We start from the raw sequence: 57,671 nt of genomic DNA, 5'->3' as shown, positions 1-57,671 counted from the left end.
AAGATGGGAGTACTATAGTCCGTTACGATTTATTGAGATTTTATATGAACTATTTGGCTAAACAAACCTTTAATATCTATATCAAGATGATAAATGAATCGTAGAATTTTTAAGTTTTGGCTAAAGCCAGATGAAGATTTTTTATTTATTTGAATGGGCTAAAGCCCATCCCTATTGATCTTAATATAAATATGGCTAATAGTTGTTTAATGATATACTCATTACTCATTACTCATTACTCATTACTCATTACTCATTACTCATTACTCATTACTTATAATAAAAATGACCGACACAAATGCCAGCCATTTTAAATAGTGAATATATAAAAATTGATAATGGTTAATCCCAGTCACCATGATGCCCATGGTTGTGTTTGTTTTGCTTTTTGTAATATTTAGCTCTTTCTTTATAGTATTTATCCTGCTCTTTGCGGTATTTTTTGTAATCATTTTTTCTTCCGTAAACAATCACAGGATTTTCTCCTCTATAATATCTCTTTTTAAAAATGATATATTTTTCTCTACCAAGAATTCTTTCCAGTTCTGAATATCGGTCTCCTCTCCATCTTCCCGGTTCTACAACATATACTCTGTTCCATGAATCATAATTGCGATATCTGTCATTTAATGCATAAACCTGATTGGCCTGCGTTGTAGAAAGTAACAGATCTGCTACTACGGTCTGCCAGTTGATATCTGAAATACTTCTTCTGTAATCATTATAATAATCTGATTGGGCATAGCTCAAACTAAACGTCCCAACCAAAAATGCGGTTAGCAATAACTTTTTCATTTCATTCCTCTTTTAAATTAAACATCAAGACATAGTCAATTAAAGTGCCAATTATTAATTGCAATTCCCAATATTTGTTAACAAAACACATAAATAACTGATTATCTTTTGAATAATTTATAAAAGTCAGTTCTTTTTGTGGTTATTAATTACTCTCTGACAAAGTTTTTACATTTGGATTTATTATTAAACAGAGATGCGAGATTCGGGGTTCGAGTTTATGGATGTCGGGTGAATATTATTTCAGTCTTCCAACCATATCAATCATGAATGAGATCGGAAATTTAAGTTTTGGCTAAAGCCAATGGAACTCGTATTTTCATTGAGAGCGGGCTAAAGCCCGCCCCTATTGATGTTGATATCCGGATGAATATATATAAACACAATAGTTATTTAACGACAAGATCTTTTATCTTTTATCTTTTATCTTTTATCTTTTATCTTTTATCTTTTATCTTTTATTAAGTCTTCTTATAAAATTCGTTAAGATTCTCAAAAACTATTACTTTGTGTTAAATAATTTCGTAATTTTAAAGGAGAGAATGCTTTCGGGAGTTCTCATAATTATTATTTTATCAACCAAATCTCAGTAATTATGGAAAATATAAAATTTATGGTATCTCCATATCAGGATGAACTGCAGTTGTTTATTGATGAGCAAAAAGCTGGGTATATGTCCATAGAGGTTGACGGAAGACTTCTTATTGTATATTATACCAAGCTTGATGAGGAACGTGAAGGTAAAGGCTATGCCAAATTACTATTGGATGAATTGGTTCGCTATGCAGAAGAAAAAGATTTGCTTGTAGACCCGGAATGTGATTTTGTACGTCAGCAATTTGAAAATCACCCACAAAGGTATAAAGATATCTGGCATGCTTAATCAGTCTTCCCACCAGGCTGTAAATTGCTGATCTTTACGGTTCAGATCTACTACCTCTCCGATTTTTGGAGTAAGGATATTTAAATTTTTGTCTTTACCTAAGCTTGTTATTTTTTGTAAAGGTTCATTCCAGGGATGAAGAGCAAGAGCAAATTTAGCAGCATGTACCGGAATAATATGTCTGGCCTTTATATCTATGGCTACCTGAATAGTATCTTCGGGTAAAGTGTGGATATATCTCCATGCTTCACCATATTGCCCATTCTCAAGAACAGCATAATCAAAAGGTCCATATTTCTCCCCTATCATTTTAAAATGGGAATCGTAACCGCTGTCACCACCAAGGAAGATTTTCTTTGTAGGGGTTTCCAATACATAGGAAGTCCAAAGAGTATCATTTTGCTTAACTCTTCTGCCGGAAAAATGTCTGGCTGGAGTAAGGGCCAACTTTATTTTATTTTTTAATTCAACTTCTGTTCCCCATTCTTCTTCTATAAGCTGTTGTTCAGTATAGCCCCACCGCTCCAGATGAGCCCCTACTCCTAATGGAACAATAGCCATTCCGGTACGGTCTTTAATAGATTGAACTGTGGGATAATCCAGATGATCAAAATGATCGTGGGTAATCACAAGATAATCCAGATTAGGGATATCTTCAGGTTTAAAAATTTCAGATCCTTTAAACGCTTTGTTAAAATACTTAAAAGGGGAACCATATAAACTTAATACTGGATCAATTAAAAATGAAACACCATCAGTTTGTAAATAATAAGAGGAGTGTCCCAACCAAATGAAAACATCTGTATTTTTATCAAGGCTTTTTAAGTCCGTATATATGGAAGGAATTTCTTTTACAGGCTTCAGCGACGGATGTTTTTTACCCAAAAAGAAATCATAAGTAACTTTCCACATTTTATAGCCTTCAGCCAGGGAAGGAGTATGGCTGATATTCTGAAACTGTTTATTTCTGTAAAGCTTCGACTGTCTGATACGGCTCAATCGTTTTCCTTTGGGAACGGCTCCAAATGCAGCCCCATTGATCACTATAAAATAGGTTGCTACCAATAGAATCACAACCGCAAGAATCCAATACATCATTTGTAAAAAATAAAGATCAAAGGTACCAACTTTTGTTCTTACATAAAAATAAGATGCATTTGAGTACATTTTTTAACTAAATTTATCATGTGTTTCAGAAAATTTATTATTCATTTAAGTGATGATTAATTTTAAACTTTCTATTTTAGCGGCTTAAAAAAACTCAAAGATATATTGAAAAAATACTCGGTAATATTTATTCTGGCCATGCTTTCCTCATGTGCATCTATTAAGAGGCACAATGAACAGCGGGCTTCCTGTATTCCTCCGGAGCAGCTTAAGGAAGATGTGGATTTTGCCTATTCAAAACTTCAGCAGATGCACCCTCAGCTGTACTGGTATATTCCCAAGAAGGAATTGGAACACAAGTTTGACAGCCTTAAGCAAACAATTACTGAACCGCTTACTCCACTTCAGTTTTATTTTAAGCTCCAGCCTGTGATCGCGAGGATCCGTGAAGGGCATCTTTCATTAAGAGTTCCCAGAAAAAAGTTCACTAAAAAAGAAATCAAAACTTTAGAACAAAAGAAAGGGCTGTTCAGCAGATTCGGATATTATATTTCCGGAGACCAGATGTATATTACGGAAAACAGAGATTCCATTGAAAATATTCACCCGGGAACTGAAATTCTGTCGATCAATAATATTCCGGTTTCAGACTATATCAAAAAATATAGAAATCTTATCAGCAGTGACGGATACAATACGACTTTCCAGCCTTATTTTTTAAAGGATTTATTCTTTAATTACTATACTGCTGAAAACGGACTTGCTGACAGGGCTACTCTAGAAACCCTTTATAAAGGTGAAAAGCAAACTTATACTTTAAGCAGAGAATCAAAATCTGATACTGATCTTGAAAAGGATAAGGAAATGAATAAACGAACTCAGGAAAGAAAGCTGAATGATTACGTTGCAGCCAGTAATTCTTATAACCGGAGTTTTAAATTCCTGGATAAAGACAGTACTATCGCTTATATAAAGGTAAAAAGCTTTTCAAGGGAATACTCGGATGAATTTTATAAGAAAACATTTGCGAAAATTAAAAATGCAAAGTCAGATTACCTCATCATAGATGTCCGTAACAATTACGGTGGGTCTCTTTATGAGATCAATAATCTGTATTCTTATCTTACAGACCAACCTTTCACTCTTATAAAACCTTCTCAGGTTACTTCAAAAGATATCCCGCTAAGAACAAATTATTTCAGAAAAAGTTCTCCTCTGGATTATGCTATTAAAAGTATCTCTTATCCGAGTTATTTTTTTGCACAAGCTTTCAGCACTTATAAAAAAGATGGAAAGGTTTTCTACAAGATGAAGGCCGATAAGCCTACAAAACCTAACAAGGGAGCTTTCCACGGTAAAGTTTTTGTTCTTATAAACGGAGGAAGCTTTTCCGCCTCTTCCATTATTACTGCAAAGCTTAAAAATGATAAAAGAGCCACTCTCATAGGGGAAGAAACAGGTGGTGCCAATGATGGTACAGTAGCGGGCTTTTATTCTTATCAGAAACTTCCTAATTCGGAGATCAGATTTCCAATCGGGCTGCTTCTTGTACAACCGAATATTGATTTTTCAGGCACCCAAAAAGGAGTTATTCCTGATGTAGAGATCAAAGAGAGCTTACAGGATATTATTGATAAAAGAGATCCTCAGCTGGATTGGATCAGAAATGAAATTGGAAAAGAGAAGGCGGATAAAAATTAATTTGGAAAAATTTAAGAATCGTACTCTTTATTTTAAATCACTTTATAAATACAGATAGGTTTCGGCGGGCTGAAAGCCCGCCGAAACCGTTTTAACTTAGCTCTTCAATTCTTTTAAAAGAGCTTCAATATGATTGATATATCTTCCATAATAACGATGGAACCAGAACTTACCACTAAGAAATAATAAAAACAACCCACCAATGAGACTGCCAATCAGAATGAGCGCTATCTTCATCTCGCTTAAAGGTTGTGGCCAGGGTATAAACTCAAGCACAATAAGAATCTCACATACTATAAACGGTGCAAAACTGATATAATAGGATAAATAGTACTGTTTATTAAGGTTTAACTGAGTTACAAGATCTTTCAACGAATCGCTGGTCTTAAGTTCAGTATTGCTGATCTCGTTATACAGTCTAAAAAACTTGCTGTAAAAGAAAACTGTTACGATAAGCATTGAAGCTACCAAAACCGTAATATACAGCTGCAGTTTAAAGGGTTTACAAACAGAACAAACCATAAAAGCAAAAACGAAGATTCCTATTACCCACCAAAATTCCATGCGCATATTTTTGCGTACTTTTTCAAGGGGAAGATGTATTGTATTTCTTTGTTCTATGCTAATTTCTGGGGTTTTATCTGCAATATCTTCATTCCAGGTATTTTTCAATTCATCTATATTCATTGGATTAGTGATTTAATGTTGATTAATAGTATGTTGGTTTAAGATATCTTTTAATTTATTTTTGGCCCGGTTCATTTTCACTCTTACATTTCCTTCGGAAATCCCCATCTGTTCGGCGATCTGTTTTCCTGAAAAATCTTCCAGATAATAGAAAATAAAGGCCTTGTCAATGGGATTAAGCAGGTGAATAGCTTTATACATTTCAGCCATACGCTCTTCTTTCCCATCATCATAATCCTCGTGAGCAATTGCGTGGTTAGAGAAATCTTCATTACCGATAAAGCTTCTTCTTTTCTGGTTTTTAAGGAAAATAATAGCAGTGTTTAAAGCAATTCTGTACAACCAGGTTGAAAACTCGCTTTCTCCTCTGAAGTTGGAATATGCCTTCCATAACTGAAAGGTGATTTCCTGAAAAAGATCATCACGATCATCTTTTTCAGACATATACATTTTGGAAATCTTAAAGATGATTCCTTTATGTTTTTCAATCTTCCGGATAAACTCTTGCTCTAATGAGGTCATAGCTTGTTACTCTATGGAGTTAGTTTTCATTAAAAAAAATTGTTACAGAAATTTATTAAAAAAAATAAAAAACCCGATAGAAAATGCTGTCGAACCTCTCATCGTATGTTTTATTAAGGTTCTACTATTTTTTAGGATAGTATTTTATTCGAAATTATTGTATGTGTTTCTAATGGTAATAATGATCCGCACAGTTAGTAGAGAAAAAGTAAAAATATTACATAGAATAACACCCTGATATTTTTCTATATCAGGGTGTTTGTATCAATATTCAGTTATATTTTATTTGAAATCTAAAAAGTCATCTTTTTCAAGATAGTGATTCAGAGCTGTGATAAGCTGAAAAGAAGTAATATCAGCATACTGTCGGAAAGCGAGATCTACCACGTCCTGAATATTTTCATCAGAACACATATAATTAAGCTTATTATGGTATACAAAATCAGGTAAGATTTCATTATCGTTCTCTCCTATATCCAAGGGATCTCCGATGAAAACTTTCATTTCAGGCTCAAATTCATCTTTTGCAGAATAGACTGCATAATTGTATTCCGGATCATAAGATTCTTTTCTGTCTTGTTTATTCTTTACAAGTTCCAGAAATTCTTCTATACAATACATTTGATTTTTAATCTCATCCATCTGATATTCTTTTAACAGCTCATTTTTTTAAAGATAGAAATTTTATAGAATACAAAGAGGTTCCAGTTCAGTTTATTTAAAACTCTTTGCAATGAGCCTATATCAAGCAAATCAAGTTTTGCGCCTGCTATGATAATCATCAGAAGAACAAATGTCAAAAATATAATGATAATTAGAGCTAGAAAATATAGTCTGTGCTTAAAAAGTTGGAATCATGTTCCCTTACAATAGTATTCAGTAATTCTTTATTGGATTCTGTAAGTTTTGCAGCGACCAGAGATCTGATGGAGAATGAACGCAACGCATCAAATACAGAAAGCGTACCTTCTGCACTGTCTTTTCTTCCGGTAAACGGAAATACATCCGGACCGCGCTGTGCCTGGCAGTTGATATTGACACGGCTTACCAGATTGACAAAAGAATCAATCAATTTTGATACTTCCTGTGGATCTTCACTGAAAATACTCACCTGCATTCCGTGGGAAGCATTCACCTGGTATTCAACAGGTTCTTCAATATCGTCAAATGGAACGACAGGAATTATCGGCCCAAACTGCTCTTCATGATACAACTTCATATCACTGTTTACAGGATACACAACTGCCGGAAAAACAAATGATTCCTCTGTATAGCCACCATCTTTATTTAAAACTGCAGCACCTTTCTGTAGGGCATCTTCAATACATTCTTTCAGGTATGGCGGCTTATTGACTTCCGGAAGCGGAGTTACCTTCACCTCTTTTTCCCATGGCAAACCTGCTTTCAGAGCAGAAACGGCTTCACTTAGCTTGGCAGTGAATTCTGCGGTAATTTCTTTTGTACAAAATTAATTTTAAAGCTGTACAGCGTTGCCCATTAAATGAGAGTGCTCCTAAAATACATTCACTTACAGCCACATCAAGATTGGCATTTTTAGTAACAATGGCTGCATTTTTAGCATCCAGACTCAGAATAGCCCTCAAACGGTTTACTTTGGGATGTAATTTCTTCAATCCATTCGCCACTTTACTGGAACCGATAAAGGCCAAAACATTTACCTTACCACTTTCCATGATTGGAGTAATAATTTCAGAACCTTTTCCGTATAAAGTATTTACCGTTCCTTTCGGGAATGCTTCTTTAAAGGCATTTAATAAAGGATAATGAGCCAGTACTCCATGCTTTGGAAGCTTAAACAGGATGGTATTTCCCATAATCAAAGCCGGAATAAGAGTCGTAAAAATCTCATTTAAAGGGTAATTGAATGGCCCCATGCTTAAAACCACGCCCAACGGGGCTCTTCTGATCTGTGCAATCGTTCCTTCTGCCTGCTGAAAACGGGAAGACTCTCTGTCCAGATCTTTTAAGGCATCAATAGTTTGGTTAATATAATCTACGGTACGGTCAAATTCCTTGGTAGAATCTGCCAATGTTTTGCCTATTTCCCACATCAGCAGTTTTATAACTAAATCACGCTGCTGGATCATCAGATAGACAAATTTCTGCATACATTTGATTCTACCTTCTACAGACATTGTAGGCCATTCTCCAAGACCATTATCATAAGCTTTTACACAAGCTTCAAGAACTTCCATGGCTTCTTCCGGGCCAATATTGGGAATACTGCCCAATAGTTTTCTTTCTAAACCATTTTCTGTAGGGATACAGACCGGAGAATAGATATTCTGTGTTTCTCCTTTCCATTCTACTAATTCACCATTCAGAAGATAGACTTTCTGATGGATTTCGGGTACTTTATATTCTTCGGGGATTTCGTTCTCTTTTTTAAAAATATTTTGAAATAATGCACTGTTTACTGAACTCATATTTTTAGTATTTAATAATTTGAATCTGAATTTTTGTAGAATAAAGGTAGACGTAAAAATTGAGTTTAAGAATAATGATTTAATAGATTTGCTCTATTTAAAAGCTATTTGAATGAAAATTAACCCAGCCAACTGAAAAAAACAATATTTTTGTTTAAAAATAAATTTTCAATGTTTTCAAAAATAGTTTTCAGTACGTTATTCTTTTGCTCAGTATTGGGTTTTGCCCAAAAATCTAAACCTATCAATACTGTTTTATTAAAAGGAACGCCTGTACGTACTTACTCCAAATTACCGGATGTAAACAAACCGGCTCCTAAATTCACCCTTACAGATGTTAATATGAATGATCAGAGCCTTGATGCCTACAAAGGAAGATATGTGATTCTGAATATCTTTCCAAGTGTAGACACAGGGGTTTGCTCTGCATCTGTTCACCATTTTAATGAGGAAGCAGGAAATCTTCCCAATACAGTAGTTCTTTGTATCTCTAAGGACCTGCCTTTTGCTCAAAAGAGATTTTGTGGAGCTGAAGGAATCAACAATGTAGTGATGCTTTCGGATTTCCGTTCAGATTTTGGATGGAATTACGGAGTGGAAATGATAGAATCTTCCATGAAAGGACTTCTAAGCAGAGCTGTTGTAGTGATTGATCCTTCAGGAACTATTGTTTACGAAGAGCAGGTACCGGATATTTCTCAGGAGCCTAATTATGCAGCGGCTATTCAGGCTGTAAAAAACTAATCTGATTTTATAATCATAAAAAACCTCTGGCAGCTTTCCAGAGGTTTTTTTATATCAATCATCCCCACCAATACTATTGAATTCTTTTGTAGAATAATGTAAAAACAAAATAATCAGTAAATCATCTACATTATCAGCCGCTTCAATATGAAAAACAGGTTCTTTTGATTTCACATTCTCTTTCCTAATCTCTATCAGTATTTTTCCTTTTTCAAATAACTGCCCTATGCTTCCTAATTTGAAATAATATATTGTTACATTTTGACCGGATTTAATAATCCTTTCTTTAGCAAGATCTGTAAAATAGGCTACATTTTTACCATTAAAAAGCTCCACATCATTTTTTAAGAAGCCCACATTTTTGATATCATAACTTATGAAGTTCAAAATAATGTACTGCCTTAACGAAAACAGTCTTCTTACATTTACTATTCTTCCCACCTCAGCATGCTTTTCATCAACCATAATAAATTGTTGTTGATGGTATTTGGCTTTATATTTTTTCAACGCTTCTTTTTTGTAGTAAGTAATATTACTCCATTTTTACCTTTTTCACCATACTTTTCTACAGCTTCTTTTCCTGAAAGCGTATAGATGGTATCAACAATATCTGGTTTTATTGCACGCAATTCTTCTAAGGTAGCCTTTTTACCATTCAGCAGAATAAATGGCATATTTTCCGGTTTTACAACAGTGGGAGCACCAATTCTTAAAGATGGATTCCTGTTGAAACTGTCTGTGGATATGACACTCATATTTACTCCCGGTACTTTTCCCAAAGTTTTAGCTTCTATCGGTTTGGTTTCCTGTGCATTCACAGTGGTTGTAAAACTACCAACAGCCAATAATCCCAACGCCAGTTTACTTGCTAACGAAAAGTTTAGATTCACTCCCAACTGATCTTCCCGGAATCTTCCGCAGATATCTTTATCAGAATCAAAAGTATTGATCAGTTCTTCATCTGAGAAGCTGGTGAAATCATGAACTGTTTTTGAGCAAACGGAGCAGAATTTTCCTTTTTCAAGAGTTGTCATGTTATCCCAGTTTTCATGACAGGGTTTTGGGATGGTGATTTTCATAATAGGCCTTTTACCTATAAAGATGCTTTGATAAGGAGAAAGGTTGGAAAAGATCCTGATATTTCTGTATAAGTAACAAACCTTAAATTAATACTTATAAACATCTATCAATTCAATGTTTTCCGGAATTTTAAGAGAGTCTAACTTTCTTCTATATTCATTCATGCTCAGTTTTTTTAGCACATGGTTTTTATCTGTATTCAATATCCAAAAGTCTTTATCCAAAGATTTATGATTATTTAGACCATCATTTGGCAGCCCTCCTTTCACGTTCTCCCTTTCAGCAACAATAAAATTCTTGTAAGTATTTACTTTAAGAATTTTGATGGGATGATAGCTGTTTCATCATCCCAACCTCCATCAGGAGCTATAAAAATATCAACTGAAGAATTTCTATAAAGCTTATAACCACCTGTTAAGTTTTTGGAGAAATCTTGTATCCCAGGGCCAAAAGAACCTAGAAAAGCAATTGCAAGTTTTGAGTTCCTTACAAGCCCAAACAAAAAGATAATAAGAACTATCCCCAAACAGAAGAGACTTATTTTCAAAAATTTACTCATATTTTTTATCTTTTTATTTCAGCAATAAAGCAACCTTCTTTCTAAAGATAAAAATAATCAGTCCGGACATCAAAAGTGCAGCCAAAGAAAGACTTATTACCATCCAGCGGAATTCTTTGGTATCTGCTGCGTGAATTGCTTCTTTCCCATCCACTCTAGACAGATCCGAAGGGTATAAATGCAGTCTTTTGTTCAAAATAAGATCATCAAAGCCATACTCTTTTGCCAGCTGATACTCTTCCATTGCATCTTTTTTCTTTCCTTCTAAAAAGGTAACATTTCCCAGATCAAACAGAAGTCGTGCTACTATTTTATCTTTAGGTTTTACTAAAGACATCCTTTCATTCAGTTGATCATAAAGCTGTTTTCTGAGAGTCTTCAGCTCGTTTGGCGTAAGGTGTGACTTTGGAGATTCTTCATTTCCAAAATCTTGTCCAATAAGCTGCATAGAAGATATATTATGGTCTCCTTTTATACGGGCTTTCAGAATATTAATATGAATCCATTCAGAAGATAGATGTCCTTTGGGATCTGCTTTTAAAGCTTTCTCAATCCATTGAAGAGCTTCCGTAGTATTGCCTGCCATTTCAAAAGCTGTTCCCATATTGGAATAGGTAGAATATCTACCGGGCTGTATAGAATCTATTTCTTTAAACAGTTCTATCGCTTCGTCATATCTTTCTAAAACAATCAGGATATACCCTCTATTTGAAAGAAAGTCTAAATCTTTTGTTTCATAATACCCATACCTCTGTACACCAGCATACCTTTCCAGTTTCTCCTTGTTTAAGAATTGATGACCATACGGAACTTCGCTTGTATCGTCCACATAGGCTAAATCTTTACTGCTTGGAGGGGGAGAGTCTTTAACACCACAGATATAACGAACCTGCATTATAGATAGAAGAGTAAAAATGAAAAGAAGTTTATTCATCATAAATAATGTGCTTTTGTAATTGGTATGAGCTTCAAAAATAATAATATCCGTACAAATAAAAAAAACAATACCTCATTTCTTTTTGAGTAATATTTTGCATATTTGTAGAAAATACGGGTCATGCAAAAAGAAAAACTACGCAGCGTAAGAAAAAGAAAAGGCATCACGCAACAACAGATTGCTGATATCATTGCAACAGATGTATCCAACTACAGCAGAAAAGAAAGTGGAGATGTAGCGATAAGAAAAGAAGAATGGGAAAAAATTGCCCGTTTTCTGGAAGTACCTGTAGAAGAAATCTTTGAAGAAGAGGAAGCTAAACAAGTAAATCATTTTGATAACATTACGGGAAGTAGTGGTTTTGGAAATAATATAAATGGTAATCTTTATTGTAACGTTCCAGAGTTTCTACTTGAAAGCCAAAGAGAACTTATAGAAATGTTGAAAAAAGAAAACCAGAGATTACAAGAGGAACTAAATGCTCTTAAGAAAAAATAAAAAAACTCAGCGATTTGCTGAGTTTTTTGTATCGTAGTTGGATTAACGCTAAGACGCAAAATGATATTAAAAACTTTCTGTTTTAAGGCGCAAGGATTTTATCTCCGATAAAATTTCACAATACCACTTATCATTGCGAACCGAATGTGAAGCAATCTCAATAGAAAAATGAAAGTTGTAAAACACAAGTGCACAAAATGATATTTAAAATACACTGCTTTAAGACGCGAAGATTTTATCTCTGATAAAATTTCAACGGCATCTTTGTCATTCCGAGCAAAGCAAGGAATCTAAACGCGAATATCCAGCAACTGCAAGAAAATAACCATTAAGGATATTAAGATAAGCGCATAGCTTAAAAACATCTTGATGTTTCCCTTCACTCAACTTAACAACTTCAATACTCTTAATGGTTCAAAAAGAATAAAACTCAGCTGTATGCTGAGTTTTTGTATTACGTTTATAGGTATAGTAGAGACTCCTACGGAGTGACAAGTTTGTGGCTTACTCTATATAAAGGTTAGTTTTCTTACCCTTTAGCTATATTATCACCACCCTCTCTTGCCAGCGAAGAGTTTTTAGCTGCTTTCACCAGCTCATTGGTATCACTGTACAGCAGCTCCCAGCCGGGAACCGAGTTCATTGCTGTAAGAAGGCTCATATAAGTTTTCAATGTTTTCTCCAGTTCTTTGCGGATAGCACTGGCGCTCGTCATCTGACGAAGATCTGCATTGGCTTCTGCCTGCTCTGCAAACACGATCTCAAAAGCATCCTGCTTAGCTTTTATCTCTGCAAATGCTGCGTCTAGGGAAAGAAGTGTAATCTTCTGTTTATTTTCTGCCGTTTCTAATGCTTCTATAAGCTTTTTCATCTGAGCTGTTTGTGAAGAATAACTCAGCCTGTCCAGATTCAGCCCAAAAGTTTTGAATATTCCGTAGAGATCCTCCGCCAGCTGATAATTGGCTGCAGATGGTAGTTTACGATATCCGTTCAGGAAAGATTTCAGATTGGCATAGGCGATATCTCTTTCGCGATCGGCAGTGGCTACGTCCACTCCTTTTCCGCTGTAGATCTGCTTGGTATAAACCTTATCGTATTCCGTATAGGAAGACGCCAAAGCTCCTACAAGAGGATGATTATCGATAACAGGGTATTTTCCAGATTGAGCATTAGAAAGAATTCTCTGAGCCAAAGTCGCAAGGTCTTTAGTGCTCAGCTGTGTGAGTGCAATTTTCATTTTTTGTGTTTTTGGGATTAATAAATTAACACTCAAATATATAAAAAAGTTGTTAGGTTACAAATATACTTACGACAAACCTCTCAAGATGTTGAGAGGTTCCCTAAAAGTTGCAGGAGACTTCTCAAGAGCTTGGGAAGCTTCAAACATACTTGTTTTTAATAAGCGGAGGACTTGGGAGGGATGTTTTGCTGTTGTTTTAGACTTTCGGAGGGAATGGGGAGGTTGTACACGAAATGTTTTGGAGTTTGGGCTTTTGGGATTACGGAAAACCGTAAGGTTTTGAAAATGACGCAGTTTATATTTGATGGAATTTCCGTAGAAATACGGAAATAAATATAATATCAGTTTTTTATATTTAACAATAAAATCTAATTAAATTTTATGACTAAAGAAATAACAACAAATCTGATTATTGAAAAACAAGATCAATTAAAAATAATTAAAGAAAAAATTAATTCTCTAAATTCACAAGATCCTGTAATTCTGGAGTATCTCGAAAATTTAACCTCCGCTGAAAATTACTTAAATAAGATTAACACAGATTTAAATGAAGACATTATTCCTGATACTTTTTATGATAAAGTAAATAATACTATTGTAACACTGAATACAAATGATATTATAATTCTTTTAAACAGTGAAAGTCAAACAATCAACATTGAAAATTTAAAATATTATTGTACTTCAAATCCACTTGATTCTGTAGATGCTCTTATAACTTATAAGTTTTATAAAGATTTAGATTTTTTTACAGAAAATATTGTGGTTGTTGGAGCGAATGGCTCTGGAAAATCTACACTTGCAGATAGTCTAAAATCAATAATTAATGAAAGAGATGGTATCGTTATTTCAGCACAAAAATTATTGATTGTCCCAACTTTTGATAATATACCTAATTTTAATAATTCTACTCAAGAATATAACCAATATCAAAATAGCTATATTGACAGTAAGGTAACATATAATGCTTCTCGGACAGATGACATCCCTTACAATGAAACTAAAAAATACTCTTCTGAGTACAAATATGTATTAAAAGCATTAATGGCAGAAAGAGGGTATAAAAGAAATGTATTTTGTGATAATTTTCAAAATGGTGTCAATGTAAACAAAAATGATTTATATAGTAAACTAGATACAGCAATTGAAATATGGAACTCACTGATTGAGCATAGAGAAATGTTTTTTAGTGAAAATAATGATATCGTTATTAAAGACATTGTTGATAATAGTCAGTACCCTGCTTATAAAATGAGTGATGGAGAAAAAATTATTCTATTTTTAATTGGTCGTGTTTTACTCGCTAATACAAACTCTATGATAATCATTGATGAACCTGAGATGTATCTTCATAAAGTTATCGTAAATAAACTTTGGGATACATTAGAGAACTTGAGACAAGACTGTATTTTTGTATACCTAACTCATGATTTGGATTTTGCATCATCTAGAAAGGCAAAAAAGTATTGGATTAAAGATTTCAAATATCCAACAGAATGGGATATAGAAATTATCCCGGAAAATGATATTCCAGAAAACCTTTTAATGAAGTTGTTAGGTAGCAGAAAAAAAATATTGTTTTGCGAAGGGAAAAATAATAGTCTAGATATAAAGATATTTGAAATATTATTTTCTAATTACACAATTACTCCACTTTCTAGTTGCACAGATGTAATTAACTACGTTCGTTCATTTAATAAAATTCCCAATAAAAATATTGAAGCAATAGGTTTTATAGATAGAGATTTTAGAGTTCAGGAACAAATAGATAAGTTTGAGACTGAAAATATATTTTCATACTCAGTTGCAGAAATTGAAAATTTATTTTTAATAAAAGACTTTGTACAAAAATATGCTGAATATAAAAAGGAAACGATTGATTTACAAGAATTAGAGGATAAAGTTATCACTCTTCTGGAAAGAAATAAAATAACTCAGGCATCTAATTTTTTATCTTCAAATATAAATTATAAATTTTCAGAATCACATGTAAAGAAAGGTAATAGTTTTGATGAGGCAAAAAGTCATCTAAATACTTTTATTAATGAATTGAATATAAATGAAATTTATAGTGAGAGAATTGTTCTTCTTGATAAAATAATAACTGAAAAAAATTATTCCGAAGCAATTCTATTATATAATAATAAAGGATTACTAGGGGTTATTGAGGAATTATTATCCCTTAGAACAAACACTTATCGTTTCAAGGCATTAGAGTTTTTAAACTTGGATGAAGATGCTAAGACAATATTAAAAAATGCTTTACCCAATATATAAAATGTATTAACAAACTTTAATTGCTCCACAATATAAGCCTGACTTATAGTAGATTTTTATTTGGACAACAAATACAACGAGATTACCAATAGCATCAGGTTTTAGCCAAAACTTAAAATTAGGTTTTGGCTAAAGCCAATTATATTACGTTCGAAAACAAACGAGCTAAAGCCCGTTCCTATTGATGTTAAGATTCTACCACCATAGCTCCATCCTTCAAAATCATAAACTCCTGTCCCACTTCCTCAGAAATATTTTTCAAATCCTCATCATCAAAAACCTGCGGAATATAGCATTTCTCATGAGCAAACAATCCGTAATGGATGGGTACCAGTTTTTTGGCGTGCAGAAGATGGGCTGCTGCAAAAGCTTCCTTCAAATTAAGAGAAGCTGGAACCGGACTATATTCCAAACCAATAATTTCAAAGTTGACCACCACTCCGTTTACGGGTAAGAAAGCATAATCTATGTTTTGATTTTCTTTTCCAAGCTTCCAGAATTGGTTGTGCCAGATGGTATCTCCTCCATGAAAGATTTTGGTCGTTCCATCATCTACGATCCAGGAAGACTGTATTTCTCCCACTCCATCCATAGCAAATACGGGTTTGAAGGTGATATTGTTTTCTGTAAAAGTTTCATCAAGATCCAAAACAACCATTTCTACATCATCTATAATTTTTTTTACAATAGATTCCAATCCTGCGTAGATGATTAATTTTCCGTCTTTCTTTAAACATTTTCTGATGACTCCTTTATCAAAATGATCGAGATGCATATGCGTAAACAGAATATAATCTGCCTGTATATGCTCTGAAAATTCTAAAAGATTCTCTACAGCATCGCCCAAAACGGGTTTATAGTAAGAGAAATCTTCTACAGCATCTATTAAGATGGTTTTGTGGTGAGAAGTGAGACGGATGCCTGCCCAGTTTAATTTTTGTATTTCCATATTCTTTTTTCAGCAAAGGAAAAGACTTCCGGAAGGCAAGACAATAAACAAAAGATAATAAATGAAGGGTTGGGAAATGGGAGAATGAAGCTGAAAGTTAATCATCATCCTGTAATTTATGATAGTTCTTTTTGAATTGATGAATAATGCGGATTATTTTTTTAAAACGCAAAGGTTTAAAATATTCTGATGTTATATTGTAAGGAGGCAAAGAAGGTGGCAAAGCCGTTGTCTAAGCTAATGGTAACAGCACGCTTCATCAAATCGATTGAAAATCGATCAACTCTTTGCTCACTTAAAATAATGCGTATTTAAAATTGAAACTTTGCGTTAAAATTATCTCCCGCAGATTTCGCAGATTACACAGATGCAATGCCTGTAACCTTGATAACTTCCCGCTTCCATCTTCAAGCTTCCAGCCTCTAAGTAATTCTTTTTCTGATCCTGCTTAAAGAAATAGGAGTAATCCCAATATAGGAAGCCAGATATTTTAAAGGAATATTCTGAATATAATGAGGTTTGTTCTTCAATAGATATTCATAAAGGTCTTGTGGAGTGTTTTTAAGCAGAAGCATTTCGCGCTTCATGGCAGCATTCAGTTTTCTGCTCAGATAATAGTTTTGTACAAAGCGACATTCAGGATTTACGGCGAACATTTCTTTTACTTCATCTAAAGTAATTTCCCAGACAAGGCCTTTGCTTATGGATTCATAAATTCCTTCAGAATCATTCCTTCCAACAGTAAAAATATCACCGGGAAAGTAAAATTCTGCACAAACTTCAGTATCAATATCTGAAGTACTGTTAATATAATATTTACGAACAAGCCCATCTTCAAGAAGATAGGCTTTATAGTCCGAAAATATGTTTTTCTTTGAAAATTCAACCTCAGCAAATTTTCCCCAAACAGGATCACTATCCTCTACATTGAGGTGTGAAAACAATTTTTTGTTAATGCTTGCCAATACTGAATTCTTTATTGTTTACAGTAAATTTTCATCTACAAGGTTAGGAAGGGTCACTTTTAAGTTTGGTTCAGCTTCCATTGCTCTTTTGATAGCGAAAATAGCCCCTTCATTTCTTGCCCAGCTTCTTCTTGAGATTCCGTTGTTCACATCCCAGAAAAGCATAGACTTTAATCTTCTGTCGGCATCATCACTACCATCCAGCAGCATTCCGAAACCACCGTTAATTACTTCTCCCCAGCCTACTCCACCACCATTGTGGATAGAAACCCAGGTTGCCCCACGGAAACTGTCACCAATCACGTTGTGAATAGCCATATCCGCAGTAAATCTTGAACCGTCATAAATATTGGAGGTCTCTCTGTAAGGAGAATCTGTTCCTGAAACATCATGATGATCTCTTCCCAATACTACTGGTCCTATTTCTCCATTTTTAATTGCTTTATTGAAGGCTTCAGCAATTTTCATTCTTCCTTCCGCATCAGCATAAAGGATTCTTGCCTGTGAACCTACTACAAGCTTATTTTCCTGTGCTCCTTTGATCCACTGGATGTTATCTTTCATCTGCTGCTGGATCTCTTCCGGAGAGTTTTTGATCATTTCCTCTAAAACTGCACACGCAATATCATCGGTTTTCTGCAGATCTTCCGGTTTTCCGCTTGCACATACCCAACGGAATGGTCCGAAACCATAATCAAAACACATAGGTCCCATAATATCCTGAACATAACTTGGATATTTAAATTCTCTTCCTAATGTTGGATTATCTGCCATTACATCTGCTCCAGCTCTGGAAGCTTCCAGTAAGAAAGCATTTCCATAATCAAAGAAATAGGTTCCTTTTTCTGTATGCTTATTAATGGCCGCAGCATGTCTTCTTAATGTTTCCTGAACTTTTTCTTTGAATAATTCAGGGTTTTCAGCCATCTGGGTATTAGATTCTTCAAAGCTTTGCCCAACCGGATAATATCCGCCAGCCCAAGGATTGTGAAGGGATGTCTGATCTGAACCGATATCAATTCTTAAATCTTCCTGGTCAAACTTTTCCCAAACATCTACAATATTTCCAAGGTAAGCCAAAGAAACAGTTTCTTTATTCTCCTGTGCTTCTCTTACTCTTTTTACTAGGGCATCAAGGTCTTCATGAATTTCGTTCACCCATTTCTGATCGTGACGGATTTTGGTAATTTTTGGATTTACTTCAGCACATACCGTAACACAACCGGCAATATTTCCAGCTTTTGGCTGAGCTCCACTCATTCCTCCTAATCCGGAAGTTACAAACAGACCTCCTTTTGGATCTTTATTGATCTTTCTGAAAGCATTTAAAGCAGTAATAGTTGTTCCATGAACAATTCCCTGCGGACCGATGTACATATAACTTCCGGCAGTCATCTGCCCGTATTGTGTTACTCCAAGAGCGTTAAATTTCTCCCAATCATCCGGCTTGGAATAATTTGGAATCATCATTCCATTGGTTACCACTACTCTTGGTGCATCTTTATGAGACGGGAATAACCCCATCGGATGGCCTGAATACATCACCAAAGTCTGTTCATTGGTCATTTCAGACAGATATTTCATTGTCAGCAGATACTGTGCCCAGTTAGAGAACACAGCACCATTTCCACCATAAGTAATCAATTCGTGAGGATGCTGAGCTACTGCATAATCCAAATTGTTCTGGATCATCAGCATAATTGCTTTTGCCTGATCAGATTTCCCCGGATAATCTTCAATAGATCTCGCTTTCATCTCATAATCCGGACGAAAACGGTACATATAAATTCTTCCGTAATCTTCAAGCTCCTGTTTAAACTCAGGAATTAACTCTGCATGAAATTGAGGCTCGAAATAACGTAAAGCATTCTTTAATGCTAGTTTTTTCTCTTCTTCTCCTAAAATTTCTTTACGCTTTGGAGCATGGTTAATATTTGTCTCGTATGGTTTTGGTTGTGGCAGCTGATTAGGAATCCCCTGCTGTATCTGTTCTTGAAATGTCATATTGCTATTTAAAGTTCTATGTTTAAACAATGTTTGAAGTTTTAAAGATATTCAAATTATGAAATATAGGCAACAAAAGAGCGGAAAAGCAATGTGCATAAAAAGGAATAATGGAAAAAACTGATTATCAACCCTGTGAAAATATAAACAACAGCCTATTTTAATACTATATTTGAATAGACACACTCACATTCCCCTCCCTTGGAGGGGTGGATTTCAAAATTCAAGGAATTTTGGAAGACGGGGTGGTTAAAATAAAAACACACAAATGAAAGAAATAATCACAAACATCAAAGGGATTCCTATCTACAGGAACTTTGTAGAAAATCTACCCTACAACCCTCTATTAAAAGTTTTACTAAAAGAAAAACGTAAAGCCCGAATATTGAGTGAAGTGATCTTCTGGAAAAAAGTCCGGGCAAAAAAATTTCATAAAATTGATTTTTGACAGACAAAGAATCATTGGGAATTATATTGTTGATTTTTATGTGAAAACATTAGGTCTTATCATTGAAATTGATGGTTCAAGCCATGATGAAAAACAAATTTATGATGGGATAAGACAGGAGTATCTGGAATCGTTAAGCCTGTTAGTTTTTAGATTTACTGATTTTGATGTAAAGAACAATCTTTGGATAGTAATGAAAGAATTGGAAGATTTTATTATTACTCATTATGGAACCACCCCGTCTTCAAAAATTGAATAATTTTTGAATCCACCCCTCCAGCGGAGGGGAATTTTTCCTTACAAAACAGGTTTTCATTTCAAAAATAAAAAACCTTACTGGATTTCCAGTAAGGTCTATATATTTCGGGTATTTAAAATCATGTTAAGACATCATCATTTTCTTCTTCATGATCGTCCTCATTATCACTGAGGCTCCAATAGTTATTTTCTTCATCTTCCTCTCCTATTTCTTCCATTTCATCATCATCTTCTACACCGGGAATATCCAGACCTTTATCTATTTTGTCGTCATCTGTATTTTCATCAAATATAGGGTTCCCGTCTCCGTCAAGCGAGATATGTTTCTCTCTATTGAATATATCTTCATTGGGATCATAATCCATACGCTCCAATCTTCTGTTTTGCTCATTAATATTGTTTTCCGGTGCCATGATGTTTAGATTTTAAGGGTTATTATAATGAGAACAAAAATAATTCCAAGTTATGATAAATGAAGAGAATATACTTCGGGATTTGCACAATTGGGCATCTCTTTTCCTTTTGAAAAAGCAATAAGATTTCCGGCAGCCAATCTTGCCATTCCGTTTCTTGCATCTATCGTAGCAGAACCGATATGTGGAAGTACACAGACATTCGATAACTTCAGGATAGGATTATCTGCAGACATGGGTTCCGGATTGGTGACATCAAGTCCTGCTCCCCAGATTTTTTCTTCCTGTAACGCATTATATAAATCCTGTTCCTGATGAAAACCTCCTCTTGCTGTGTTGATAAAAATAGCACCAGGGTTCATCTTGTCAAATACCGATTTATTGAAAAGATCCTTATGTTCAGGGGTAAAATTGGCATGAACACTCAATACATCTGAATTTCTGACCAATTCATCAAAGGAAACATACATTGCTCCCAATTCTCTTTCAGCTTCCTCATTACGGTGGCGGTTGTGGTAAATAATTTCCATATCAAAAGCTTTTTTGCACTTTTCAGCCATCTGAAAACCTATTCTTCCTAATCCGAAAATCCCCAATGTTTTTCCATAAAGCTCCTGCCCCAAAGCATGCAAAGGATCAAAAGTATCCCAATTACCATCTTTTACTTTTTGAAAATTATAACTTGCCCGCCTTGCTACCGACTGCATCAGTAAAAATGCAACATCAGAAGTCGCTCTGCTCAGCACATCCGGTGTATTTCCAATCGGAATATTCCTCTGATTGGCTTCTTTTATATCCACGTGATCAAAACCCACAGAATACAAGGCAATAGCCTTTATATTGGGACAGGCATCAAAAAATACTTTATCATATTTAAAATCACCGCCAACGTTTAGAATAACATCTGCATTCTGACAATATTTCAGCCATTCTTCATAAGTTAAATTTTCATTTTCGGGAAGCGTTACCTGCAGACCTTCTTCCTCTAACATATTGATTCCAATCTCTGGAATTCTTTTATTAATAAAGACTTTCATTAGTATTTTTTAGATTTAAATAAAAAACCTCACTCGCAAAAAGTAAGGTTATTAAACTTTAATATTAAAAATTATTTCTTCTCATCAGAATGTTCTTATTCTTCTTCCAAGCTTCAGAAGGCACCTCCTGAATTTCTCCCCAAACTTCTTTTATTGATTTCTGGGCATGCATCATAAATTCATGTTTGGTAGCCGCCTGATTCTTGTTTTTCATATCATGAAGATAATCTTTCATCTGCTTAGAATAGCTTTCAGTACTATATCCTGGATTATTTTGCAGGTTCTTTTGAAGATTACTAAAATCATGTGACGCTTTGAATCTGTTCGTATCCATAACCATAAGATTTTAAGTGGTTTTGTTTAGAAAAGAGTCCAATTTTTGTTCCGAACTGCACTAAAAATGTATTAAAAAAAACACAAAAAAAATTAAATTATGTGAATTGTAATGTCCACAAAATGATTTTATTTTTTAGCGATGAATGCCCAAAATGAAGAACTGGTGTTTGAGACCAGCACATCTACCAATTCCGTAGCCCGGATTTAATTTTCGTTATACAGAGAGTTGATTATTGGTTGGTGTTCCCCAACATCGGCACAAATTTATAAGCTCCAAATTCTTCTTTTTCAAATTCAGTGGGACCTACTTTAGTGAACCTGTACAGCACCTGCTGATCTGTTGGTCCTAATGGGATTACCATTATTCCACCTACTTTTAGCTGTTTCAATAATTCTGTGGGTAAAGTTCCTGCACCGCAGGTTACAATAATTTTATCAAAGGGTGCAAAGGTTGGCAACCCTGCAAAACCGTCTCCAAAGCTTTGAAATTTAGGATATAAATGAAGTTCTCTCAACTTATTTTTTGAAAAATCAAATAAATCTTTCTGCCTTTCTACTGTATAGACATGAGCTTTCATTGCCAATAAAACGGCCGTCTGATATCCACATCCTGTTCCTATTTCCAGTACTTTCTCACCGGCTTTCACCTGTAGCAGCTCAGACTGTTCCGCTACTGTAGAAGGATGTGAAATGGTTTGATGTGCCAAGATGGGAAAAGCCCTGTCTTCATAGGCAAAGTCTTCAAAAATACTTTCGATGAAAAGGTGTCTCGGAATTTCATTTATTGCCGAAAGTACATTTTCATCCGAAATCCCGATTCTGTATCTGAGATATTCTACTAAATTCTTTCTTTTTCCTTTATGTACAAACGAATCCTGCATCTGACAAAAGTAAGAAATTAGATTTGAGATTTCAGAAATCCGGGAAAAGAATTATCCACAAAAAAGCTGTCAAAAATCTGACAGCTTCTGTTTTTATATATTAATTCCATTTTACAACCTGTGAGGTGACATCGGTATACGTATTACCTGCACATCTTTTTCTAACATAGAACATATAAGAGATTGTTTTATCCAGGTTAATAAAAACAGCACTATGTCCAGAAGAAATTGGGTCGCCATTTCCCGGAGCAGGAGGCGTACTACTTGTTCCTAAATATACTTCATACACTGAAAGCCCATCCGTATCCCAGGAAACTGTCGCTGAAAATTTAGGATCATAAACAGAAGAAGTTGATGTAGTATAATTAACAAAATCTGGTTTTACACAAGCCGTAGTATTTTCAGAAAGAATAGTGATAGGTCCTGCCCAATTGCTCTTTCCATCAACTGTTCCACAGTTCTTTCTTACATACAAGTCATATTTTTTACCCTTAAATATTGGAAGACTATAAGAAGTATTGTTCACTTCAGCTATAGTTCCATTTCCTAAAGAAAATCCCTGTTCTCCATATTGTACCTCAAAATATCCTGTTCCCTGAGGTGTATTACTACTCCAGGAAAAAATGTTGTACAATGGTTTAAAACTTAAACTTGTTGGAGTTTCACACTTAGGCTGTGGTGGTGGGTTATTGTGCAATTCAGTAGCAATATCATCTCCTGATCCTGAGCATCCTGCAGCTAATAGTCCAACTACGGATAAGATGAAATACATTTTTTTCATAGTGATCATTTTTATAGGACGCGAATTTAATACAATTCTTTTAATTGATTAAGATCTACCAATACCTGTCTCTTCAGAAAATCCAAGTGAAAAGTCATGTATTTTTATACTATACATTCACTATCTTTACAGAAATTTAATACAGCTATGTTAAAAGCAGGTTTGGTAGGTGCCGGACACTTGGGCAAGATCCACTTAAAACTTCTTAATCAGTCAGATCGATATGAGTTTGTTGGATTCCACGATAAAGATGTTGAAAACGGAAAAAAATTAGAAGCCGAATTCGGATATAAATATTTTGAAAATTTTGATGAATTGCTTGGTCAGATCGATATGCTGGATATTGTTACACCAACAATCTATCATTATGACTATGCATTAAAAGCGATTGAAAAAGGGCTTCATTTCTTTATTGAAAAACCGGTTACCCAAACTCTGGAACAGGCAGAGGAAATCCTTCGCCTATGCCAGGAGAATGGTATTAAAGCACAGGTAGGACATGTTGAAAGATACAACCCGGCCTTCATTGCTACTAAGGAATATATCAAAAATCCAATGTTTATTGAAATTCACCGATTGGCTGAATTCAATCCTCGCGGAACCGATGTTTCTGTAGTCCTGGATTTGATGATTCACGATTTGGATATTTTATTAAGTATCGCTAAATCTAAAGTGAAAAGCATCCACGCAAGTGGTGTTTGTGTAGTAAGCAAAACTCCGGATATTGCCAATGCCAGAATAGAATTTGAAAACGGATGTGTTGCCAATCTTACCACTTCCAGAATTTCTATGAAAGCCATGAGAAAAAGCAGATTCTTCCAGAAAGATGCTTACATCTCTGTAGATTTCCTTGAGAAAAAAGCAGAAGTAATCAGAATGAAAGATGCTCCGGAAAACCCTACTCCATTTGATATGATTATTGAAAATGCTGAAGGAGAGAAAAATCAGATCCTGTTTGAATATCCAAACATTCAGCCTAACAATGCTATTCTTGATGAGCTAAACTCTTTTGCTGATGCTATTACAGGCGGTAAAAATGTAGAAGTTTCTCTTGAGGACGGAACTGAAGCGTTAAAAGTTGCTTTGGAAATTATGCAGCTTATCAGCCAAAAATAAAATACACTGTTTCCAAAAGCAGTATAGTTACAATGCTATCTTATTAATCACAACAATGGTTATGAGATAGCATTTTTATTGACTATAGTTTTGTTTTTAAAACAAAAAATCAATGATTCATCAATATAAAATCCATTTTAAAACAAAAAAAACAATATATTTGAACAACAATTCAATAAACAATTGAAAGATTTTGTTTTACATACCCAATGGATTCCAACCAAAATAAGTAGTCACAATGCAAACTCTTATTATGGCTTGACCCTATTTTATAATTAACCCCTTCCCCATCATTTAAAATCAAAACAACTATGAAAAGAACCATTCTATTATCCGCTTTATTATTGTCTCAATTTGGGACATCTCAATTATTGAAGACTTCCGGACAAAAAATTGTTAATGATAAAGGTGAAAACATCCAATTGAGAGGTCTTGGACTAGGCGGATGGATGCTTCAGGAAGGTTATATGCTGAAAACAGCAGATTTTGCAGGACCTCAATATAAAATAAAGGAAAAAATAGCTGAATTAATTGGTGAAGATGGAATGCAGGAGTTTTATAAAGCCTATTTAAAGAACGGAATTACCAGGCAGGATATTGATTTCTTAGCCAAAGCCGGATTCAATTCTATCAGGCTTCCGATGCATTATAACCTCTATACCCTTCCCATAGAAAAAGAACCTGCAAAAGGTAAAGATACCTGGCTGGAAGAAGGTTTTAAAATGACAGATGACCTACTCCAATGGTGTAAAGACAACAAAATTTATCTGATCCTTGATCTTCATGCCGCTCCCGGCGGACAGGGAAATGACGCCAATATTTCTGATAATGATAAGTCTAAACCTTCTCTTTGGGAGAGTGAAGAAAATCAGAGAAAAACAGTTGCACTTTGGAAAAAACTAGCGGAACGTTATAAAAACGAACCATGGATTGGTGGATACGACATCATCAATGAACCTAATATCAATTTCACAGGTAAAAATCCAAATGGTACAGACGAAATGTCGAATACCCCACTTTGGAAATTACAGAAAGACATCACCACAGCAATCCGGGAAGTAGATCAAAAGCATATTATTTTTATTGAAGGAAATGGTTGGGGTAATAATTACAACGGTTTAATACCTATCTGGGATAACAACATGGCTTTCAGCTTTCATAAATACTGGAATTACAATGATGATAAAACCATTCAGTTTGCGCTGGATCTAAGAGAAAAGCATAATATGCCGATATGGCTTGGAGAAACCGGAGAGAACTCTAATGTATGGTTTACGGAACTGATTCAGCTACTGGACAAACACAATATCGGATATGCTTTCTGGCCTATGAAAAAGATTGATAATATTGCCGGAATCACCAATGTAAAAACAACTCCTGAATATGAAAAACTATTGAATTACTGGAAAAATGGTGGAGAAAAACCATCAAAAGAGTATGCAAAAAAAGCATTGATGCAAATAGCTGACAACTACAAATTCAGCAATGTGGAAGTTAAAAATGATGTTATTGATGCTATGTTCAGACAGGTGACCGATGGTTCTACAAAACCTTTTAAACATCATCAGATTCCCGGAAGAGTATTTGCTTCAGACTATGATTTGGGACGAATGGGTGCTGCTTATCTGGACAAGGATTTCATCAATCTATGGGTAAGTGATCCAGCTAAAAGATCAGAATGGAATTCAGGCCAGCAGATGAGAAATGATGGTGTTGATATCTACTCTTGCCATGATACAGTAACCAATCACTATTATGTTGGAAAAACAGAAACCGGAGAATGGCTTCAGTATACGGTTAATTCCAAAACAGATAAAAACTATACGTTTGAAATCAGATATTCGGGTATCAATCCTTCCAAAATAAAATTGGAAAATGCCTCAGGAAAACTATTAGCTCATATTTCATTACCTTCTACAGGCAAAAATGAAAATTGGTCAACTGTTTCTTCTAAAAATATACCGCTTCAGAAAGGAGAAAATAAAATCAGAATCATTTTTGAAAATGAGGGTGTAAATCTGAATTATTTTGAAATAAAGTAGCAGGAATTACCTTAAATTGCATATCCCTTTTAACCTCTAAAAGGGATTTCTTTTTACTCTGTCTTTATGAAAAAATAACCATAATTTTCCTTTTAATATCGGCATTTGCATCAGCACAAAAATCTGACCTGGAACAAAAAATAAACTCTATTACAAAAGGCAAACAAGCAACAATAGGTGTTTCTGTTCTGGGATTTGAAAATAACTTTAAGTACAGTCAAAATGGTGATAAAAAACTGCCAATGATGAGTGTTTTCAAGTTTCATGTGGCCTGTGCTGCTCTCGATCTTGTAGATAAAGGCAGACTTTCCTTAGATCAAAAGGTTTTTATTAAAAAATCTGAACTTTATAATACATGGTCTCCTTTCAGAAAAAAATATCCTGAAGGAAATATCGAAATAACTTTAAGTGAAGTCATTGATTATACTGTAGCATTAAGCGACAATAATCTTTGTGATATTCTGATAGATCTTGTGGGAGGCACTCAAACTGTACAGAAGTATATGGATTCTAAGGGTGTAAAAGACTTTCAGATTAAACATAGTGAACGAGGAATGGCTCTTAATGGCTGGGATTCTCTGTATGAAAATTATACGACCACCAATTCTACGGTTCAACTGTTGAAAAAATTCTATGATGGTAAGCTACTCTCAAAAAAATCTACGGATTATCTGATGAATATTATGCTGGGAACCCAAACCGGAACCAATAAATTAGTGGAACAGCTGCCAAAAGGAACTCCTACAGCTCATAAGACGGGATCTTCCAGTATAAAAGATAATATTCTTACAATTGCAGAAAACGATATGGGAATCATCACGCTTCCCAATGGAAAACACTATGCTATTACTGTATACGTAAGCAATTCCAAAGAATCTGAGGCTGAAAACTGCAAAATAATCTCTAATATTTCCAAAGCAGTCTGGGATAATTTTAATAAATAAAATATTAAGCTTAATTTTAACGCAGAGAATCGGATGGATTCTCTGGGTTCATCATTATGAAAAAAGTATTATTAGCAGCTGCTTTATTTTGCGCTACATTCTTCTTCGCACAGAAGAATCAAAACTATTTAAAGATCAGCTATACCAGTGTATGCTGTGGACCGGCCTCTGAAAAACCAGTCATCAGCTACCTGAAAGAATTTAAAAGAAAAAATCAGATCAGAAGTCTGGAAATCCTGATGCAAAAAGGAATGGGCAGAGAAGGTGAATTTGAATTATATGTAGGGACTGATTTCCTGAGCATCAACCAGAGAAAACGTCTTATACGTGGACTTACCGCTTCGGTATCCAATCAGAATAATAACAAAAAGTCTCAAAATATAGGGACTGTCAATTTTGATTCTGCAGATATTGTTCATCAGCAGGATCTCATGAGTTCAAAAAATTTAACTATCTATAAAAAATAAAGGAAAAATGATCAAAAACATTGTAGTTATCGGCGCGGGAACCATGGGAAATGGTATTGCACATACTTTCGCACAAAGTGGTTTTAAAGTAAATCTTGTGGATGTATCTCAGGATGCTTTAGACAGAGGATTGAAAACCATTACTACTAACCTTGACAGAATTATCACAAAGGGAAACCTTACAGAAGAGCAAAAAGCTGAAACTTTAGGAAACATCACTACTTTCACAGCCCTTAATGATGCTGTAGGAGCAGCGGACCTTATCGTAGAAGCGGCTACTGAAAACCTTGACCTTAAATTAAAGATCTTCGGTCAGATGGATGAATTGGCTCCTGCAAACTGTATCCTTGCAACCAATACTTCTTCTATTTCTATTACGAAAATTGCTGCTGCTACCAAAAGAGCTGAAAAAGTAATCGGAATGCACTTTATGAACCCGGTTCCTATTATGAAACTGGTAGAGATCATCAAAGGATATTCTACTTCTAAAGAGACTTTCGATGCTATTTATGAAATGAGCAAGACATTAGGAAAAGTGCCTGTAGAAGTGAACGACTATCCAGGTTTTGTGGCTAACAGAATCTTAATGCCAATGATTAACGAATCTATCGAAACACTTTATAATGGTGTTGCTGGTGTAGAAGAAATTGATACGGTAATGAAATTAGGAATGGCTCACCCAATGGGACCCCTTCAATTGGCAGACTTTATAGGTCTTGATGTATGTCTTGCGATCCTGAACGTAATGTATGATGGATTCAAAAACCCGAAATATGCTCCAAATCCATTGCTTGTAAACATGGTAACAGCTGGAAAACTAGGTGTAAAATCCGGAGAAGGGTTCTACGATTATTCTGAAAGCAAAAAAGCTGAAAAAGTTTCAAAAATGTTTTTAAAATAGTTTTTCAGATGATGAGTTGTGCGTTATAAGTTATAAATTTGGAGTCTCAACCTCTGATTATACAAAATGACTACAGCTTTGATGAAAATTAAAGAAAAAAACATTCAAATATTATTGGTCATCATTACTTTAGTGATGACCATTTTTCGTTTTTTACTGAATGAAAAAGGAAGGGTAAATCCGGACTCTATCCGTTATATGAGATTTGCTCACGGATTACCTGTTATTGACAATACAACCACTCCTCTAGGCTATCCTGCAGCCATAAAATTCTTTACTTACTTTGGTTTTGATGAATTCTGGAGCAGTAAGCTAATAGGCATTCTCGGGTGTCTTTTTATTATTTTATTTGCTTGGAAAAAGAAATTTTATTTTAGAGAATCTATTCTTGTATGTAGCTTATTCAGTATCGTTTCCATTTTTGCCTTTACGATGAGTGAGGCTCTTATTTTACCTTTTGTTTTCCTTTTCCTCTATATATCATCTCTTATCATTAATAGAAATCTTGAAGGACTGAAAGCTGTCTTTTATCTTTCTTTATCATTGATTTTACTCTACAATATAAGATACAGTGCCCTCTTTATCATTGGTGGTACAGGATTGTATGGACTCATTTTCTGGAAAAGAAAATACGGACCAGTATTCATTGTTTCGGCAGCCATAGGAATGGTTTTCATTGTTTTATATAAGTTCTTATTCATCGATTATTTTAACAGTGAATATGTGAAAGATTTTTTGGAAATGGGACTTCATACTACTCCTGAATTATTAGTAGAATTATTCCAGGGATTATGTACTACTTTCAATCCTTTTATTCATATGGCTAACCCAGGTGGAGGGATTATCAACTATGGAATTTACGGAATTGGGCTTCTGAATATCCTTTTCATGATTTTCCTTTTTGTTAAACAAAAGCTTTCAGATACTGAGTTCTTTTATGTTTTCATTGGTATTTCAGGAATCGTGTGTTCTTATTTTATACAGTATTTCTATTCCATAAATCCTATGGATTACAGATTATTAGCTCCATTCAGTTTTCCGCTTTGGTTGATTTATTTTAAAAAATTGTTTGAAGTATTTGACACTAAGGTTTATATCATTGGAATTTTAAGTCTGATGTCTGGAATGCTGTTCACATGGCTTTCAAAGGGAAATTATCTTGAAAACAGAAAAGCAGTTACAGAGTTTTTAAAATCCGAAAATTTAGATAAAGTTCCTCTGAAATTTTTTATTATTGAAGAGGAAGACCTGGAGAAAGTACAATTAGCAGAACTTATCAGTACTGTAAACCCTCAGGTAAGCATTACCTTCAAGCCTCAGGATACTCTACAAAAAACAACATTAACGCGGTATAAAGTTTTACAAAAAGTTAAGATCGACAAGAATAAATATCAATAATTTTATTATCTTTGATTCAAAGTTAAAACATTAAAAAAATGAAATTACCAAAGTTTTTATTAGCAGATAATTCGGAATTTCCTGAAGATCTATTCGTAGTTCACACAGAATATCCAAGATTTATCCTAAACGTTGAGGAAGAGGAAGTTGAGTGGTTAGATGATCTTGAAGGAGATGATGAAGAAACTATGGCAGATGAAGCTACAAAAGTAGTGGAAGCAGCTTTCAAATGGTGCGATGAAGAGTTGGCTAAGTACGACGAAGAAGAGGAAGATTAATAACATCTAAATCATAAAAAAGGAACTCAAATTGAGTTCCTTTTCTTTTTTATTCTGATTTATTGAATTTCAATAATAAAAGATTGTCTTTATAAAGCTCCAGGGTATTTCCTGAAATCACATATTTGTTAGCTTTTCCCATCATATCCATAAAGTTCTGCTCTACTCCGATATTATTACACATCATCTTTGTAGAACCCATTTGTCCGGCAGAAAAACCTCCTGTAGAAGGATCTATGGTAGCCGTTCCGAAGTAGTTGTTACATCCTGCATTTCCATTAATTTTTTCTCCTTCGATATTTAATGTTGGGATTTTTCCTTTTACGTTCTCAGCAAGAGTCCATTTTGTATTGGCAAGAGCCGGCTGAGCTTTTCCTACTTTAGAAGCAGACGGGCTTGTCATGGATCCACATGATGCCAATACTGCTGCTGTACATATACTTAAAAAAAGATTTTTCATTTTTTACTATTTGAATTAACCCAAATTTACGGATTTTATATTATTTAAACGGGCTGTGGTCAATTTTATTATTCTTTAACAGTTGATATCTTCGTTTATTTTAAACACGAGAATAACAAATAATTTCCCAAATACCACTAATGTCATTGAGAGCGAAGCGACGCAATCTCATCTTTGAAATGCAACCTGGCAGATTAGAAAGTTGGAGATCACAAAGGTGCAAGGTAATCTATAATTCGGCTGTTTTTAAGGCGCAAAGATTTTATCTCTGATAAAATTGTATACTGCTAAAATATGCTTTTATAATTGCCACGAATGCACAAATAATATATATATCATTTGAAAGCACAGTCCTTGCTGAGAATCTTTGATTCTCTTGCGCCTTAAAAACGTTTGGTAGGATCATTCTTTGCGCCTTTGCGTTTTCTAACCTAAAAAAGCTATCACTGATTTTGCAGATAACGCAGATTTCTTAAAGCACAATAAGCTCTACAGTATCTTTGTCATTCCGTAGGAATCTAAATTTCGATTGTATCTATCAAGGGTGCTTAGACTTTTACAGAGTGACAAACTTGTGGTGATGCTTATTCTTCATCTCAATCATTGAATCCCATGATTAAAAACAAAAAAACGGACTTTAAAAAGCCCGTTTCTGTATATTTCTGTAATCTTTATATTAAGATCTTAATTCTGCATTGAATTCTTTCTGGAAAGATTTAATTAAAGAATCCATTACTTCTGTAATTTCTTTCTCTTCCAATGTTTTTTCTTCGTTTAACAGCTCGAAACTCATTGCGTAAGACTTCTTACCTTCAGGAAGATTTTTCCCTTCATATACATCGAATAGGTTGATGCTCTTAATGAATGGAGATTTGTTCTTCTTCGCTGTCTGGTATAGCTCCTGGTAGTTAATATTCTTATCAATCAATAAAGCTAAGTCTCTTCTGATTTTGTTGAATTTCGGAATGTCTTTAAACTTCAATTCGTTTTTAGAACGTAATTCCTGAGCTAATTCAATTTCAATTTCAGCATAGAAGCAATCCTGATCGATATCAAAATCCTTAAGCAATACCGGAGATACTTTCCCGATTCTTACCAAGACTTTACCATCTGCTTCATAAGCTAGCGCATCAGAGAATCTTTCGTCAGATAAAGCTACTTCCTTATAGTTTACAGCTAATCTTTCCAATAAAACTTTTACATAAGCTTTAAGGTTGTAGAAGCTTACTGCAGATTTTGGCTGTAACCAGTTCTCTGCAACATCTCTTCCTGAAACGATAATAGCTAACTGCTTTCTTTCTTCGTATTTATCTCTTTTGTGATAGATCTTTCCTAGTTCAAAGAACTTGATATCTTCATTCTTTCTGTTGATGTTGTATACTGTATTCTGAAGAAGTCCTTCCAATAAAGACTTTCTCATGAATGCAAGATCACCACTTAATGGATTCAATAGTTTTACAGCGTCTGTTTCATCCTTTACAGAAGTTAATGAGTTATTCATTACTTCATGGAAACCAAGGCTCTGTAAAGATCTTGCCCAACTGTTCTCCAATTCATCCTGATCATTTGCACTCAGTTTAACCGGTGTAAATGATATCTTTTGTGGAGCATCAATTTTATTGTATCCATAGATTCTTAAAATCTCTTCAATAACGTCAATTTCTCTTGTTACGTCTGCTCTGTAAGCTGGAACAGAGATTTCAAAACCGTTAGGAATTTCATTTAATACCTGAATTTCCAATGCCTTCAGGATCTCTTTTACTTTTTCTCTGTGAATTTTTGTTCCTAAAATCTGTTCAATTTTAGAGAATCTTATGATCACATAGCTATCTTCAATTTTCTTAGGATATTCTTCTAAAAGCTCCCCTACCAATTTCCCTTCAGCTATTTCCTGAATCATTTTAATAGCGTGAGTAATAGCAGTTCTTGTAAGGTTCGGGTCTACTCCTCTTTCAAATCTGAAAGAAGCATCTGTATTCAAGCTGTGAACTTTAGCTCCTTTTCTTACTGCTACAGGATTAAAGTAAGCACTTTCAAGGAAAATAGTTTTGGTAGTTTCAGATACTCCTGAATTTTCACCACCAAAAACTCCGGCAATACACATCGGGGTATCTTTACCGTCTTTAATCATGATTTCAGTACCGTTCAGGGTTCTTTCTACTCCGTCTAAAGTAGTGAACTTTGTTCCCGGTTTTACAACTCCTACTTTCACTTTTTTATCTGCAATTTTATCTGCATCAAATGCGTGAAGCGGCTGTCCGTATCCGTGAAGAATATAGTTTGTAATATCTACAATATTGTTAATCGGGCTTAATCCGATTGCTTTTAGTCTGTCTTTTAACCAGCTTGGAGATTCTGCAACTTTTACATCTTCAATCACAGCTCCAATATATCTTGGGCAAAGCTCTGCATCTTCAATTTCAAGTTTGAAATCGTGAGAACCTTCGTTATTTAAAGGTTCAGAAGCTACTTTATTAAACTGAGACTTCTGTTGGTTGGTAGAAAGGAAAGCATGCAGATCTCTTGCAACCCCATAATGAGACATTGCATCGGTTCTGTTTGGTGTTAAACCAATTTCGATAACCTCGTCATTCGTCAATTCAAAATAGTCTGCAAAGTTCTTCCCTACTTCATATTTGGTTTCATCTAAAACCATAATTCCGCCATGATCTTCGCTAAGACCTAATTCGTCTTCTGCACAGATCATTCCCTGAGAAACTTCACCTCTGATTTTTGCTTCTTTAATTTCAAAAAAGTTTCCGGTTTTGTCATAGATTTTTGTTCCGACAACTGCTACTGGAACTGTTTGTCCTGCTTCTACGTTAGGAGCACCACAAACGATATTCAATACCTTTCCGTTTCCAACATCTACTGTTGTCTTCTTCAGTTTATCAGCATTCGGATGCTTTTCGCAGGTTAATACTTTCCCTACAACAATTCCTTCCAGACTGCCTCTTACACTTTCGAATTTATCTATCCCTTCAACCTCTAGACCTATGTCTGTAAGGAATTCACCGATTCTTTCAGTTTTCAATTCCGTTTTTACAAAGTCTTTCAGCCAGTTGTTTGATATTTTCATTTGCTTATCTATCTACTTGTTTAATTCGTCAAACGAAACACCAGGTTTCATCTGCCCTATTTTTGAAACTTTTATTTGAAATTCCGTCCAATGATTGAGTCGGTTTTTCGCGGTACAAATGTCGTGTTTTTTTGAGAAATACAGAAATTTCAGAGCGACTTTAAGAGAATTAATTTTCATTTATTTCTCTTTGGGAGCCTGAAGAAATCCATCTACACCTGGCTTCTCCCTAAAATTATGATAACCAATTTATAATGTCTGAACAGATGGTTTCAAAACTTTCTTCAGACTATCAGAAAATAAAACAAGTCCGGCAGCCATCATAATAATATCCTTTAAAACAAGACGTCCTGCTCCGGAAAGATAAGGAAATCCGTAATGAGGTGTTGGATAATCACCACCAAGATTAGGCACGTACACTTCGGGAGTGGTCACCAGAAAAGACAAGGTAACCAATGACATGAGAAAAGTTAAAGCTCCACCTACTGCTCCGACTTTAGGAAACCAAATTCCCAATAAGACTAAAATTCCTATCACAATAATCATCGTTCCCAATCCGTAAGAAAAGATATAGGTTCCGTTTTCTGTGTGCCAGTCAATGTTTTTCTTACTAATTTTCCCTTCAAGATTTTTATATAATGTGTATTCTGAAACCAGTTTTTGATCTTCATTCAATACTTTATTTCCAGCATTTTTATAGAAAAAACTCATGAAAGGACTATTGGCAACAAACGGAACAATTCCGTCAGCTTCATATTGAAAAGCTTTAAGTCCGCCAATCCAGGCCATAACTACAAATATTGATATTCTCAGAAAATTGAAGAAATAAGCATCTAGCTTTAATAAACGATTGTATAAACTACTGTTTTGCATGTGATTTACTTTTTTAACAAAGGTATTCTCATGCCAACAGCCCTGACATAGATATTTCAGGACATTACATGGACATTTTTGCCACCACGGAAATACCTACTTTTTCCCGATATTGCTTTGGAGAGCACCCTACAGCTTTTTTGAAATACCTACTGAAATAGAATTCATCATCAAATCCCAATTCTGAAGCAATCTCTTTTATGGAACGATACGTTAAATGAAGCAGTTTTTTAGACTCCAGAATGATTCTCTCATTAATAAGCTGGGTAGGTGTTTTAGCAAACTCTTTTTTGATAAGCTTACTTAATGTATTATTGGTAATATTGAGTTTATCACTATAAAAGGAAAGCTCTTTTTCTGTTTTGAAATTCTCTTCCAGCAGTTTTTGAAATTCAACAGCGTTCCTGTTGGGTAGCTTTTCGTTGACTGTCAGGTTATTTTCAATACCACTTTTCTGTTTGCTGCAGATGGCAAGAATCAGCTGAATGTATGTTTTAATAATAGATTGTGAAAACTGATGATTTTCGGTTCCTTCCTTTTTTATATGATTAAAAAGTTCCAGAATGTATTCATAATTCTCTTTTAAAAGTTCTATACGAGGATTCAGATAGATATTATTGAAAAGAAGTCCGTTACAGGCTACTTCATCCTTATGATATTCAATACAGTAATAGTCCCCATGAAAAAGAAGAACATTGATAGGTTCTTCTGAATCGGAAGATAATTTCAGTTTCTGATAAGGTGAGAGGAACAGAATATTATAACCATGATAAGGATAATTGATTCCATCTACAGAAAATACTCCCGTTCCATTCCATATCATGACAGTATAATTTTCAGTAGTAAATTCTGAAAGAAAATCTGAAGACTGGTAAGATTGTATTTTCACTTCCATAATTTAGAGTTATAATCTAAGCTGCTGTTTTTAATTATATTTTGATTTGTTTTCTATAACGCAATGCACGCTAATATTTTACAATTATATAATTATTTTTTAAGATCGCAAAGGCGTTTCACTCAACAAGAAATGACTGTTTCCTTTCTATTATCTTAATTGAATTATAACTCACTGCCTCTGCTGAATAAAATGCCCTTGCGAACAGAAATATGCAGTTTTATGATATCTCTTTTTGCGATCTTAGCGTTTATATTAAATAAATATTTTTTAACGCAAAGTTCTTATGATCCAGATGTTTATTTTAAGGGAGCAAAGACTGAATCAACAAGTTGATTTTATGAAGCTATATGGTAAACTTTGAAAACAATTGAACCTATTAAAGGCCTTTGGTAATTCGGAAACAAAAAAAGCCGGATTACTCCAGCTTTTTAGTATTTGTTTTTACTATTACAATCCGATTACCGGCATTGATAACATTAAGATGTTTTCGTTTTCTTCAAGACCATCAAGCGGTTCAATAATTCCCGGTCTGTTTGGCTGAGACATTTTCATTGTGATATCATCAGAACCTAAGATCGTTAACATTTCTGTTAAGAATTTAGAGCTGAATCCGATATTGATATCTTCTCCGTTATAGTCACAAGGGATCTGCATATCTGCTTTGTTTGCATATTCAGTATCTTCTGCATGAAGGTGAAGAATATTTCCTGAAAGCTTAAATCTTACCTGGTTGGTAGATTTATTAGACATGATAGATGCTCTCTTGATTGCTCCTAACAGAAGGTTTCTGTTGATGGTTAATACATTCGGGTTTTCTTTAGGGATTACCGCTGTATAGTTTGGATATTTACCATCAATCAGTCTACAGATCCAGATATGCTTACCAAAAGTAAATTTAGCCATGTTCTCGTTGAAGTCGATTTTAACGTCATCATTAGAACTTGCCAGAATATTTTTGAAAATATTCAAAGGTTTTTTAGGCATGATAAACTCCATTGGTTCAGCATTCATCAGGTCTGCTCTTTTGTAAACAACAAGCCTGTGAGAGTCTGTAGAAACGAAATTGGTTTCGTTTTCTCCAAATTGGAATAATACTCCTGTCATTACGGGACGAAGAGAATCGTTACTGGTGGCAAATAATGTATTGGTTAAAGCTTCAGACAATACTCCAGCCGGCATTACCACGCTTTGAGAAGCATCGAATTCCGGTAATTCAGGATAGTCATCAGCATTATCTAATGCTACTGCGAAATTATCTTTTTCATCTAAAATCTCAAGCTGGCTTCCAGTTCCTTCTGCATTGTCCTTTACAACAAATGTTAAAGGCTGTTCTCCATACGTCTTGATAAAATCCTGAAAAATTTTAGCAGGAACAGCAAATTTACCTGAATCATCCGACTTTACTTCCAGAGAAGTTACAAGAGTTGTCTCGCCGTCAGATGCTGTAATGGTAACATTATTTCCGTCTAATTCAAAAAGATAGTTTTCTAAAATCGGTCTCGATTGAGAGCTTGATATTACGCCACTTACAGTTTGCAACGCCTTCTGCAGTTCACCACTTGAAATAATAAATTTCATAGATTTATAAAATAAGTTTCTACAAATATAATAAATACATACAACAAAGAAAAGAATAATCCTGACGAGTTTTTAACAAAGATCGTCAATGGGGTTTCAGACCCGATATTACGTTCTGGTTTCCATAGCGGTATATTTTTATCTCAAAATATTGACTGCTGAATATATTGTAATCTTAGTTTTCCAAATATAACAGATTACCGGCAACAATCAAAATACAAAAGCTATCTTTGTTGAAAAAAATAAAAGAACCATGCAAAAACCACCTCTCTATAAAAGTTTTCTGAATGCTTTCCGGGGTGTTTTTATGATGGCCAAAACGGAAAGAAATTTCCAGATTGAGCTTCTGGCTTTCGTTATTAATCTGTTTCTTATTTTTTATTTAAAGCTTACCACTATTGATGCAGCTCTTGTTCTTATGGCTTCTGTAGCTGTTTTGAGTGCTGAAATTTTCAACACAGCCATCGAAAAGATATGTGACATCGTCCAGCCAAATTTTGATAAAAGAATCGGCTTTATTAAGGATATTGCAGCCGGTGCGGTTGTGCTTATTGCTATGGTTTCGGTTATTATTGGAGTTCTTGTGTATTGGAAGTATGTTTTTTAACCACCCCGTCAAATCTTTGATTTGACACCCCTCCAGAGGAGGGGAATATCGCGTCTTCAACTGAATATTTTGTTAGATTAGGTAGTTTTTTCTTTTTTTAAGCTTTTAATTTATAGCAATTAAAATATCTACTTCTGCATCGGAAGGGTTCTGTGCTTTTTCTCCGTATATTTCAAAGTCAGCAGTAAAAGTTCTACCTAAATCCATATTCCAGATTTTAAACCATTCATTGATGACCAGACCTTCTCCCAGATTTCCTTTTGCTGTAAATCTGATGTAATCACCGCCCTCAAAAGATTTTCCAATCATTCCTTCAGGAATATTTTCAAGACTTTCTACTTTGCATCCTAACAACGTAGTATAAGGCTTTGTATGGTCCTTTTCATAATCTGTATAAATAGAATAAATAGTATTGTCTATTTTATTAGGGATATTATTCAACACATTTTCCTGCATAAATTTCTCCCATAATACAGGAATATCCTTTGCCGCCTGTTCATTCTCATTGGTTGTTCTTACTGCGATTCCGATTACTTTAAAGGGTTCAATTTTAACGTTGTTCATTTCTTGATTTTTTATTATAGACCAAAGATAGAGAGGAGTTGTGACAACTGTTTGTCAGGAGGGGGCTTTTTTGATGCATGATGATTGATAATTGAGGGTATGAATTACCAATTGATTTTTATGTTTAATAGTTTTTAATAAATAAATTGAACAATTGTAAGAGCTGTAATCTTTGCTAAAACTCTTGTTTTGAATCCTTCAAATGTTTTTGCATAATTCCTTCTTATCATAAATTGGTCACATAGCTGAGAGAATAATGTTTCAATTCTTTTTCTGTGCTTTTTAAACAAGCAAAACTGTGGTTTGTAGTCTTTTTGGTTGATTCTTTTCGGAGTTCCCAAGGTAATATTAGCTTAATTAAACAAATCTACCTGTGCCTCTGATGAGAGATACCCTTTATCAACAAGCAAGATACAATCAGACAACCGTTCTTTAATGTCCTTCAAAAAGTGAATATCATGAATAGATGCCGGACTTAGGTCTATACTTTAAAAAACACCGTTCACAGAATAAACCGCGTGAAGTTGTAGCCATAAAAAGACATTTGCTATGATCCGCAAAAAACCTCTGTTTGGATAACAATACTGTTCATCTTTACATATTTTAGAGCGTGCGCTTAAAAATAATTCCTATTTTTACAATTAATTTTTAACCAAAATGGTCAATCTATTTTGAATATGACACAAAAATAGAAATGAAAATAAAAAAAATACTATTTAACATATTAGCCGCTCTTGTTTTAATGATATCAATATTCCTTTATATGAATAAGGATAAATTTGTCTATGTAGGTTCAGTAGATATTATTGAAGTCGATTGCAGCAAAAAAAATCAAATCTTGAGCGAAGTTTTAGAAAGTGACCAAAAGATTAGAAAATCAAACGAACTCATCAAATACGCTAAAGAAGACCATAGGAATCAAGAATTAGTGATTAGCATTATTGAAAAGTGTGGTATGCCAACATTAAAGGAAGTAGGCCAAAAACAAATGGATGCAATCTGGTTAGGACTGCAACATAGTACTAAAGAAATCAGAAAAAAGTATTTTCCACAAATAGAGAAAGCGGTTAAAAATGGAGACTTATCTAAACAACAATATGCATTGATGAAAGATAGGATTTTAATGGACGAAGGAAACCCCCAAATATATGGTTCACAAATAGAAAATGGTAAATTGTATAAATTAGAAAATCCTGAAACTGTGAACGAAAGAAGAAAAGAAATGGGAATGGAACCAATAGAGGATTATTTAAAGAATTTCAATATTCAGTTCAATCCGAATTAACAACACAACATGTAATAATTATACCTATCAAACAAGCTGTTAAAGAACGGCTATCAGTGAACCTAATAAATGCGCTCTTTCAATTGGTCACGTAGCTGAGAGAATAATGTTTCAATTCTTTTTCTATGCTTTTTAAACAAGCAAAACTGTGGTTTGTAGTCTTTTTGGTTGATTCTTTTCGGAGTTCCCAAGGTAATAAATCCTTCATTTTAGGAATACGTCTCTGGTAAGATAAAAGTGTTTCATCTGAAATTTCCCGTAAAATCTCCAAAATTCTTTCGTAATTTGCAATTAAGCTGTTCATTGTAAATGTTTTGTGGTAAAAAAAATTACAATGAACAACTTATTTCTTTGCATTCATAATGCACATCGGGTATACTAATCTTATTTTTTTAATAATTACGAAATAGACCTCTGTTTTTATACTTCCGAAGATGCTCCTACATAGATAAACCCTTTGTTTCCGGATTTAAAAACAGTTTCTATTCTTTTATAATCATCTACTTCATATTCATCTGCCTGAAGGATTTCCGCTTCTGTAACTTCAAATAATATTCCTTCTATTTCATTATCCGTATTTCCTGAGAATTCCAGGACCGGATGATATTTCTGACCACTTTTCCTCAGAACTTCCGGATCTGTGATTTCAAGCATATTCAGTTTGTATCCTAATAAAAAGTCTTTTTCACCCTTTAAAATACGTCCGAATGTTTCAAGTTGAACCTGCTCTTTCTGTAAGGTTCCATAAGAAAATAAATAAGGCATTATAAATATTTTTCAATGATTGGAATTGCAATTTCGGCCATCATTCCATAGCCTTTTTCATTAGGATGAACTCCGTCTGCCGAAAGCAGGATATCTTTATCCTCTAACAGTGCTGAATGAAAATCAATATAGCTTAAAGAATACTCTGTTGTAATATTCTTCAATATTTCGTTATAGACAAGCACTTCCTCGTTTGATCTGAGCTTTCCTGAGCCTACCACTACTCCATCTATATTTTTAGAGATAGGAAGAATACTCACCAGGTAAATATCCTTAGAAAACTGCTGTGCATGCTGAACTGCTTTGATGATATTATTTTTAAAATTTTCAGGGCTGACAATCTGCACTCCTTCTTTAATAGCAAGATCATTAGCTCCGTAGCTTATGAAAACCAGATTGCCATCAACAGAATTTCTTGCTCCTAATTCAACAGGCATCCGCTTCAATAGGCCTTCTGTAGTTTCTCCACCTATTCCCAGATTGAATAGAATTAGTTCATCACCACTTCCTTCGTGGAATCTTTGCAGGGCATATCTCTTCAGAATATCTACCCAACCGCCAAAAACACCATCATATTCTCCATATGTTATACTGTCTCCAAAGAACAGTCCATACACTATTTTCTTCATTCAATTAATTCTTTTGTTTATTGATTTTTGCTCCTTATTTAAAGCTTTTCAAATATTCTTCAAAGTAAGAGAAAATCTACTGAATCTGGCTTATCTGCGATGAATTTTTAATATAAAATTATATTGAAAGTATTATTTTGAACCATTAAGAGTTTTTAAGTGATTAAGAAGAGTTAAGAAAAATAACTAAAGCTATTTTATATAAGCAGCCTTACTAAATTTATCTTTGATTAAGCTTAACTTATCTTAAAATCTTCATTTTTCTTAATGGTTGAAATATATTTTTTGGCGCAAAGCTTTATTATACAGACAGAATATTTTTAGGAGGCTAAGAAGGAATCAACAAGTTGATTGGATGAAGCTGGCTGGAAAGCTTTGAAGACAAATAAGTGTTACTATTGTAAATTTCCCACTCATTATTCATTGCTTATTACTTATTACTCATCAACTCAAGGTTAGTGTAATATTGGCGTGTGATTCAATGATTTCTACCAGGATTTCAAACAACGTTTGTCCTTTTCCTGCTGTTAAATCATTTAGCTTTTGTTGAATGAGTTCTATGTTGAACGGTTTTCCCTGTTTGATTTTGTTTTCGTAGAATTTCTGGGTTGCTTTGAATCCTAAATCATCTTTTGATTTTTGTGATTCTTTCCAGAGGATTTCAATTTCCTCTTTGTTTTTAAAAACGCCGAAACCACCGTACAGAATATCATCAAAGCCATCTAAAGTTCCTACTTTCCAGTCTGTATCTTTCATTAAAACCTTCGACACTTCTTCGTAGAAACCTTCTAAAGACGAAAAATGACCGCCATGGATGACGATCATTTTTCTTGTATTGTTATTTGAAGTATTCAACACCGTTTTTGAATATGTTGTGATAATTCGCGGTTGGTATATTTTTCATGAGACCTTCCGTAAATCTTTCCGGGTGTCCCATTCTTCCGTAGATTTTTCCACATGGGCTGGTAACTCCTTCAATTCCGAATAAGGAATTGTTCGGGTTGAACGGCATTCCGTGAGCAATGTTTCCATCGAAATCGATGTACTGTGTTGCAATCTGTCCATTTTCATATAACTTCTTGATTTCTTCTTCTGAAGCCATGAAACGTCCTTCACCGTGAGAAATTGGAATAGTGAAGGTTTGACCTTTCATTCCTTTTAACCATGGGCTTTCATCATTCACTACTTTTACAGTCACCATCTGAGAAATATGTCTTCTGATCGCGTTGTGAGCTAATGTTGGAGAGTTTTCATCAAGATTTTTAATTCTTCCGTAAGGTAATAGCCCAGATTTAACTAAAGCCTGGAAACCGTTACAGATCCCGATAATCATCCCATCTCTGTCTAATAATTCGTGAACTGCATTTCTCATTTTCTCGTTCTTTAAAACGTTGACAATGAATTTTGCAGAACCATCCGGTTCGTCTCCTGCTGAGAAACCTCCTGAGAAAGCTAAGATCTGAGATGTTCTGATCTCTTCTACCCAAGCATCAATACTTTCATCCAATAACTGGTGGCTGATATTGATTAAAGGCAGACTGCTTACTACAGCTCCTTCTTTCTGGAATGCATTTAAAGTATCATACTCACAGTTGGTTCCTGGGAATACCGGAGCAAATACTTTAGGCTGTGCAATTCCATGCTTTTTGATGATGATATTTCTTGGGTTGATAGAGTTTGATTTTTCATCAATTTCAACCGTCATCTTTTCTTTTTCTACTGTTGGGAAAAGGTTTTCGAATGTACCAGTGTAAGCAGATTCGAGGTTCGAGATGCGGGTTTCGAGATTGTTAACCTTTAAAGTACCTGAATCTTTTACTTCTCCGATTAACTGTAGAGATACATTGCTTAATTCTTCTTTAGCTTCAATAATTAAGCTACCGATATTTTTAGCTAATAATGTGTTTTCATCAGCATTAATTTCAGCACCCAATCTGTTTCCGAAACTCATTTTTGCCAATGCTACAGCTACTCCACCATCTTTCACTGTTTTTACAGAAACGATTTTTCCTGATTTGATGTTTTCAAAGATGAATTCATAAATTCCTTTTAGGCCATCATAGTTTGGAAGACCGTTTTCCTGAGCGATGTGATTGAAGAAATATACTTTGTTTCCTGCTGCTTTAAATTCCGGAGAAATGATATTCTGTTTGTCTCCGTTTGCACATGCAAAAGAAATCAATGTTGGTGGTACATTCAGATCCTGATACGTTCCACTCATGGAATCTTTACCACCGATAGCAGCTAATCCAAGGTTAATCTGTGCGTCATAAGCTCCTAAAAGAGAAGCTAAAGGTTTACCCCATTTTTCAGGAGACTGGCCTAGCTTTTCGAAATATTCCTGGAAGCTTAATCTGATGTTTTTATAATCACCTCCCATGGCAACAATCTTTGCTACACTTTCTACTACAGCGTAAGATGCTCCTAATAGTGAGTTTTGTTTTGAGATTTCAGCATCGAATCCCCAGCTTGCCAGAGAAACGGTTTTGATGTCTTTTGCTCCTAAGATCGGTAGCGTCTGCACACTTCCTTCCATTAGGGTTTGTTGGTATTTTCCTCCTAAAGGCATGGCAACAGTTGTTCCTCCTACGGAAGAGTCAAACATTTCCAATAGTCCTTTTTGGGAAGCTACGTTTTTATCTTTTAAGGTATTCAGGAAGTTTTCTTCATTGAATGCCTTAGTTTCTGTTTTTACTTCTTCAAGGTGGTTAATTTTTACCTCCTGAGATTTTGAACATCCGTTGGTATCAAGGAATGCTCTTGAAAGGTCAACGATTTTGTCTCCTTTCCAGAACATCTGCATTCTTCCTGAATCTGTTACTTTTGCTACTTCTACCGCAACAATGTTTTCAGCCTCACAGAATTTAATGAACTTTTCTTTGTCTTTCGGGTCTACTACAACCGCCATTCTTTCCTGAGATTCGGAAATAGCCAGTTCTGTTCCGTTTAGTCCTTCGTATTTTAAAGGTAATACATCAAGATTTACTTCTAAAGAGTCTGCAATTTCACCAATGGCTACAGAAACTCCTCCTGCTCCAAAGTCGTTTGACTTTTTGATTAATCTTGTCAGTTCAGGATTTCTGAATAATCTTTGGATCTTACGTTCTTCTACAGCATTTCCTTTCTGAACTTCAGAACTCATGGTGTGGATAGACGTTTCGTCCTGTTCTTTTGAACTTCCGCTTGCGCCTCCTACTCCATCACGACCTGTTGCTCCTCCTAAAATAATGATAGAATCTCCGTTTGCAGGTTTTTCACGTCTTACCCAGTCTACAGGAACAGCTCCGGTAACGAAACCAACTTCCATTCTTTTTGCTTTATAACCTTCATCGTAGATTTCAGAAACCATTGTGGTAGCAAGACCAATCTGGTTACCGTAAGATGAATATCCGTTTGCAGCCTGTTTAGTGATTGTTTTTTGAGGTAATTTCCCTGGTAATGTTTTATCTACAGATTCTAAAACGTCTGCAGCACCTGTTAATCTCATTGCCTGGAACACAAATGATCTTCCTGACAAAGGGTCTCTGATAGCTCCTCCTAAACAAGTAGAAGCTCCTCCGAAAGGTTCAATTTCCGTTGGGTGATTGTGCGTTTCGTTTTTGAATAATAAATACCAAGGTTCTTTTTTACCGTCGTATTCTGCTTCAATCTGGATGGTACATGCATTGATCTCATCAGAAATCACAAGGTTGTCCAGGTTTCCTGTTTTATGGAAATATTTACCACAAACTGTTGCTAAATCCATTAAGGAAATAGGCTTCAGTTCACGGCCTAAGAATTTTCTTTTTTCGATATAGTCATTGAAAATAGTATCCAATGTCTGTTTGAATTTTCCTTCAAACTGAATGTCTGACAATTCTGTTTCGAAAGTCGTGTGACGACAGTGATCGCTCCAGTAGGTGTCTAATACCTTCAATTCTGTTTCTGTAGGGTTTCTTTCCTCAGTTTTAAAGTATTCCTGAATAAATTTAAGGTCATCTAATCCTAATGCAAAACCGTGATTATTATAGAAATTTTCAAGTTCAGCATCATTGAAATTGATGAAATTTTCGTGGATGATCACTTTTGAAGGAGTTTCATCAGCAGGAATATCCAGTACAGACAGGTCTTTTTCCTGAGATTCTACTTTATTAATCAAAAGGTCTTTGATTTTCACCAAATCAGCTTCTGATACTCCTACAAACTCGATGAGTTTTCCACTTCTTACTTTTGATTTTTCATTTTCTGTTAATAAAGCGATACACTGTTGTGCAGAATCTGCTCTCTGATCGTACTGACCAGGCAGAAACTCCATTCCGAAGTGGATACTTTTTGCAGGGTTTTCTGTATGTAAAATATCAGTCACAGGATCTACGAAAGTATTGTTTACTACTTTCTCAAATTCCCCGTTATTCAAATTGAAAATGTCATACACATTGTATACTTTCACACTTTGAATTGCCGGAACAACTGCTTTTACTTCATCAAAAATTTTTGGACTTTCAACATCGAAAATTCCTCTTTTTTCTACGAAAATTCTTTTGTTATTAGACATTAGATGTCAGATTTTAATATTAGATTTATTTTTCTTTTACTTTTCTGAGTTCAGAGTACCAGTGTCAGATTATTAATTTCTGTTCCATTCACCTTGGCAGCTCTTTTGGGAGTTATCATCCACCCTATTTTATTGAGTACAAATTTACTCTTTTTACTTTCTTTAACCTCAATCTTTTTCTTATAATACGAATGCCAGATTATTATCTTTGGTACCATCATTATTGGAGGTATTTTTAGAAGCACCAATCCATTCTTCTTTATTCAATACAAATTTAAAAGAATAAGGTTTTCCTTTTTCAAATCTAGAGACAGGAACCTCCAATTCATAAAGATTTTTATCCTTTTTTATCATCTGATATTCTTTATTTTCAGCATCCCAATTATTGAAACTTCCTGCTACGGAAACGGTATTGATAAGGTTTCCATCAAGGTTTTTCGGATGTGTGTAAGAAAAAACGATTTTATCTCCCTTTACGGAATATCCATACACTTGTTTTTTATCTGAGGTTGAAGTAAGATCGGTTACTAAACTATCCGTCCCATTATAAAGTGCGGTAAATGTTTCAGGTCCATTGATGTTCACAATGATACAGATTCCGATATTCAGTTCAGGAAATACAGTAAACAAACTGTTTATTCCATAGGATCCACCATGCTTAAATCCTCTTTTACCATGTTGAGTAATCCAATATTTATCCCAAAAATATCCATACCAGCCTTCTTTGCTGTTGTTAATGTTTCTTTGAGACTCCTGTACTGTTTTATCCTGTGGATTGAGTTCTTCTTTTAAAAACTTCACCATATCTCCCATTGTAGATTCGGTTTTCGAGCCACCTGCTCCCCATAAAAGGCTTTGCGCAACAGGCATCAGACGATAGTTTTCATGATATCCATTGGCCTGAGCTTCGTTTTTACCAAGCTCCAGTTTGGTATGGTTCATTCCAGCTTTTGAGAAGATATTTTCCTTCAAAAGCGTTTCATAGCTTTTTCCGTAAATATTTTCCAGCATAAGCCCCGTCAACTCAAGGCTTAAATTACTGTATTTATATTCTTTACCTGGCTCCATATTTAATGTAACAGTAGCCAGATCTTTTTTAAAGTCTTCTTTTGTATATCCCTTGTTGAGCTTCTCGTAAAGAAAAGCGGTCTCATCGTTCATGTTTTTCCTTAATTCATCATCAATAGGTAGATTTCTAGGCAAAGCAGTTTGATAAGAAATTAAGTCACGGACTTTTATTGAAGCTCCGTTATATTCTAAATTTGGATAAGAGCCTTTCAGGTATTTGCGTACATCATCATCAAGACTTATTTTCCCTTCCAGAACTGCCTGAGCTAATAATTGGCCTGTAAAAAGCTTGGTAACGGAAGCTATAGAGAAATAAGTATTATCATTTGCTTTATTGCCTTTTCCTTTATCTATTTCCCCAAAATGTTTGGTGTAGATTCTTCCATCTTTAATAACTCCAACAGAAACTGAGTATGCTTTGGATTCTGCAGCAACTTTCTGAGCCGCAGCATCTATCATTGAGTACATTGTTTTATCACTTTGTGCGTGATTTTTCACAAATACCAAGGCAAAAATAAATACAAGTATGTTTTTTCTCATTAAGTTTAATTCCGGTTATGTTTGAATTTGTTCGGGTTATCAGGATGTTCTTTTTGATATTGTTTTGCTTCTTTTATTTCATTTTTCAGCCAATCTTCAAAAGGAACTTTTTTTTCGTTGTAACTTATCGTGTAAAATGATTTGCCATCTTCTGAAACCAGGAATTTAAAACGATTAAGCATTCCCAGATCATATTTTGTATAATCATAGGTGTTTACCTGATAATAGGGGAAGTTTTCTTTTGGCCTTTCTACAATTTCAAAAAATAATCTCTTTTCTTGTTCAGGAATTTTATTGTATTGGTTTACATAGTAAAGATCTGACAGCAGTTTATTTTGCTGATCAAAAAACTGGAGAATATTTTTCTCTTTTTCATTGTATTGGAAAGGGTATGGATAGTATTTCCCAACAATTTTCACATCTTTATCAGAATGTTGGGTAAGTGGTTGAACCGTTTCTCCTTTAGCATTCATCATTCCCCATTTTCCACCCACTATTCTCTTATGCTCATCGTCTGTTTTTTCCCAATCACAGCCATCACAAAATGAAGCATATCCATAATTGAAATAATATACAAAATCATGTTTAGGTTCAATGATCACTTTTCCGTTTCTATCAGCAAAACCTATCTTTCCTTTTTTTACAAAGCGTCTTAATCCTTCTACAAAATAATCAGGTCCGTTATCATAACTAAAAGGCTGATATAAAAAATTGCCTTTCCTGTCATAAACATATCCCCATGCATTTACTTCCTGGTTCTCTCCTGTTTTATTTCCATCAAAAAGAATTGTTTCCCCTTCTACAACTTCTCCGTCTTTAAGGTCTGAGTAAATTTTAAATTGTGCAGGAATAATGATTTCTCCTTTTTGATTTTTTACTCCTACTAAATTGTCTTTGGAAGTAAAATACTTCAAAACTTCTTTCTCCTGAGAAAAAGCAAGTATGGGAATCATTGTTATGAATAGAAGGGCTTTGTTCATGGTTGGGTTTAAAATAAAAAATGCAGCCCAAAAGGCTGCATATTGTTTTATACTTTAAGATCAGCTTCTAATCCTATTAAGTCTTTATTCTGGTCTATAATCGGCTGCACTTCATTCTTGACAAATTCTTCTGTCTGAATTGGTGCAAACCCGATAAAGTTCTTCGGATCTAAAACTTCTTTTAATTTCGATTTATCTAATTTTAAAGAATCATCGTTTAAGATTCTTTCGATCAGGTCGTTTTCTTTTCCTTCTTCTTTCACTTTCTTGGAAGCTTCCATAGAATGAACTCTGATTACTTCGTGAATTTCCTGACGGTCACCACCAGCTTTCACTTCTTCCATGATAATGTATTCTGTTGCCATGAAAGGAAGTTCTTCTTCAATATGCTTGTTGATTCTGTTTGGATATACCACGATTCCGTTCATGATGTTATTCCAGATCAATAGGATCGCATCAACAGCTAAGAAAGCCTGAGGAATAGTTAACCTCTTGTTAGCAGAGTCATCTAATGTCCTTTCGAACCATTGTGTAGAAGCGACCATTGCAGAACTTGTGGTTAGAGACATTACATATTTTGCCAATGCCCCGATTCTTTCACTTCTCATTGGGTTACGCTTGTACGCCATTGCAGATGAACCGATCTGGTTTTTCTCGAATGGTTCTTCAATTTCCTTAAGGTTCTGAAGTAAACGTAAATCGTTAGTGAATTTATGAGCAGATTGAGCGATGTTTCCTAATAAGGCAACAACTTTAGCATCAATTTTTCTATCGTAAGTCTGTCCTGAAACTCCGAATACTTTTTCGAATCCGAATCTTTTTGAAAGTTCTTTATCTAAGTGTTTTACTTTTGAATAATCTCCGTTGAACAGTTCAAGGAAACTTGCAGCCGTTCCTGTAGTTCCTTTTACTCCTCTGAAACGTAGGGTTTCAAGGAAGAAATCTAATTCTTCGATATCAAGAACTAAACTCTGTAACCAAAGGGTAGCTCTTTTTCCTACTGTTGTTAACTGTGCAGGTTGGAAGTGTGTAAATCCTAATGTTGGAAGGTCTTTGTACTGAATTGCAAAGTCTGATAAATTCTTCATTACGTTTACCAACTTTTTCTTCAGGATTAAAAGTCCGTCACGGATCTGAATTAAGTCTGTGTTATCTCCTACAAAAGCTGAAGTAGCTCCCAAGTGAATAATTCCTTTTGCTGAAGGCGCCACATCACCATAAGTGTGAACGTGAGCCATTACATCATGACGGAATTTTTTTTCGTATTCTGCTGCTTTATCGAAATCGATATTTTCAGCATTAGCTTTTAATTCAGCGATCTGCTCGTCTGTAATTTCAAGCCCTAAGTCTTTTTCGATCTCTGCTAAAGCGATCCAAAGTTTTCTCCAGGTACGGAATTTGTTATTATGTGAGAAATTAAACAACATTTCTTCACTGGAATAGCGCTCTTCCAATGGATTTTTGTAGGAATTCATTCGTTCTTTTACTTTTTAGATGTACAAAAATACGGTTTTTCAGTGAGAGATGAAAATCTTGGTTTTATGATTTTTGTGATCGTTGTTTGTAGAGAATTGTGACAAGTTTTCACTTATAATTATATTGGGTTCGTAGTTCTATATTCACGTCTGCATCAATAACTGTAATATTTTTCTGAATTTGATCAGCTCAAAGTCAGGAGAATTTGCGAAATAGGAACTTCCTTAAAGGAAGTGTTATTCTATTTTAAATATCCATTTTTTCTGGACTCTTCAAAAAGATTATATACTATTATGCTATCTTTTCTAAAAATATATTCAACAGAATCACCTTTACTTTTTGAAACTGAATCACCTATTTGATATGAAAATCCTAAAACTTTCTGAGTTCCGTTAGAATATTTAACATAAGGAAAATTATGCTCTTTTTTATTATTATAAATATCAATTACTCTTGTGTACCTTTCAATAGATAATAATTGTCTTTTTACCAGTTCGTTTGAATTTATAATGAGATATAATATTGTAATGACAAAAATACCTACAAAAACAGCTATAAATATTTTAATAATTCTTTTGCTGGATTTATCAATTTCTATTTCTGTATTACTTTCCATAAGTCCAATTCTTATCTTCTAATGTAACCTTTTAGCTTGTAGCACTAAAAAGCATCTCTGTAAAATTACATTTATTTACAAGATCTGATTCTTTTTTCTACAGACAGTGATTTTATTTGAACATTTTTTATAAATTCGTTGCAAGCGGACCTCGAAAAGCTTACAGAGTAGAGTAACTAAAAACCAAATTAAACGTATGAGAAATCTAAAAAAACTAACAAAAACGGATTTAAAAACGATCTCAGGCGGATGGGTTCCACAACCGGGACAAAGCTGCCCAGATGGAACGTGCCAATATCGTGAAAACGGTCCCTGCAGACTATATGATGCTGACAAGTGTGTTTAAAAGATAAGCCTGACTGATGTCAGGTTTTATTTTGTAGTAAAAGTTTATAAACTTAGATCTAGATCTCTAAAAAATAGTACAATCCAAGTTTACTTTTACATTTTTAAAATAATAAGACATTGCAAAAACTTTTTAAATAATAAGAATACGGTTATTGAGATAATACTAAAGCTAATATAAAAAAAACAATTTTAAAGAATAAATTCTCTTTTCTAAAAATAAATATAATGTAATATATATATGATAGTACTAATGGGACTAAATATACAATAGTCATAAAATTTATCATTGCATTATTACTTCCTACTTTACGAGCATTAATAATTTGTTCTAATCCAAAAATATTATAATAGACAAGAAGAAAATATATAAAATTTATAATAAGAATTGCACAAAAATGAAACAAAAACTTACTCACCAATTTTAGACGTAGATTCCATTGATTGTTTAAGGATATCATGAGCTTTATTTATTTGATTATTAATTTGATTATAGTTGAAAATATGCGCTTTTTGTACTTCTATTAATAATGACTGATTAACATTGGAATCCAAGTCTACGGTTTCTAAATCAACCACTTTTACACTTTGTGATGTTATTGTATTCTTCTTGTTCTCTAATGATGTATAGTCTGAATAATTTTGACGTATAAGAGATTTTTCTAATAGGATTCTATGATTTAACTTATAACCTTCTTCCTCAAATGACTCATTTTTAGGAGTTTGATTTAAGTTTACTATATAATATTCATTTTTATTCAATTTCACGATATAAGGTTGTGCTTTTAATCCCATTAGCTTTTTGTATTCAGACCTCTTGATTTCTTTACCATTCTTATTATAATATTTATAAGATGTTGTTTTTTTTGTAATCATGACTGCCGATTTTTTTTCAATATCTTCCGATGTCACTAAGTCATCTGTCACTTCACTTCCACTAAGAGATTGAAAAAATTTTCTAGCAGTATTAAAACGATCCGTAGTACGCCCTAAATTTTCGCCTTCAGAATCATTAATGGTTGTGATAGTAAATCCCTTTTTAATCGGATCTACATTATCAAAAGGACTTCTGCCATCAGGATCAATAAATCTTATAGGATTATTAAATACATAATTATATAGAGAAAAATTACGTGAAGCTTCAGCCAATGGATCTAATACTCCCCATCTACCCAAATCCGACATATATATTCTTGCTCCATAATCATACATCCCAGTCTCTTGGAGTTCTTTGCCGTTGTACTTATTATTTTAAAGCTACTCATTGAGTAGCTTTAATACATCATTTATAAAATAATATCATAATGACCCATGTTCAATTTCATATTCATCATTTCCATTTAAAAATCTATATACTACTATTTTATCATTAGGATTTCCACATAATTTTAAATTAGCTGTATGCATATTATAGTAAGATTTTGTCATTTTTAGACCAATAAGAATCACATTCTTAAGATCATTTTGATATAATATATAACCTGACTTTTTCTTTAATACTTTTTGATTAGTAACAAGGTTATTTAGATAATCCTTCATATAAGGTTTTACATTATTTAATTTATCCTTTATATTTAGATTACTGGGTAAAATAAAATCACTACTTACTATAGTATCATTGATAGAAATTGTATAACAATTTTTGTTATTACATTTTTTTAAATCCTTAAAATTCGGAATGTTGTTTGTAATTAAAGATAGATTTTTCGATGTATCTATTTCATCATGACTTACCGTTTTTTATTATGAAAATTCAGATAGCTAATACGATTTTCATAAGTAAATTCCATTACTTCTATATCTTGTGCTGAATAAAAATGCGAACTAAATACCAGCAAAATACAAAAAAATCTATAACTCATTTTTTTTCTTTTTAGGCTTTTTTGTTTTAAAAAATTACATTAAACGTTTTTGCACTTTGAGTAAATGTAGAAAACTTTTCAGGTTTTATATTATAAAGCAATATTTTGTATTTCCCATTTGTATAAATTTTTGATATTCTACCAACATGCTCTTTAAATAAATATTCTTCTTTATATCCCCTTTTCTCCCAGTAATTATTCAAATAGTTTCCGATATCATTAGGTTCAACTTCTAATAACTTCCAATCATCAGATTCTTTTTCTTCATTTTTATAAGCAGAATATATGTATATGATTTGTTTATCATCATATTCAAAGAAAAAATTATTATCGCTCTTTGCCCAATTTATTATACCCTTGGGTAACGTTATTGAAAAATTTGTTGTATAATATATTTCGTGATCTGCAGAAGCATTTACTTTATTTATATATTTAAGTTTATTTTCATTGTTACCATACTCAAATATCATACTATCATTATTTATATTATTTTTGATATATCAATATATGAAGTACAAGAACTGATTAATAAAATCAATAATAAAAAGATTGAATATTTCATAATTATTTGTTTATTTTTTTCATTGCTTTTTTAAATGATGAATAATCTATTGTAATTATAGAACCTCCTGTATTATAAAACCCTACTGTGGGTGTATATGTATTAGGAGACGGTGTTCCACCTATTTGACCAGAAGGTAATGATCCTTGGTTTTCAGTCCATCCTAATACCATAGAAGGTTGTGTGTTTCCTATCATATTTTTAGGGTCTGTATCTTTACCTTTTCCTAGTGAGGGTGTAGGTGCTCCATAACTAGTAACATTACCATCACTATCGTAGTGCAAAGGATGCAGGTGGGCATCAGAAGCTGTCTTATCACCTTTTTCACTCAAATCTTTCTTAGCATCTATCCATTCTTTAGCCCCAACTTCTCCTGCTTTCTCTCCTGTTACTGTTTTTGATGATTTCCCATTTTGTCCAAACAAAAATCCTTTTCCAGTTCCTGTTTTATCTGTTTTACCAAAAGTATATATATCGTCAATTTGTTTTAATTGATCATTAGATACCTGATTAATAACATGACCTGCACTAATTGTGACATCTGTATCAGCTTCCTTTTTACTAGTGGTTAAAACTACTTTTTTATCAAGTTTTCCATCTTCAACATGTTTTGTAAGCTGACCTTTTAAGTTATAATAATCTGTAAGAGGACTTCTTCCATCCGGATCAATAAACCTTAATGGATTATTAAATGCATAATTATAAGGGCTATGTCTTGTCATTTTTTCTGCCAGTGGATCTACGACTCCCCATCTTCCCAGATCCGCCATATACATCCTTGCTCCATAATCATACATCCCCGTCTCCTGCAACTCCTTCCCGTTGTACTTGTAATTTAAATACCCACCCAAAAGGCTTTTAAACTCACTGATGTGGTTTAATCCAAATGGGTAGGCATTGAATATTACCAACTCCCGGCTTATGTATGGGGTTCGTCTGATATTTCAATTATTTTAGAGAAAATCCATTTTTTACTTTTACTATTGTATTTGAGAAGTACCTTCCTTTCATCTTCAAAAATAAAAAAAGGAAAAGAACCTTCAGAATACATTTTATAATTAGTTGACATTATTTTTAGTGTTACAACTAAAGAGTTTTCATAAATATTATCAATTATTATATCGAATAAAAATGTATTATCATTTCGAAATTTTAGAAAATTTTTAAAATCACCTTCATTTTTAAAGGGTATTATTTCAAAAGAATATTTTTCTTCAATATAATCTGTTTTTAAAAAAGATATATTCTTAGGTATGATAAAAGTTAATTTTTTATTATTAACAGTAGAATAATCTCCTTTATTAATAGAATAACTTTTATTAATTAAGGAATATAAATTCAATTCTTGCGCATTAACGGAAGAAAATAAAAATAAAAATAAAATAAGATTTTTCATATTATTGAGGTCTAGGTCTTGAAAGATTAATTATTGCAGCTCCTATTTTTATTTTTTCAACGTTATTTTTAAAAGTACCATAATTCATAGTATGAACAGAGCCGGAATTATTGTAATAAGTTATTATTTTATTATAGTTAGCTGGATCTAATGGAACAAAATTACCAACAGTACTTTGGGCACTTGTTATCTCAGCACTTGTTATTTTACTTGTATTAGTTGCAACATCATATCCCAGAACTGCATTTGGTTGAGTGAAAAGTGCTCCAGATTTATCGGCTCCAGATGGATTAAATCCACCAACGATAGCATTACCACTTGTGTCAAATTTCAACACAGCATCATGAGTATGAATATTGTGCGATAAACCATAACCTTTGCCTGTAAGTTCATTTTCAGCTAAACCCGTCTTTACACTTCCTTTATCTGTGCTAGAAACAGTGGCTAAACCTTCTAAACCATTTTTATCTCCTACTACGATTGCTTGTTCATTCATACCGTTAGTTTCCATCTTAGAATAAGCTGCATCCATTTCAGAAATTAAATTCTCTGAAGGTAGGTCAATTAAACCATCTGAATAGGCTTTAGAATTTAGAGTTATTTTTCCGTCTTTAATTGAAGATGTAATTCTATTTTCTTCAGCAGAATTTAATGCAACTCTTACTTTTCCATTATTAACACCATCAGTTCCTAAATAACTTCCATTTAAACCAAAGTAATCAGTAAAAGGAGCTCTTCCATCTGGATCAATAAAATAAATAGGATTATTTACAGCATAAGCATATGGAGTATGACGACGATACATTTCCGCCAGCGGATCCACCACTCCCCATCTACCAATATCCGGCATATACATCCTTGCTCCATAATCATACATCCCAGTCTCTTGAAGCTCTTTCCCGTTGTACTTGTACTGATAAGCATTCTGGGCAATTCCGTTATCTTCATGCAACATCCCGAATGGATAATATAATTATTTACATCCACAATCTCTCCAGGCTTCCAAACTGTGTTACAAAATCTACCAATACACTGGGTTACTGAATACTGTCTAGGTTGCATGATTCCATCTTTATTAGTATCAGTATAACTTAGTCTTACATTTCCTAAATGATCTGTAAAATTATACACATACTGATTCAGTAAAGCATCATAATAGCCTTCTGAAGTAGGGATAATTCTTAGTTTCAGTTCCGGGACTTCGTTAGGATCGGGAACAAACATCCCTTCTCCGTTCCACGACTCTACTAAAAACGTAGATTTGTATTGGAATCCATCTAGGTAATCGGTTTCTAAATTTCCAAAGAGCTTCTTTAGCTTACTTCCATCGGCTCTGTAGGTATACTGGGTTACCTTAGAGTCTTGGGTAATCTGCCTGGGTAAATTTAAATAAATTATACTGAATCTTTTATTTAAATGACTATACCAAAGTTATAGTTCTGTTTTATATATAAACAGAACCGCAATTACGACACAAAGCCCACCGCAATTGCGGTGGGTTTTTATTATCCTCTCAAAGTCGGGAGACTTTGCGTAGTGTAAAGAAGCATTATTTTTTATTTAAAATAATATTTTCTTTAAACATCATAAGTTTTTTATTTCCAATTATTTTAAGCTTATAATCTCTTTGATTCATATAACCGTTAGATAGCATATTAGTAACTACGTTTTCTTTATTACATCTTAAATATAGAGTATCTTGTAAAATTTCCCACTTACCTCTACATTTCGGAGAAGCGTCTTGAGATTTGTACGATATATGAAAACTATCTTTTTTATTAAAAGATTATATTCTTTTGGAAAACCATTCGAAACACCTTTATATTGGTAATTACCATATAGGTTCTTCTTTGTAATGCAAGAGCATATAACAAAAAATAAACAAAATATTCCTAATTTTTTCATTACTTGATTTTTATATTTGGGCAACCGTTTTTAAGGGTAAAAGTACTGGGTAAGGTATTCAACGTAGCCGCATTATGAGGATAAGCATTAATCAAATCAGTTTTTGTCGAATTTACATTTAATGGTGCAACGGCTGTATTCGCTCTGCCTCCAGGATTATATAAAGTACCTCCATCAAGTCCTTCTACCCAACCAGAAGTAATATCGTTAGCTGAATTTACAGTCGTTCCCGATGTTGAAGGTAATCCAGAGACTGAAGAAGGATCATAAAAATATTGCGACTTATACGCTGAAACTTCGTCTCCTATATCTTGAGCAACTACATTACCTGTAGTTCCGTCAAAACCAATATCTCCAGATTCAAATTGCGCTCCGTGAGTCATTTCGTGTACAAAATTAGCATCTGTTCCATATGTAAGAACAATATTACCTGTACTAGGATCATATGTTGTCCCCCCAATACCTGAAGAACTAATACTGCTTAAACTGTAAACTTGAGTACTTGCTTCCAATGTGTTCATATTGTTAAGAGTAGATGTCAAACTTTGAACTTTATCCGATAATGCTCCACCTGTAACAATATTAGCAGCAATAGCTAATGTTTGTTGAACTTGGACAGCCTGTTTCTGTCTATTCCATTCGGCTTGACTTCCTGGTTCTATTTGTTCTGGAGCTCTACCATCAGGATCAATAAATCTTATCGGATTATTAAACGCATAATTATACGGACTATGTCTCGTCATTTTCTCAGCCAACGGATCAATCACCCCCCATCTTCCCAAATCCGGCATATAGAACCTTGCTCCATAATCATACATACCCGTTTCTTGGAGCTCTTTCCCGTTGTACTTATAATTTAAATACCCACCCAAAAGACCTTTAAAATCACTGATATGATTCAATCCAAATGGATAATAATTGTTCGTATCAGTTACTTCAAGAACGCCTGCGCTG

Annotated in this window: 56 protein-coding genes and 4 pseudogenes; 17 read left to right on the top strand and 43 right to left on the bottom strand. The window is 34.0% G+C overall.

Features of this window, described 5'->3' with window-relative positions:
* Positions 1–342: 342 nt before the first annotated feature.
* Positions 343–795: a hypothetical protein gene (locus BOQ64_RS18175; RefSeq protein WP_129057153.1), complete on the bottom strand. Its 453-nt coding sequence runs from the start codon at positions 793–795 to the stop codon at positions 343–345.
* A gap of 595 nt (positions 796–1,390) precedes the next feature.
* Here BOQ64_RS18175 and BOQ64_RS18170 point away from each other — a divergent pair.
* Entirely contained in the window at positions 1,391–1,678 is a 288-nt protein-coding gene (locus tag BOQ64_RS18170) for a GNAT family N-acetyltransferase (protein ID WP_129057152.1), read from the top strand.
* On the opposite strand, the gene BOQ64_RS18165 is transcribed toward BOQ64_RS18170, so the two are convergent.
* A complete protein-coding gene (locus BOQ64_RS18165) occupies positions 1,679–2,845 on the bottom strand; it encodes an MBL fold metallo-hydrolase (RefSeq protein ID WP_228448458.1) in 1,167 nt (388 codons plus the stop codon).
* Between the two features lie 105 nt (positions 2,846–2,950).
* Between BOQ64_RS18165 and BOQ64_RS18160 the strand changes: the two genes are divergently transcribed.
* Positions 2,951–4,486, top strand: coding sequence for a S41 family peptidase (locus BOQ64_RS18160; protein ID WP_129057151.1), 1,536 nt, complete (start codon positions 2,951–2,953; stop codon positions 4,484–4,486).
* A gap of 96 nt (positions 4,487–4,582) precedes the next feature.
* Here the strand turns inward: BOQ64_RS18160 and BOQ64_RS18155 are convergent, their stop codons facing one another.
* The 4 genes and pseudogenes from BOQ64_RS18155 to BOQ64_RS18140 all read right to left on the bottom strand — a co-directional run bounded on the left by BOQ64_RS18155 (position 4,583) and on the right by BOQ64_RS18140 (position 8,142).
* Positions 4,583–5,173, bottom strand: a complete 591-nt coding sequence (locus BOQ64_RS18155) for a hypothetical protein (protein WP_129057150.1) — start codon at positions 5,171–5,173, stop codon at positions 4,583–4,585.
* A gap of 12 nt (positions 5,174–5,185) precedes the next feature.
* The gene (locus BOQ64_RS18150) at positions 5,186–5,695 is read right to left on the bottom strand and encodes an RNA polymerase sigma factor (protein WP_129057149.1); all 510 of its coding nucleotides are present in this window, start codon (positions 5,693–5,695) and stop codon (positions 5,186–5,188) included.
* 282 nt (positions 5,696–5,977) lie between these two features.
* Positions 5,978–6,337 (bottom strand): hypothetical protein, encoded by a 360-nt coding sequence (locus BOQ64_RS18145; protein ID WP_129057641.1) that lies wholly within the window; start codon positions 6,335–6,337, stop codon positions 5,978–5,980.
* A 178-nt stretch (positions 6,338–6,515) separates the two neighbouring features.
* Positions 6,516–8,142: pseudogene (locus tag BOQ64_RS18140) on the bottom strand (NADP-dependent glyceraldehyde-3-phosphate dehydrogenase).
* Between the two features lie 243 nt (positions 8,143–8,385).
* On the opposite strand from BOQ64_RS18140, the gene tpx reads away from it, so the two are divergent.
* Entirely contained in the window at positions 8,386–8,886 is a 501-nt protein-coding gene (gene tpx / locus BOQ64_RS18135; protein ID WP_410494466.1) for a thiol peroxidase, read from the top strand.
* 54 nt (positions 8,887–8,940) lie between these two features.
* On the opposite strand, the gene BOQ64_RS18130 is transcribed toward tpx, so the two are convergent.
* From BOQ64_RS18130 to BOQ64_RS18110, 5 genes are all read right to left on the bottom strand, one after another.
* The gene (locus BOQ64_RS18130) at positions 8,941–9,393 is read right to left on the bottom strand and encodes a hypothetical protein (protein WP_129057147.1); all 453 of its coding nucleotides are present in this window, start codon (positions 9,391–9,393) and stop codon (positions 8,941–8,943) included.
* A complete protein-coding gene (locus BOQ64_RS18125; protein WP_129057146.1) occupies positions 9,390–9,965 on the bottom strand; it encodes a hypothetical protein in 576 nt (191 codons plus the stop codon). The genes BOQ64_RS18130 and BOQ64_RS18125 overlap by 4 nt, the downstream gene beginning before the upstream one ends.
* Before the next feature lie 87 nt (positions 9,966–10,052).
* A complete protein-coding gene (locus BOQ64_RS24930) occupies positions 10,053–10,235 on the bottom strand; it encodes a hypothetical protein (protein WP_410494459.1) in 183 nt (60 codons plus the stop codon).
* A gap of 38 nt (positions 10,236–10,273) precedes the next feature.
* On the bottom strand, positions 10,274–10,525 hold the full coding sequence (locus BOQ64_RS18115) for a hypothetical protein (RefSeq protein ID WP_129057145.1): 252 nt from the start codon (positions 10,523–10,525) through the stop codon (positions 10,274–10,276).
* 13 nt (positions 10,526–10,538) lie between these two features.
* A complete protein-coding gene (locus BOQ64_RS18110) occupies positions 10,539–11,462 on the bottom strand; it encodes a tetratricopeptide repeat protein (protein WP_129057144.1) in 924 nt (307 codons plus the stop codon).
* A 120-nt stretch (positions 11,463–11,582) separates the two neighbouring features.
* On the opposite strand from BOQ64_RS18110, the gene BOQ64_RS18105 reads away from it, so the two are divergent.
* Complete coding sequence (locus BOQ64_RS18105) at positions 11,583–11,960, top strand: helix-turn-helix domain-containing protein (protein WP_129057143.1); 378 nt, start codon at positions 11,583–11,585, stop codon at positions 11,958–11,960.
* Positions 11,961–12,489: 529 nt separating this feature from the next.
* On the opposite strand, the gene BOQ64_RS18100 is transcribed toward BOQ64_RS18105, so the two are convergent.
* Positions 12,490–13,197, bottom strand: coding sequence for a DUF6261 family protein (locus tag BOQ64_RS18100; RefSeq protein WP_129057142.1), 708 nt, complete (start codon positions 13,195–13,197; stop codon positions 12,490–12,492).
* Positions 13,198–13,581: 384 nt separating this feature from the next.
* On the opposite strand from BOQ64_RS18100, the gene BOQ64_RS18095 reads away from it, so the two are divergent.
* Positions 13,582–15,477, top strand: a complete 1,896-nt coding sequence (locus BOQ64_RS18095; RefSeq protein ID WP_129057141.1) for an AAA family ATPase — start codon at positions 13,582–13,584, stop codon at positions 15,475–15,477.
* A 187-nt stretch (positions 15,478–15,664) separates the two neighbouring features.
* On the opposite strand, the gene BOQ64_RS18090 is transcribed toward BOQ64_RS18095, so the two are convergent.
* The 3 genes from BOQ64_RS18090 to BOQ64_RS18080 all read right to left on the bottom strand — a co-directional run bounded on the left by BOQ64_RS18090 (position 15,665) and on the right by BOQ64_RS18080 (position 19,395).
* On the bottom strand, positions 15,665–16,426 hold the full coding sequence (locus tag BOQ64_RS18090) for an MBL fold metallo-hydrolase (RefSeq protein ID WP_129057140.1): 762 nt from the start codon (positions 16,424–16,426) through the stop codon (positions 15,665–15,667).
* Positions 16,427–16,848: 422 nt separating this feature from the next.
* On the bottom strand, positions 16,849–17,370 hold the full coding sequence (locus tag BOQ64_RS18085) for a Crp/Fnr family transcriptional regulator (RefSeq protein WP_129057139.1): 522 nt from the start codon (positions 17,368–17,370) through the stop codon (positions 16,849–16,851).
* A 39-nt stretch (positions 17,371–17,409) separates the two neighbouring features.
* A complete protein-coding gene (locus tag BOQ64_RS18080; RefSeq protein ID WP_129057138.1) occupies positions 17,410–19,395 on the bottom strand; it encodes a urocanate hydratase in 1,986 nt (661 codons plus the stop codon).
* 268 nt (positions 19,396–19,663) lie between these two features.
* Between BOQ64_RS18080 and BOQ64_RS24160 the strand changes: the two genes are divergently transcribed.
* Both BOQ64_RS24160 and BOQ64_RS24155 read left to right on the top strand, forming a co-directional pair.
* Positions 19,664–19,843: a hypothetical protein gene (locus tag BOQ64_RS24160; RefSeq protein ID WP_228448457.1), complete on the top strand. Its 180-nt coding sequence runs from the start codon at positions 19,664–19,666 to the stop codon at positions 19,841–19,843.
* Positions 19,833–20,102, top strand: coding sequence for a DUF559 domain-containing protein (locus BOQ64_RS24155; protein ID WP_228448456.1), 270 nt, complete (start codon positions 19,833–19,835; stop codon positions 20,100–20,102). Before BOQ64_RS24160 ends, BOQ64_RS24155 begins: the two co-directional genes overlap by 11 nt.
* Before the next feature lie 118 nt (positions 20,103–20,220).
* Here the strand turns inward: BOQ64_RS24155 and BOQ64_RS18070 are convergent, their stop codons facing one another.
* The 5 genes from BOQ64_RS18070 to BOQ64_RS18050 form a co-directional block, all read right to left on the bottom strand.
* Positions 20,221–20,514, bottom strand: coding sequence for a hypothetical protein (locus tag BOQ64_RS18070; RefSeq protein WP_129057137.1), 294 nt, complete (start codon positions 20,512–20,514; stop codon positions 20,221–20,223).
* 50 nt (positions 20,515–20,564) lie between these two features.
* Positions 20,565–21,551 (bottom strand): 2-hydroxyacid dehydrogenase, encoded by a 987-nt coding sequence (locus BOQ64_RS18065; RefSeq protein ID WP_129057136.1) that lies wholly within the window; start codon positions 21,549–21,551, stop codon positions 20,565–20,567.
* Between the two features lie 64 nt (positions 21,552–21,615).
* Positions 21,616–21,885, bottom strand: a complete 270-nt coding sequence (locus tag BOQ64_RS18060) for a prevent-host-death protein (RefSeq protein ID WP_129057135.1) — start codon at positions 21,883–21,885, stop codon at positions 21,616–21,618.
* Between the two features lie 232 nt (positions 21,886–22,117).
* Positions 22,118–22,768, bottom strand: coding sequence for a protein-L-isoaspartate(D-aspartate) O-methyltransferase (locus BOQ64_RS18055; RefSeq protein ID WP_129057134.1), 651 nt, complete (start codon positions 22,766–22,768; stop codon positions 22,118–22,120).
* Positions 22,769–22,868: 100 nt separating this feature from the next.
* Positions 22,869–23,549, bottom strand: coding sequence for a hypothetical protein (locus tag BOQ64_RS18050; RefSeq protein WP_129057133.1), 681 nt, complete (start codon positions 23,547–23,549; stop codon positions 22,869–22,871).
* A 147-nt stretch (positions 23,550–23,696) separates the two neighbouring features.
* Here BOQ64_RS18050 and BOQ64_RS18045 point away from each other — a divergent pair, with 147 nt between their 5' ends.
* From BOQ64_RS18045 to BOQ64_RS18015, 7 genes are all read left to right on the top strand, one after another.
* On the top strand, positions 23,697–24,665 hold the full coding sequence (locus BOQ64_RS18045) for a Gfo/Idh/MocA family protein (protein WP_129057132.1): 969 nt from the start codon (positions 23,697–23,699) through the stop codon (positions 24,663–24,665).
* A gap of 311 nt (positions 24,666–24,976) precedes the next feature.
* On the top strand, positions 24,977–26,707 hold the full coding sequence (locus BOQ64_RS18040) for a cellulase family glycosylhydrolase (RefSeq protein WP_129057131.1): 1,731 nt from the start codon (positions 24,977–24,979) through the stop codon (positions 26,705–26,707).
* A 20-nt stretch (positions 26,708–26,727) separates the two neighbouring features.
* On the top strand, positions 26,728–27,651 hold the full coding sequence (bla-A, locus tag BOQ64_RS18035; RefSeq protein ID WP_129057130.1) for a CGA/CIA family class A beta-lactamase: 924 nt from the start codon (positions 26,728–26,730) through the stop codon (positions 27,649–27,651).
* A gap of 56 nt (positions 27,652–27,707) precedes the next feature.
* A complete protein-coding gene (locus tag BOQ64_RS18030; protein WP_129057129.1) occupies positions 27,708–28,118 on the top strand; it encodes a hypothetical protein in 411 nt (136 codons plus the stop codon).
* Positions 28,119–28,128: 10 nt separating this feature from the next.
* Positions 28,129–29,019 (top strand): 3-hydroxybutyryl-CoA dehydrogenase, encoded by an 891-nt coding sequence (locus tag BOQ64_RS18025; RefSeq protein ID WP_185147086.1) that lies wholly within the window; start codon positions 28,129–28,131, stop codon positions 29,017–29,019.
* Positions 29,020–29,100: 81 nt separating this feature from the next.
* Positions 29,101–30,417 carry a hypothetical protein gene (locus BOQ64_RS18020; RefSeq protein WP_129057127.1) on the top strand — a complete coding sequence of 439 codons (1,317 nt, stop codon included), beginning with the start codon at positions 29,101–29,103 and terminating at the stop codon, positions 30,415–30,417.
* A 38-nt stretch (positions 30,418–30,455) separates the two neighbouring features.
* Positions 30,456–30,695, top strand: coding sequence for a hypothetical protein (locus BOQ64_RS18015; RefSeq protein WP_002977986.1), 240 nt, complete (start codon positions 30,456–30,458; stop codon positions 30,693–30,695).
* 49 nt (positions 30,696–30,744) lie between these two features.
* On the opposite strand, the gene BOQ64_RS18010 is transcribed toward BOQ64_RS18015, so the two are convergent.
* The 5 genes from BOQ64_RS18010 to dnaN all read right to left on the bottom strand — a co-directional run bounded on the left by BOQ64_RS18010 (position 30,745) and on the right by dnaN (position 37,583).
* The gene (locus BOQ64_RS18010; protein WP_129057126.1) at positions 30,745–31,155 is read right to left on the bottom strand and encodes an META domain-containing protein; all 411 of its coding nucleotides are present in this window, start codon (positions 31,153–31,155) and stop codon (positions 30,745–30,747) included.
* A gap of 676 nt (positions 31,156–31,831) precedes the next feature.
* Positions 31,832–34,234 carry a phenylalanine--tRNA ligase subunit beta gene (gene pheT, locus BOQ64_RS18005; protein WP_129057125.1) on the bottom strand — a complete coding sequence of 801 codons (2,403 nt, stop codon included), beginning with the start codon at positions 34,232–34,234 and terminating at the stop codon, positions 31,832–31,834.
* 249 nt (positions 34,235–34,483) lie between these two features.
* On the bottom strand, positions 34,484–35,107 hold the full coding sequence (locus BOQ64_RS18000) for a DUF417 family protein (protein ID WP_129057124.1): 624 nt from the start codon (positions 35,105–35,107) through the stop codon (positions 34,484–34,486).
* A 64-nt stretch (positions 35,108–35,171) separates the two neighbouring features.
* Entirely contained in the window at positions 35,172–36,002 is an 831-nt protein-coding gene (locus BOQ64_RS17995) for an AraC family transcriptional regulator (protein WP_129057123.1), read from the bottom strand.
* Between the two features lie 450 nt (positions 36,003–36,452).
* The gene (gene dnaN / locus BOQ64_RS17990; protein ID WP_066692427.1) at positions 36,453–37,583 is read right to left on the bottom strand and encodes a DNA polymerase III subunit beta; all 1,131 of its coding nucleotides are present in this window, start codon (positions 37,581–37,583) and stop codon (positions 36,453–36,455) included.
* Positions 37,584–37,836: 253 nt separating this feature from the next.
* Here dnaN and BOQ64_RS17985 point away from each other — a divergent pair, with 253 nt between their 5' ends.
* Positions 37,837–38,190 (top strand): diacylglycerol kinase family protein, encoded by a 354-nt coding sequence (locus BOQ64_RS17985; protein WP_129057122.1) that lies wholly within the window; start codon positions 37,837–37,839, stop codon positions 38,188–38,190.
* A gap of 105 nt (positions 38,191–38,295) precedes the next feature.
* Here BOQ64_RS17985 and BOQ64_RS17980 read toward each other — a convergent pair whose 3' ends face one another.
* Positions 38,296–38,754 (bottom strand): GyrI-like domain-containing protein, encoded by a 459-nt coding sequence (locus tag BOQ64_RS17980; protein WP_129057121.1) that lies wholly within the window; start codon positions 38,752–38,754, stop codon positions 38,296–38,298.
* 134 nt (positions 38,755–38,888) lie between these two features.
* Positions 38,889–39,365 (bottom strand): annotated as a pseudogene (locus BOQ64_RS24150) (IS982 family transposase); the annotation flags it as partial.
* 83 nt (positions 39,366–39,448) lie between these two features.
* On the opposite strand from BOQ64_RS24150, the gene BOQ64_RS17970 reads away from it, so the two are divergent.
* Complete coding sequence (locus BOQ64_RS17970) at positions 39,449–40,039, top strand: DUF6624 domain-containing protein (protein ID WP_129057120.1); 591 nt, start codon at positions 39,449–39,451, stop codon at positions 40,037–40,039.
* Positions 40,040–40,122: 83 nt separating this feature from the next.
* On the opposite strand, the pseudogene BOQ64_RS17965 reads toward BOQ64_RS17970, so the two are convergent.
* The 9 genes and pseudogenes from BOQ64_RS17965 to BOQ64_RS17925 form a co-directional block, all read right to left on the bottom strand.
* A pseudogene (locus BOQ64_RS17965) lies at positions 40,123–40,236 on the bottom strand (IS982 family transposase); the annotation flags it as partial.
* A 223-nt stretch (positions 40,237–40,459) separates the two neighbouring features.
* A complete protein-coding gene (locus tag BOQ64_RS17960) occupies positions 40,460–40,804 on the bottom strand; it encodes a gamma-glutamylcyclotransferase family protein (protein ID WP_129057119.1) in 345 nt (114 codons plus the stop codon).
* On the bottom strand, positions 40,804–41,433 hold the full coding sequence (locus BOQ64_RS17955; RefSeq protein ID WP_129057118.1) for an SGNH/GDSL hydrolase family protein: 630 nt from the start codon (positions 41,431–41,433) through the stop codon (positions 40,804–40,806). Before BOQ64_RS17955 ends, BOQ64_RS17960 begins: the two co-directional genes overlap by 1 nt.
* Before the next feature lie 444 nt (positions 41,434–41,877).
* On the bottom strand, positions 41,878–42,291 hold the full coding sequence (locus tag BOQ64_RS17950; RefSeq protein WP_129057117.1) for a ribonuclease inhibitor: 414 nt from the start codon (positions 42,289–42,291) through the stop codon (positions 41,878–41,880).
* The gene (locus tag BOQ64_RS17945) at positions 42,272–45,967 is read right to left on the bottom strand and encodes a phosphoribosylformylglycinamidine synthase (protein WP_129057116.1); all 3,696 of its coding nucleotides are present in this window, start codon (positions 45,965–45,967) and stop codon (positions 42,272–42,274) included. The genes BOQ64_RS17950 and BOQ64_RS17945 overlap by 20 nt, the downstream gene beginning before the upstream one ends.
* A gap of 180 nt (positions 45,968–46,147) precedes the next feature.
* On the bottom strand, positions 46,148–47,575 hold the full coding sequence (locus tag BOQ64_RS17940; RefSeq protein WP_129057115.1) for a serine hydrolase: 1,428 nt from the start codon (positions 47,573–47,575) through the stop codon (positions 46,148–46,150).
* A 5-nt stretch (positions 47,576–47,580) separates the two neighbouring features.
* On the bottom strand, positions 47,581–48,528 hold the full coding sequence (locus tag BOQ64_RS17935) for a WG repeat-containing protein (RefSeq protein WP_228448455.1): 948 nt from the start codon (positions 48,526–48,528) through the stop codon (positions 47,581–47,583).
* 74 nt (positions 48,529–48,602) lie between these two features.
* Positions 48,603–50,030 carry an adenylosuccinate lyase gene (gene purB, locus BOQ64_RS17930; protein ID WP_068943786.1) on the bottom strand — a complete coding sequence of 476 codons (1,428 nt, stop codon included), beginning with the start codon at positions 50,028–50,030 and terminating at the stop codon, positions 48,603–48,605.
* 242 nt (positions 50,031–50,272) lie between these two features.
* On the bottom strand, positions 50,273–50,647 hold the full coding sequence (locus BOQ64_RS17925) for a hypothetical protein (RefSeq protein ID WP_129057113.1): 375 nt from the start codon (positions 50,645–50,647) through the stop codon (positions 50,273–50,275).
* 196 nt (positions 50,648–50,843) lie between these two features.
* On the opposite strand from BOQ64_RS17925, the gene BOQ64_RS17920 reads away from it, so the two are divergent.
* Positions 50,844–50,993 carry a bacteriocin-like protein gene (locus BOQ64_RS17920; protein ID WP_129057112.1) on the top strand — a complete coding sequence of 50 codons (150 nt, stop codon included), beginning with the start codon at positions 50,844–50,846 and terminating at the stop codon, positions 50,991–50,993.
* A 1,067-nt stretch (positions 50,994–52,060) separates the two neighbouring features.
* Here BOQ64_RS17920 and BOQ64_RS17915 read toward each other — a convergent pair.
* The 7 genes and pseudogenes from BOQ64_RS17915 to BOQ64_RS17885 form a co-directional block, all read right to left on the bottom strand.
* Positions 52,061–52,237, bottom strand: a pseudogene (locus tag BOQ64_RS17915) (RHS repeat-associated core domain-containing protein); the annotation flags it as partial.
* A 54-nt stretch (positions 52,238–52,291) separates the two neighbouring features.
* On the bottom strand, positions 52,292–52,531 hold the full coding sequence (locus tag BOQ64_RS17910) for a hypothetical protein (protein ID WP_129057111.1): 240 nt from the start codon (positions 52,529–52,531) through the stop codon (positions 52,292–52,294).
* 349 nt (positions 52,532–52,880) lie between these two features.
* Entirely contained in the window at positions 52,881–53,324 is a 444-nt protein-coding gene (locus BOQ64_RS17905; protein WP_129057110.1) for a hypothetical protein, read from the bottom strand.
* 94 nt (positions 53,325–53,418) lie between these two features.
* Entirely contained in the window at positions 53,419–54,327 is a 909-nt protein-coding gene (locus tag BOQ64_RS24925) for an RHS repeat-associated core domain-containing protein (protein ID WP_410494458.1), read from the bottom strand.
* Positions 54,328–54,335: 8 nt separating this feature from the next.
* Positions 54,336–54,812, bottom strand: coding sequence for a hypothetical protein (locus BOQ64_RS17895; protein WP_129057109.1), 477 nt, complete (start codon positions 54,810–54,812; stop codon positions 54,336–54,338).
* Position 54,813: 1 nt separating this feature from the next.
* Entirely contained in the window at positions 54,814–55,767 is a 954-nt protein-coding gene (locus tag BOQ64_RS24920; protein WP_129057108.1) for an RHS repeat-associated core domain-containing protein, read from the bottom strand.
* 949 nt (positions 55,768–56,716) lie between these two features.
* On the bottom strand, positions 56,717–57,671 hold a 955-nt coding region (locus tag BOQ64_RS17885), incomplete at its 5' end, for an RHS repeat-associated core domain-containing protein (RefSeq protein ID WP_164975840.1).

It is taken from the genome of Chryseobacterium sp. CH25 (genome assembly GCF_004119455.1).
In the GTDB taxonomy this organism is placed as follows: domain Bacteria; phylum Bacteroidota; class Bacteroidia; order Flavobacteriales; family Weeksellaceae; genus Chryseobacterium.
Note: the sequence above shows the minus strand (reverse complement) of the source record. Positions and strands in the feature narration are given on the sequence as shown.

What these genes read in the sequence shown, in the direction of transcription:
- BOQ64_RS18125 (WP_129057146.1), bottom strand. Translation starts at nt 9,965, where the DNA reads ATGAAAATCACCATCCCAAAACCCTGTCATGAAAACTGGGATAACATG.
- BOQ64_RS18175 (WP_129057153.1), bottom strand. Translation starts at nt 795, where the DNA reads ATGAAAAAGTTATTGCTAACCGCATTTTTGGTTGGGACGTTTAGTTTG.
- BOQ64_RS18020 (WP_129057127.1), top strand. Translation starts at nt 29,101, where the DNA reads ATGAAAATTAAAGAAAAAAACATTCAAATATTATTGGTCATCATTACT.
- BOQ64_RS18010 (WP_129057126.1), bottom strand. Translation starts at nt 31,155, where the DNA reads ATGAAAAATCTTTTTTTAAGTATATGTACAGCAGCAGTATTGGCATCA.
- BOQ64_RS17955 (WP_129057118.1), bottom strand. Translation starts at nt 41,433, where the DNA reads ATGAAGAAAATAGTGTATGGACTGTTCTTTGGAGACAGTATAACATAT.
- BOQ64_RS18065 (WP_129057136.1), bottom strand. Translation starts at nt 21,551, where the DNA reads ATGAAAGTCTTTATTAATAAAAGAATTCCAGAGATTGGAATCAATATG.
- BOQ64_RS17910 (WP_129057111.1), bottom strand. Translation starts at nt 52,531, where the DNA reads ATGAAGGATTATCTAAATAACCTTGTTACTAATCAAAAAGTATTAAAG.
- BOQ64_RS17995 (WP_129057123.1), bottom strand. Translation starts at nt 36,002, where the DNA reads ATGGAAGTGAAAATACAATCTTACCAGTCTTCAGATTTTCTTTCAGAA.
- BOQ64_RS17970 (WP_129057120.1), top strand. Translation starts at nt 39,449, where the DNA reads ATGAAAATAAAAAAAATACTATTTAACATATTAGCCGCTCTTGTTTTA.
- BOQ64_RS18045 (WP_129057132.1), top strand. Translation starts at nt 23,697, where the DNA reads ATGTTAAAAGCAGGTTTGGTAGGTGCCGGACACTTGGGCAAGATCCAC.
- BOQ64_RS18060 (WP_129057135.1), bottom strand. Translation starts at nt 21,885, where the DNA reads ATGGATACGAACAGATTCAAAGCGTCACATGATTTTAGTAATCTTCAA.
- BOQ64_RS17935 (WP_228448455.1), bottom strand. Translation starts at nt 48,528, where the DNA reads ATGATTCCCATACTTGCTTTTTCTCAGGAGAAAGAAGTTTTGAAGTAT.
- purB (WP_068943786.1), bottom strand. Translation starts at nt 50,030, where the DNA reads ATGAATTCCTACAAAAATCCATTGGAAGAGCGCTATTCCAGTGAAGAA.
- BOQ64_RS17925 (WP_129057113.1), bottom strand. Translation starts at nt 50,647, where the DNA reads ATGGAAAGTAATACAGAAATAGAAATTGATAAATCCAGCAAAAGAATT.
- BOQ64_RS18040 (WP_129057131.1), top strand. Translation starts at nt 24,977, where the DNA reads ATGAAAAGAACCATTCTATTATCCGCTTTATTATTGTCTCAATTTGGG.
- BOQ64_RS18170 (WP_129057152.1), top strand. Translation starts at nt 1,391, where the DNA reads ATGGAAAATATAAAATTTATGGTATCTCCATATCAGGATGAACTGCAG.
- BOQ64_RS18105 (WP_129057143.1), top strand. Translation starts at nt 11,583, where the DNA reads ATGCAAAAAGAAAAACTACGCAGCGTAAGAAAAAGAAAAGGCATCACG.
- BOQ64_RS24160 (WP_228448457.1), top strand. Translation starts at nt 19,664, where the DNA reads ATGAAAGAAATAATCACAAACATCAAAGGGATTCCTATCTACAGGAAC.
- BOQ64_RS17940 (WP_129057115.1), bottom strand. Translation starts at nt 47,575, where the DNA reads ATGAGAAAAAACATACTTGTATTTATTTTTGCCTTGGTATTTGTGAAA.
- BOQ64_RS24920 (WP_129057108.1), bottom strand. Translation starts at nt 55,767, where the DNA reads ATGTTGCATGAAGATAACGGAATTGCCCAGAATGCTTATCAGTACAAG.
- BOQ64_RS18080 (WP_129057138.1), bottom strand. Translation starts at nt 19,395, where the DNA reads ATGACATTTCAAGAACAGATACAGCAGGGGATTCCTAATCAGCTGCCA.
- BOQ64_RS17920 (WP_129057112.1), top strand. Translation starts at nt 50,844, where the DNA reads ATGAGAAATCTAAAAAAACTAACAAAAACGGATTTAAAAACGATCTCA.
- BOQ64_RS18070 (WP_129057137.1), bottom strand. Translation starts at nt 20,514, where the DNA reads ATGGCACCGGAAAACAATATTAATGAGCAAAACAGAAGATTGGAGCGT.
- BOQ64_RS17985 (WP_129057122.1), top strand. Translation starts at nt 37,837, where the DNA reads ATGCAAAAACCACCTCTCTATAAAAGTTTTCTGAATGCTTTCCGGGGT.
- BOQ64_RS18000 (WP_129057124.1), bottom strand. Translation starts at nt 35,107, where the DNA reads ATGCAAAACAGTAGTTTATACAATCGTTTATTAAAGCTAGATGCTTAT.
- BOQ64_RS17905 (WP_129057110.1), bottom strand. Translation starts at nt 53,324, where the DNA reads ATGATATTTGAGTATGGTAACAATGAAAATAAACTTAAATATATAAAT.
- BOQ64_RS18115 (WP_129057145.1), bottom strand. Translation starts at nt 10,525, where the DNA reads ATGAGTAAATTTTTGAAAATAAGTCTCTTCTGTTTGGGGATAGTTCTT.
- BOQ64_RS18055 (WP_129057134.1), bottom strand. Translation starts at nt 22,768, where the DNA reads ATGCAGGATTCGTTTGTACATAAAGGAAAAAGAAAGAATTTAGTAGAA.
- BOQ64_RS18155 (WP_129057150.1), bottom strand. Translation starts at nt 5,173, where the DNA reads ATGAATATAGATGAATTGAAAAATACCTGGAATGAAGATATTGCAGAT.
- BOQ64_RS18050 (WP_129057133.1), bottom strand. Translation starts at nt 23,549, where the DNA reads ATGAAAAAAATGTATTTCATCTTATCCGTAGTTGGACTATTAGCTGCA.
- dnaN (WP_066692427.1), bottom strand. Translation starts at nt 37,583, where the DNA reads ATGAAATTTATTATTTCAAGTGGTGAACTGCAGAAGGCGTTGCAAACT.
- BOQ64_RS18145 (WP_129057641.1), bottom strand. Translation starts at nt 6,337, where the DNA reads ATGGATGAGATTAAAAATCAAATGTATTGTATAGAAGAATTTCTGGAA.
- BOQ64_RS17960 (WP_129057119.1), bottom strand. Translation starts at nt 40,804, where the DNA reads ATGCCTTATTTATTTTCTTATGGAACCTTACAGAAAGAGCAGGTTCAA.
- BOQ64_RS18090 (WP_129057140.1), bottom strand. Translation starts at nt 16,426, where the DNA reads ATGGAAATACAAAAATTAAACTGGGCAGGCATCCGTCTCACTTCTCAC.
- pheT (WP_129057125.1), bottom strand. Translation starts at nt 34,234, where the DNA reads ATGAAAATATCAAACAACTGGCTGAAAGACTTTGTAAAAACGGAATTG.
- BOQ64_RS18095 (WP_129057141.1), top strand. Translation starts at nt 13,582, where the DNA reads ATGACTAAAGAAATAACAACAAATCTGATTATTGAAAAACAAGATCAA.
- BOQ64_RS18165 (WP_228448458.1), bottom strand. Translation starts at nt 2,845, where the DNA reads ATGTACTCAAATGCATCTTATTTTTATGTAAGAACAAAAGTTGGTACC.
- BOQ64_RS17980 (WP_129057121.1), bottom strand. Translation starts at nt 38,754, where the DNA reads ATGAACAACGTTAAAATTGAACCCTTTAAAGTAATCGGAATCGCAGTA.
- BOQ64_RS18150 (WP_129057149.1), bottom strand. Translation starts at nt 5,695, where the DNA reads ATGACCTCATTAGAGCAAGAGTTTATCCGGAAGATTGAAAAACATAAA.
- BOQ64_RS17895 (WP_129057109.1), bottom strand. Translation starts at nt 54,812, where the DNA reads ATGAAAAATCTTATTTTATTTTTATTTTTATTTTCTTCCGTTAATGCG.
- BOQ64_RS18100 (WP_129057142.1), bottom strand. Translation starts at nt 13,197, where the DNA reads ATGAAAATTGCACTCACACAGCTGAGCACTAAAGACCTTGCGACTTTG.
- BOQ64_RS18030 (WP_129057129.1), top strand. Translation starts at nt 27,708, where the DNA reads ATGAAAAAAGTATTATTAGCAGCTGCTTTATTTTGCGCTACATTCTTC.
- BOQ64_RS18110 (WP_129057144.1), bottom strand. Translation starts at nt 11,462, where the DNA reads ATGATGAATAAACTTCTTTTCATTTTTACTCTTCTATCTATAATGCAG.
- BOQ64_RS18015 (WP_002977986.1), top strand. Translation starts at nt 30,456, where the DNA reads ATGAAATTACCAAAGTTTTTATTAGCAGATAATTCGGAATTTCCTGAA.
- BOQ64_RS17945 (WP_129057116.1), bottom strand. Translation starts at nt 45,967, where the DNA reads ATGTCTAATAACAAAAGAATTTTCGTAGAAAAAAGAGGAATTTTCGAT.